Annotated in this window: 44 protein-coding genes, 4 pseudogenes and 1 riboswitch (2 of these 49 cut by a window edge); of the genes and pseudogenes, 21 read left to right on the top strand and 27 right to left on the bottom strand. The window is 74.1% G+C overall.

Annotation, left to right across the window (positions count from 1 at the left end; translation table 11 throughout):
* Positions 1 to 501, bottom strand: partial view of a transglycosylase family protein gene (locus tag E4N63_RS29055; RefSeq protein ID WP_125624112.1) — the start only. The gene continues 714 nt to the left of window position 1, outside the view; 501 of the gene's 1215 nt are visible here — the first part of the coding sequence; its start codon is at positions 499 to 501; its stop codon lies off the left edge, out of view.
* 4 nt (positions 502 to 505) lie between these two features.
* A riboswitch (cyclic di-AMP (ydaO/yuaA leader) is annotated at positions 506 to 724 on the bottom strand.
* A 371-nt stretch (positions 725 to 1095) separates the two neighbouring features.
* Here E4N63_RS29055 and E4N63_RS29050 point away from each other — a divergent pair.
* Positions 1096 to 1921, top strand: a pseudogene (locus E4N63_RS29050) (adenosylcobinamide amidohydrolase).
* Positions 1922 to 1962: 41 nt separating this feature from the next.
* Here E4N63_RS29050 and E4N63_RS29045 read toward each other — a convergent pair.
* The 5 genes from E4N63_RS29045 to E4N63_RS29025 form a co-directional block, all read right to left on the bottom strand.
* Positions 1963 to 2994 carry a rod shape-determining protein gene (locus E4N63_RS29045; protein ID WP_125624110.1) on the bottom strand — a complete coding sequence of 344 codons (1032 nt, stop codon included), beginning with the start codon at positions 2992 to 2994 and terminating at the stop codon, positions 1963 to 1965.
* A 148-nt stretch (positions 2995 to 3142) separates the two neighbouring features.
* Positions 3143 to 4591, bottom strand: a complete 1449-nt coding sequence (gene gndA, locus E4N63_RS29040) for an NADP-dependent phosphogluconate dehydrogenase (protein ID WP_230242120.1) — start codon at positions 4589 to 4591, stop codon at positions 3143 to 3145.
* 135 nt (positions 4592 to 4726) lie between these two features.
* Positions 4727 to 7096 (bottom strand): phosphoketolase, encoded by a 2370-nt coding sequence (locus E4N63_RS29035; RefSeq protein ID WP_230242118.1) that lies wholly within the window; start codon positions 7094 to 7096, stop codon positions 4727 to 4729.
* Between the two features lie 180 nt (positions 7097 to 7276).
* Positions 7277 to 8323, bottom strand: a complete 1047-nt coding sequence (locus E4N63_RS29030; protein ID WP_125624107.1) for a cation diffusion facilitator family transporter — start codon at positions 8321 to 8323, stop codon at positions 7277 to 7279.
* 172 nt (positions 8324 to 8495) lie between these two features.
* On the bottom strand, positions 8496 to 10043 hold the full coding sequence (locus E4N63_RS29025; protein ID WP_230242117.1) for an LCP family protein: 1548 nt from the start codon (positions 10041 to 10043) through the stop codon (positions 8496 to 8498).
* Between the two features lie 272 nt (positions 10044 to 10315).
* Here E4N63_RS29025 and E4N63_RS29020 point away from each other — a divergent pair, with 272 nt between their 5' ends.
* Complete coding sequence (locus E4N63_RS29020) at positions 10316 to 10693, top strand: ATP-binding protein (RefSeq protein WP_125624105.1); 378 nt, start codon at positions 10316 to 10318, stop codon at positions 10691 to 10693.
* Positions 10694 to 11034: 341 nt separating this feature from the next.
* Positions 11035 to 11460, top strand: a complete 426-nt coding sequence (locus tag E4N63_RS29015; protein ID WP_125624104.1) for an OsmC family protein — start codon at positions 11035 to 11037, stop codon at positions 11458 to 11460.
* A 67-nt stretch (positions 11461 to 11527) separates the two neighbouring features.
* On the opposite strand, the gene E4N63_RS29010 is transcribed toward E4N63_RS29015, so the two are convergent.
* A complete protein-coding gene (locus tag E4N63_RS29010) occupies positions 11528 to 12292 on the bottom strand; it encodes a M23 family metallopeptidase (protein WP_125624103.1) in 765 nt (254 codons plus the stop codon).
* A 159-nt stretch (positions 12293 to 12451) separates the two neighbouring features.
* Positions 12452 to 12955 carry a hypothetical protein gene (locus E4N63_RS29005; RefSeq protein ID WP_095757750.1) on the bottom strand — a complete coding sequence of 168 codons (504 nt, stop codon included), beginning with the start codon at positions 12953 to 12955 and terminating at the stop codon, positions 12452 to 12454.
* 255 nt (positions 12956 to 13210) lie between these two features.
* Between E4N63_RS29005 and E4N63_RS29000 the strand changes: the two genes are divergently transcribed.
* On the top strand, positions 13211 to 13906 hold the full coding sequence (locus tag E4N63_RS29000; RefSeq protein WP_230242116.1) for a helix-turn-helix domain-containing protein: 696 nt from the start codon (positions 13211 to 13213) through the stop codon (positions 13904 to 13906).
* 34 nt (positions 13907 to 13940) lie between these two features.
* Here E4N63_RS29000 and E4N63_RS28995 read toward each other — a convergent pair whose 3' ends face one another.
* From E4N63_RS28995 to E4N63_RS28980, 4 genes are all read right to left on the bottom strand, one after another.
* The gene (locus tag E4N63_RS28995) at positions 13941 to 14336 is read right to left on the bottom strand and encodes a VOC family protein (protein WP_125626937.1); all 396 of its coding nucleotides are present in this window, start codon (positions 14334 to 14336) and stop codon (positions 13941 to 13943) included.
* Between the two features lie 122 nt (positions 14337 to 14458).
* A complete protein-coding gene (locus tag E4N63_RS28990) occupies positions 14459 to 15436 on the bottom strand; it encodes an alpha/beta fold hydrolase (RefSeq protein WP_230242115.1) in 978 nt (325 codons plus the stop codon).
* A 142-nt stretch (positions 15437 to 15578) separates the two neighbouring features.
* Positions 15579 to 16424 (bottom strand): HipA family kinase, encoded by an 846-nt coding sequence (locus tag E4N63_RS28985; RefSeq protein ID WP_230242114.1) that lies wholly within the window; start codon positions 16422 to 16424, stop codon positions 15579 to 15581.
* Positions 16425 to 16596: 172 nt separating this feature from the next.
* The gene (locus E4N63_RS28980) at positions 16597 to 17028 is read right to left on the bottom strand and encodes an ankyrin repeat domain-containing protein (RefSeq protein ID WP_230242113.1); all 432 of its coding nucleotides are present in this window, start codon (positions 17026 to 17028) and stop codon (positions 16597 to 16599) included.
* Positions 17029 to 17270: 242 nt separating this feature from the next.
* On the opposite strand from E4N63_RS28980, the gene E4N63_RS28975 reads away from it, so the two are divergent.
* Positions 17271 to 17465 (top strand): hypothetical protein, encoded by a 195-nt coding sequence (locus E4N63_RS28975; RefSeq protein ID WP_019708524.1) that lies wholly within the window; start codon positions 17271 to 17273, stop codon positions 17463 to 17465.
* Positions 17466 to 17640: 175 nt separating this feature from the next.
* A pseudogene (locus E4N63_RS28970) lies at positions 17641 to 19100 on the top strand (hypothetical protein).
* Positions 19101 to 19311: 211 nt separating this feature from the next.
* On the opposite strand, the gene E4N63_RS28965 reads toward E4N63_RS28970, so the two are convergent.
* Positions 19312 to 20826, bottom strand: coding sequence for a PLP-dependent aminotransferase family protein (locus E4N63_RS28965; protein ID WP_230242112.1), 1515 nt, complete (start codon positions 20824 to 20826; stop codon positions 19312 to 19314).
* Between the two features lie 112 nt (positions 20827 to 20938).
* On the opposite strand from E4N63_RS28965, the gene E4N63_RS28960 reads away from it, so the two are divergent.
* The 4 genes from E4N63_RS28960 (at position 20939) to E4N63_RS28945 (ending at position 24851) form a co-directional block, all read left to right on the top strand.
* Positions 20939 to 21724 carry a YitT family protein gene (locus tag E4N63_RS28960; RefSeq protein WP_230242111.1) on the top strand — a complete coding sequence of 262 codons (786 nt, stop codon included), beginning with the start codon at positions 20939 to 20941 and terminating at the stop codon, positions 21722 to 21724.
* 170 nt (positions 21725 to 21894) lie between these two features.
* Complete coding sequence (locus E4N63_RS28955) at positions 21895 to 22668, top strand: glycerophosphodiester phosphodiesterase family protein (protein ID WP_230242110.1); 774 nt, start codon at positions 21895 to 21897, stop codon at positions 22666 to 22668.
* Between the two features lie 57 nt (positions 22669 to 22725).
* A complete protein-coding gene (locus tag E4N63_RS28950) occupies positions 22726 to 24222 on the top strand; it encodes an MFS transporter (protein WP_230242109.1) in 1497 nt (498 codons plus the stop codon).
* 254 nt (positions 24223 to 24476) lie between these two features.
* Positions 24477 to 24851: an RNA polymerase-binding protein RbpA gene (locus tag E4N63_RS28945; protein WP_030548181.1), complete on the top strand. Its 375-nt coding sequence runs from the start codon at positions 24477 to 24479 to the stop codon at positions 24849 to 24851.
* Between the two features lie 161 nt (positions 24852 to 25012).
* Here the strand turns inward: E4N63_RS28945 and fxsA are convergent, their stop codons facing one another.
* Positions 25013 to 25645 (bottom strand): FxsA family membrane protein, encoded by a 633-nt coding sequence (fxsA, locus tag E4N63_RS28940; protein WP_125624264.1) that lies wholly within the window; start codon positions 25643 to 25645, stop codon positions 25013 to 25015.
* Between the two features lie 139 nt (positions 25646 to 25784).
* Here fxsA and E4N63_RS28935 point away from each other — a divergent pair, with 139 nt between their 5' ends.
* Together E4N63_RS28935 and E4N63_RS28930 are read left to right on the top strand one after the other, a co-directional pair.
* Positions 25785 to 26045, top strand: a complete 261-nt coding sequence (locus E4N63_RS28935; protein ID WP_125624271.1) for a WhiB family transcriptional regulator — start codon at positions 25785 to 25787, stop codon at positions 26043 to 26045.
* 124 nt (positions 26046 to 26169) lie between these two features.
* A complete protein-coding gene (locus E4N63_RS28930; protein ID WP_125624263.1) occupies positions 26170 to 26409 on the top strand; it encodes a hypothetical protein in 240 nt (79 codons plus the stop codon).
* Between the two features lie 273 nt (positions 26410 to 26682).
* Here E4N63_RS28930 and E4N63_RS28925 read toward each other — a convergent pair whose 3' ends face one another.
* From E4N63_RS28925 to E4N63_RS28905, 5 genes and pseudogenes are all read right to left on the bottom strand, one after another.
* A complete protein-coding gene (locus tag E4N63_RS28925) occupies positions 26683 to 27651 on the bottom strand; it encodes an LLM class F420-dependent oxidoreductase (RefSeq protein WP_125624262.1) in 969 nt (322 codons plus the stop codon).
* Positions 27652 to 27786: 135 nt separating this feature from the next.
* Positions 27787 to 28575, bottom strand: coding sequence for a polyprenol monophosphomannose synthase (locus E4N63_RS28920; protein WP_228429654.1), 789 nt, complete (start codon positions 28573 to 28575; stop codon positions 27787 to 27789).
* A 2-nt stretch (positions 28576 to 28577) separates the two neighbouring features.
* A pseudogene (gene lnt, locus E4N63_RS28915) lies at positions 28578 to 30435 on the bottom strand (apolipoprotein N-acyltransferase).
* A gap of 754 nt (positions 30436 to 31189) precedes the next feature.
* Entirely contained in the window at positions 31190 to 32737 is a 1548-nt protein-coding gene (locus E4N63_RS28910) for an amidohydrolase (protein ID WP_230242698.1), read from the bottom strand.
* Between the two features lie 178 nt (positions 32738 to 32915).
* Complete coding sequence (locus E4N63_RS28905) at positions 32916 to 33356, bottom strand: Lrp/AsnC family transcriptional regulator (protein WP_043468861.1); 441 nt, start codon at positions 33354 to 33356, stop codon at positions 32916 to 32918.
* 405 nt (positions 33357 to 33761) lie between these two features.
* Between E4N63_RS28905 and E4N63_RS28900 the strand changes: the two genes are divergently transcribed.
* From E4N63_RS28900 to E4N63_RS28890, 3 genes and pseudogenes are all read left to right on the top strand, one after another.
* Positions 33762 to 34196, top strand: a complete 435-nt coding sequence (locus tag E4N63_RS28900) for a hypothetical protein (RefSeq protein WP_125624260.1) — start codon at positions 33762 to 33764, stop codon at positions 34194 to 34196.
* Positions 34197 to 34579: 383 nt separating this feature from the next.
* Positions 34580 to 35200: pseudogene (gene dhaL / locus E4N63_RS28895) on the top strand (dihydroxyacetone kinase subunit DhaL); the annotation flags it as partial.
* A gap of 207 nt (positions 35201 to 35407) precedes the next feature.
* The gene (locus E4N63_RS28890; RefSeq protein WP_230242696.1) at positions 35408 to 35800 is read left to right on the top strand and encodes a PTS-dependent dihydroxyacetone kinase phosphotransferase subunit DhaM; all 393 of its coding nucleotides are present in this window, start codon (positions 35408 to 35410) and stop codon (positions 35798 to 35800) included.
* Positions 35801 to 35829: 29 nt separating this feature from the next.
* On the opposite strand, the gene E4N63_RS28885 is transcribed toward E4N63_RS28890, so the two are convergent.
* Positions 35830 to 37905 (bottom strand): SpoIIE family protein phosphatase, encoded by a 2076-nt coding sequence (locus E4N63_RS28885; protein ID WP_230242108.1) that lies wholly within the window; start codon positions 37903 to 37905, stop codon positions 35830 to 35832.
* A 219-nt stretch (positions 37906 to 38124) separates the two neighbouring features.
* Positions 38125 to 39099 carry an SCO0930 family lipoprotein gene (locus tag E4N63_RS28880; RefSeq protein ID WP_125624257.1) on the bottom strand — a complete coding sequence of 325 codons (975 nt, stop codon included), beginning with the start codon at positions 39097 to 39099 and terminating at the stop codon, positions 38125 to 38127.
* Between the two features lie 448 nt (positions 39100 to 39547).
* Between E4N63_RS28880 and E4N63_RS28875 the strand changes: the two genes are divergently transcribed.
* Positions 39548 to 39946, top strand: coding sequence for a hypothetical protein (locus tag E4N63_RS28875; protein WP_230242107.1), 399 nt, complete (start codon positions 39548 to 39550; stop codon positions 39944 to 39946).
* A gap of 263 nt (positions 39947 to 40209) precedes the next feature.
* Positions 40210 to 41484, top strand: coding sequence for a D-alanyl-D-alanine carboxypeptidase family protein (locus E4N63_RS28870; RefSeq protein WP_125624255.1), 1275 nt, complete (start codon positions 40210 to 40212; stop codon positions 41482 to 41484).
* A 101-nt stretch (positions 41485 to 41585) separates the two neighbouring features.
* Here the strand turns inward: E4N63_RS28870 and E4N63_RS28865 are convergent, their stop codons facing one another.
* The 3 genes from E4N63_RS28865 to E4N63_RS28855 all read right to left on the bottom strand — a co-directional run bounded on the left by E4N63_RS28865 (position 41586) and on the right by E4N63_RS28855 (position 44609).
* Entirely contained in the window at positions 41586 to 42149 is a 564-nt protein-coding gene (locus E4N63_RS28865) for a TIGR03086 family metal-binding protein (protein WP_125624254.1), read from the bottom strand.
* Between the two features lie 574 nt (positions 42150 to 42723).
* Positions 42724 to 44148 carry an NADP-dependent succinic semialdehyde dehydrogenase gene (locus E4N63_RS28860; protein WP_230242106.1) on the bottom strand — a complete coding sequence of 475 codons (1425 nt, stop codon included), beginning with the start codon at positions 44146 to 44148 and terminating at the stop codon, positions 42724 to 42726.
* 197 nt (positions 44149 to 44345) lie between these two features.
* Positions 44346 to 44609, bottom strand: coding sequence for a hypothetical protein (locus E4N63_RS28855; protein WP_230242104.1), 264 nt, complete (start codon positions 44607 to 44609; stop codon positions 44346 to 44348).
* 237 nt (positions 44610 to 44846) lie between these two features.
* Here E4N63_RS28855 and E4N63_RS28850 point away from each other — a divergent pair, with 237 nt between their 5' ends.
* Positions 44847 to 46505: a catalase gene (locus E4N63_RS28850; RefSeq protein ID WP_125623826.1), complete on the top strand. Its 1659-nt coding sequence runs from the start codon at positions 44847 to 44849 to the stop codon at positions 46503 to 46505.
* 367 nt (positions 46506 to 46872) lie between these two features.
* Positions 46873 to 48420, top strand: a complete 1548-nt coding sequence (locus tag E4N63_RS28845; protein WP_125623825.1) for a sodium:alanine symporter family protein — start codon at positions 46873 to 46875, stop codon at positions 48418 to 48420.
* A gap of 124 nt (positions 48421 to 48544) precedes the next feature.
* On the opposite strand, the gene E4N63_RS28840 is transcribed toward E4N63_RS28845, so the two are convergent.
* Entirely contained in the window at positions 48545 to 50410 is a 1866-nt protein-coding gene (locus tag E4N63_RS28840; protein WP_230242694.1) for an NAD(P)-binding protein, read from the bottom strand.
* Positions 50411 to 50664: 254 nt separating this feature from the next.
* On the opposite strand from E4N63_RS28840, the gene E4N63_RS28835 reads away from it, so the two are divergent.
* Entirely contained in the window at positions 50665 to 51624 is a 960-nt protein-coding gene (locus E4N63_RS28835) for an alpha/beta hydrolase (protein ID WP_230242102.1), read from the top strand.
* An 80-nt stretch (positions 51625 to 51704) separates the two neighbouring features.
* Here the strand turns inward: E4N63_RS28835 and E4N63_RS28830 are convergent, their stop codons facing one another.
* Together E4N63_RS28830 and E4N63_RS28825 are read right to left on the bottom strand one after the other, a co-directional pair.
* The gene (locus tag E4N63_RS28830; protein WP_230242691.1) at positions 51705 to 53900 is read right to left on the bottom strand and encodes an OmpL47-type beta-barrel domain-containing protein; all 2196 of its coding nucleotides are present in this window, start codon (positions 53898 to 53900) and stop codon (positions 51705 to 51707) included.
* Between the two features lie 56 nt (positions 53901 to 53956).
* Entirely contained in the window at positions 53957 to 56530 is a 2574-nt protein-coding gene (locus E4N63_RS28825; protein WP_374112849.1) for a ThuA domain-containing protein, read from the bottom strand.
* Positions 56531 to 56794: 264 nt separating this feature from the next.
* On the opposite strand from E4N63_RS28825, the gene E4N63_RS28820 reads away from it, so the two are divergent.
* Positions 56795 to 57671, top strand: the 5' portion of a protein-coding gene (locus tag E4N63_RS28820; RefSeq protein WP_125623822.1) for a multicopper oxidase domain-containing protein. Its footprint extends 122 nt past the window's final position; only the first 877 of its 999 coding nucleotides appear in the window; its start codon is at positions 56795 to 56797; its stop codon lies beyond the right edge, outside the window.

Here is a 57671-nt window from a genome sequence, read left to right as displayed (position 1 = left end):
CTGGGCGGCCTTCTTCTCGGCCTTCGGCGCGGCCTTGGGGGCCTCCGCCTCGGGAGCCTCGGCCTTGGGGGCGTCCGCGGCCCGGCCCTGCTGCTTGGCACCGGTGTCGACGGCGGGGGCCTCGCCACCGCGGGTGAGACCGGCCTTGACGGAGCAGACCGGCCAGGCGCCCGGGCCCTGGCCCGCGAGCACCTTCTCGGCGATCGCGATCTGCTGGTCCTTGGTGGCGAGGTCCGCGCGCGGCGCGAACTCGGTACCACCGAAGGCGGCCCAGGTGCTCTGCGTGAACTGCAGGCCACCGTAGAAGCCGTTGCCCGTGTTGATGCTCCAGTTACCGGTGCTCTCGCACTCGGCGACCTTGTCCCAGGTCCCGACCGAAGCGGCGCTGGCGCCGGAGGCGCCGACGAGGGGGAGAACGAGGCCCGCGCCACCGGTGGTGACGGCGAGCGTGGCGATGGAAAGACGGCTGATGCGAGTACGGCGATGACGTCCGCGAGACATAGGGGTATTTCCTCTCCTACGCCTACGAGGTGAGCTGTCGGGTTCGGGCTGGAGTTGCCCGGACGCATTCGCACGGCCGGCTCGGCCGTCCTGCGCGTCTTCACCCCGAGCCGCACCGTGTGGTGTGTCACACGGTCCGGCGACTTACCTTTGGGTCCCCCGCTCCTGCCGTGGTGCGTCGTGGTTTCCCTCCTCCGGCGGCAGGATTCGGCGTTCCGGAGGAAGAATGCCCGCCAAGCTTTCGGCGGAGCAGCGGCAAACGTAAGCGCTCGGTTTTCACCAAGGCAAGGAGAAGTCGGGCAGCCCGGTGTTTACCAGCGGTATTTGCGGAGATGACGTGACGCGGTGCACACAACCCTCAGCAAAGAGCGACGAAAATCCTCGCCGTTCGCCGCCCGGAAACAGCAGAGGGTTACATCCTCGACGAAACAGCGGCATGCGAATGCATTGCGTCACCTTTCCCCTCCGCATTCTGTGAAGCGCGTCACCGGTGGATGTTTTGTCCGTTTTGAGGGGGTCTTGGGTGGGAGTGGGGCGGCGGCCCGGGTCGCGGCCGGGCCGCCCGCCCCCTTCCCGCGGCCGGCGTCTACGATCATGGCCACCGGGCGCCGGGCCACTCCCCGGCCGCCTCCCGGACCCGGCCGACGGAGGACTGCCGCCGTGACCACCACCCCTGCCCGCGCCGCGGCCGCGCCCGTACCGGTCCTGCTGCGGGCCGAGCGGCTCGCCCGCACCGAGGACGGAGCCTGCCGCCACGCCCTGCTGTGGCGCGCCGGGCCGGGCTGGCGGATGGCCAGCAGCGCCGTCCTGGGCGGCGGCCTCGGTGAACGCGGCTGGGTGCTCAACGCCCAGGTGCGCCCCGGCTACACCCGTACCGATCCCGCCCGCCATCTGGCCGGGCTGGCCCGGGACGCCGGGCTGGCCGGGCCCGGTGTGGGGCTGATGACGGCAGCCGAGGTGGACGCGTGCACCCGCGCCGCCGACGGCGGTGTGGAGGCGCTGGTGACCACCGGCATCGGTGTCTGCGGCTGGGCCGCCTCCCCGGCCCGGGTTCCCCGGCACCCCGCCGCCGGGGACGGTCAACATCGTCGTCGCCGTACCGGCCCCGCTCGGCGACGCCGCACTCGTCAACGCCGTCGCCACGGCGACCGAGGCCAAGGTCCAGGCCCTGCTCGACGCGGGCTTCGACTGCTCCGGCACCCCCTCGGACGCGGTGTGCGTCGCGGCCCGCGCCGCCCGGCCCGGCGAGGAGCCGGAAGCCTTCGGCGGGCCGCGGTCCCTCTGGGGCGCGCGGCTGGCACGGGCGGTCCACACCGCCGTACGGGAGGGCGCCCGGCGGGAGCGGGAGCACACGGCGGCGGGCCCGGGCGGGCCGGCGCCGCACCCCCGCACCCTGCCGGGCTGCCGCGCGGAGGTCTGAACTCCCGCCGGCGCGGGGGCCGGTGGCGGCCGCGGTGCCCGTCACAGCGGGGCCAGCATCTGCCGGCGGGCGGCCGGGTCGACCTCGTCGATCCAGCGCGCGGTCCCGTCGAGTACGGAGGAGCGCGGCGCCCCGGCGAGATGGACGGTCATGCCGATGGCCCGCCCCAGCCGGTCCGGGAGGCCGTCGAAGAGCGCCCCGCCGCCCGTGACCACCAGCCCGCGCTCCACGATGTCGTCCGCGACGCCGCCGGGGCAGTTGCCGATGGCGGTGACGACCAGCCGGGCGATGCGCCGGATCTCCGGCTCGATGATGTCCCGCAGCTCCCCCGCCGCGACCGAGACGGTCTTGGGCAGATCGGTGACGCGGTCCCGGCCCCGGACCGGCAGCCGGGTGCCGGGCGCGGTCTCCGCCACCCGGCCGAGACCGGTCTTGACGGCCTCCGCCGCGCTCGTGCTCAGCGCCAGGGTGTGCTCCCGCTGGAGGTGGGTGACCAGGGCGGAGGTCACGGCGTCGCCCGCGACCGGCGAGGACTCGGCGGAGACCAGAGTGCCGAAGGCGAAGGCGCAGATCTCCGTGGTCCCGGCGCCGATGTCGACGATCATGGTGCCGCCGGAGTCCCAGAGCGGCAGCCCGGCGCCCAGGGCCGCGAGCATCCCCTTGGGCAGCAGCCGCACCCACCGGGCACCGGCCTGGAGCAGCACCTCCTCGGCGGCGATCCGCTGCACCTCGGTGGCGGAGGCGGGGACGCCCGTCACGACCCCCGGCGGCAGCAGACCGCGCCGGGAGGGGCCGCCGCCGCCCAGCGCGTGCCGGAGCAGCAGGGCGGCGGCGTCGAAGTCCGTGACGACGCCGCGGCTGAGCGGCACCACCGCCTCGATGTCCGGCGGGGTGCGGCCGAGGATCCGGCCCGCCTGGTCGCCGACGGCGACCACCTGCCGGGACCCGGTGGTCACCGCGATGACGGACGCGCCGTCGTAGCGGTGGCCCCCGCGCGGCCCGCGGACGCGGATGCGGGAGGTGCCGAGGTCCACCGCTACGGGGGGTCCGCCGGAGGTGCGGGACCAGCGCATGGGGAGTCCTTTCCGGACGGCTGCTCTCCGGATCAGACTCGCGCGGGCGGGGCCGCCGGCGGGCGAGGCGCTCCCCTCACTCCCTCGAAAGTGTGATGATCGGCCCGCAGGGGCCGCCCGCACGGCCCCGTCGCGGGCCCTCCCGGCGTCAGCCGGCGACTTCGGAGCGGTCGCCGCCCCAGAGCGTGTGGAAGCTGCCCTCGCGGTCCACGCGCCGGTAGGTGTGCGCCCCGAAGTAGTCGCGCTGGCCCTGGGTGAGCGCGGCCGGCAGCCGCTCGGCGCGGAGCGCGTCGTAGTAGGCGAGGGCGGCGGAGAAGCCGGGCGTCGGCACCCCGTGCGCCACGGCCGTGCCGACCACCGTGCGCCAGTCCCGCTGCGCCGCGCCGATCTCCCCCGCGAACTCACTGTCGGCCAGGAGCGTGGGCAGCTTGGGGTCGGTGTCGAAGGCGGCGCGGATGCGGTCGAGGAACGCGGCCCGGATGATGCAGCCGCCGCGCCAGATCGCGGCCACCGCCCCCGGGTCGATCGTCCAGCCGTACTCGCCGGCGGCCGCGTCGATCATGTTCCAGCCCTGGGCGTAGGAGACGACCTTCGAGGCGTAGAGCGCCTGCTCCACCTGGTCCGCGAAGTGCCGGGCGTCCTCCGCCCCGAGCGTCGCGCGCTGCGGGCCCGGCAGGCCCCCGGCGGCCTGCCGCAGCCCCGCGTGGCCGGAGACGGAGCGGGCGAAGACCGCCTCGGCGATGCCGGACACCGGGACACCCAGATCGAGCGCCGTCTGCACCGTCCAGCGGCCGGTGCCCTTCTGGCCGGCGCTGTCGGCGACGACGTCCACGAACGGCCGGCCGGTCGCGGCGTCGGTGTGGGCCAGGACCTCGGCGGTGATCTCGATGAGATACGAGTCGAGGCGGCCGGTGTTCCAGGTGCGGAAGATCTCGGCGATCTCGGCGGGCCGGTAGCCGGCCACCTGGCGCAGCAGGTCGTAGGCCTCGCCGATGAGCTGCATGTCGGCGTACTCGATGCCGTTGTGCACCATCTTGACGAAGTGCCCGGCGCCGTCCGCCCCGATGTGGGTGCAGCAGGGCGTGCCGTCGGAGGCCTTGGCGGCGATGTCCTCCAGCAGCGGGCCGAGGGCGGCGTAGGCCTCGGGCGAGCCGCCGGGCATGATGCTGGGCCCGTTGAGCGCGCCCTCCTCCCCGCCGGAGATCCCGGTGCCGACGAAGTGGAGGCCGCGCTCGCGCAGCGCGGCCTCCCGGCGGCGGGTGTCCTCGAAGTGCGCGTTGCCGCCGTCGATGATCATGTCGCCGGCTTCGAGCAGCGGGGCGAACTCGTCGATCACCGCGTCGGTGGACATGCCCGCCTTCACCATGATCACCACGCGGCGGGGCCGCTCCAGCGAGGCGACGAAGGCGGCCGGGTCGTCGGACGGGAGGAAGGTGCCCTCGTGGCCGAACTCCTCGACCAGGGCCCGGGTACGGGTCGCGGTGCGGTTGTGCAGCGCCACGGTGTGGCCGTGCCGGGCGAGATTGCGGGCCAGATTGCGGCCCATCACCGCCAGCCCGGTGACCCCGATCTGCGCCTTCGTCCCGGTGTCTGCCATATCTCAAGACTCCCTCGATGGCGGGGTTGCCCCGCGTCTGTGCGTCTGCTGCGGTCGCCGCGCTTCCGGCGGCCCGCCGTACCTCCGCGGCCCGGCCCGCCCGCGCGGCCACCCGCCCCGCGGGCGACCGGGCCGCTAAGCCCAGGTCCACTCGCGGATCTCGGGCATGTCCTGGCCGTGCTCCCGGATGTACGAACGGTGTTCGTTGCGCTTGTCCTTCATCAGCTGGCGGACCCCGATCGCCCGGAGTGCCAGCCCGGGCACCCGGTCGATGACGTCCATCACCAGCCGGTAGCGGTCCATGTCGTTCAGCACGACCATGTCGAACGGTGTTGTGGTGGTGCCCTGCTCCTTGTAGCCCCGGACGTGGATGTTGGCGTGGCCGTTCCGCCGGTAGGTGAGCCGGTGGATCAGCCACGGATAGCCGTGGTAGGCGAAGATGACGGGCTTGTCGGCGGTGAATACGGCGTCGAACCCGTGATCGTTCAGCCCGCTGGGATGTTCCGTGTGGGGCAGCAGCCGCATCAGGTCCACGACATTGACCACCCGGACGGCCAGATCGGGCAGATGCGCACGGAGCAGCGAAGCCGCGGCCATGACCTCCTGGGTGGGCACGTCGCCCGCGGCGGCGAGGACCACGTCCGGCTCCCGGCCGGTGTCGCTGCCGGCCCAGCCCCAGACGCTGACGCCGCGCTCCACGTGGTTGACGGCGTCGTCGAGGGAGAGCCAGTCGAAGCAGGGCTGCTTCCCGGCCGCGACGATGTTGATCAGGTCGCGGCTGTCGAGGGTCTTCCCGGCGACGGCCAGCAGGGTGTTGGCGTCCGGCGGCAGATAGACCCGGATGGTCTGCGGGTCCTTGTTGACCATGTGGTCGATGAAGCCGGGGTCCTGGTGCGAGAAGCCGTTGTGGTCCTGCCGCCAGACGTGCGAGGTGAGCAGGTAGTTCAGGGAGGAGAGCGGCATCCGCCAGGGCAGTTGGCGGGAGACCTTCAGCCACTTGGCGTGCTGGTTCGCCATGGACGTCACGATGTGGATGAACGCCTCGTACGAGGAGAACAGTCCGTGCCGCCCGGTCAGGAGATAGCCCTCCAGCCAGCCCTGGCAGTTGTGCTCGGAGAGCATCTCCAGCACCCGGCCGTCGCGGGAGAGGTGCTCGTCGGTGGACAGGATCTCGTCCTGCCAGCCCTTGCCGGTCGCGTCGTAGACGTCCTGGAGGCGGTTGGAGGCGGTCTCGTCCGGGCCGAACAGCCGGAAGTCGCGGCTCTTCTCCGTCCGCCGCATCAGGTCGCGCAGCAGCCCGCCGAGGATCCGGGTGGGCTCGTGCAGGGTGGCGCCCGGCTCGGAGACCTTGACCGCGTAGTCCCGGATGGCCGGCACCGGCAGGCGGCGCAGCAGGCGGCCGCCGTTGGTGTGCGGGTTGGAGCCGAGCCGCCGGTCCCCCGCGGGGACGTGGGCCAGCACTTCGGGGATCGGCCGGCCCTGCTCGTCGAAGAGCTCCTCCGGCCGGTAGGAGCGCATCCACTCCTCCAGCTGCCGCAGATGCCCGGGGTTCTCCCGCAGACCCGACAGCGGCACCTGGTGGGCGCGCCAGGTGCCCTCCACCGGCTTGCCGTCGACGGTGGCCGGGCCCGTCCAGCCCTTGGGCGTCCGCAGGACGATCATGGGCCAGCGGGGACGCCCGGACCCCCCGTCCTCGCGGGCCGCCCGCTGGTGCTCGGCGATCCGGTCCAGGCAGTGGTCGAGGGCGGCGGCCATGGCGTGGTGCACGGCGGCCGGGTCGTCACCCTCGACGTACACCGGTTCGTGGCCGTAGCCGCGGAGCAGCTGGTCCAGCTCCTCGTGCGGGAGGCGGGAGAGGACCGCCGGGTTGGCGATCTTGTACCCGTTGAGGTGGAGGATCGGCAGGACGGCGCCGTCGTGCACCGGGTCGAGGAACTTGTTGCCGTGCCAGCCGGTGGCCAGCGGGCCCGTCTCGGCCTCCCCGTCGCCGACGATCGCGGCGACGACCAGCCCCGGGTTGTCGAACGCGGCGCCGTAGGCGTGGCTCAGCGCGTACCCCAGTTCGCCGCCCTCGTGGATGGAGCCCGGGGTCTCCGGGGCGACGTGGCTCGGCACCCCGCCGGGGAAGGAGAACTGCCGGAACAGCCGGGTCATGCCCTCGGCGTCCCGGGAGACGTCCGGGTAGACGTCGGAGTAGCTGCCGTCCAGCCAGCAGCAGGCGAGGGTCGCCGGGCCGCCGTGCCCGGGGCCGGTGACGTGGATGGCGTCCAGGTCCCGGGCCCTGATCACCCGGTTGAGGTGGGCGTAGATCAGGTTGAGGCCGGGTGTGGTGCCCCAGTGCCCCAGCAGCCGCGGCTTGATGTGCTCCACGGAGAGCGGCTCGGCCGGCAGCGGGTTGGCGAGCAGGTAGATCTGGCCCACGGCCAGATAGTTCGCGGCCCGCCAGTAGCGGTCCAGCGTGGCGAGGTCGTCGTCGGACAGATGTGCTGCCTGAGCCGTGGCCATACTGTTCGCCTCTCGAATCAGCCGTGTGCGGTCAGCGGTGCGTGGCCGGTGGTACGGGGCCGGTGGTACGGGGCAGGCCGTGCGGACGGGCCGGGTCGCGGCCGCGCCGCGCGCCCGGCTCGGCGGGTGTCCCGCCGCACCACCCCATACTCCCCCGATCCGCCGCGAAGTCACCGGAGATCAGCCGGAGTTCTCCGCCACGGCCGCCACCGTCGCGTCGAGTTCCCGCCGTTCCCGGCGGGCCCGCCGGCGGTCCTCCGCGGTGGCCTCGGTGATGTCCAGGAAGATCTGGTCGACCAGGGGCCAGGCGCTCTCCATCGCATTCTTGATCCGCTCGGACACCTCCTCGACCTCCTCGCTGTCGAGCCCGCCGATCAGGTCCACGCGCCCCGCGACGAGCGTGGAGTCCATGCCCAGCCGCATGGTGAGCAGCACGGTGACGGTGTCGATCTCCGGCTGCTCGTCGAGGAAGGTGTGGATCTCCTGCCGCAGGGCCGGATCGAGCGCCACACCGATGAGCTGGTCCCGGTTCTCCCGGCCGAGCCGGTAGGCGACGTAGACCAGCAGGACGCCGATCAGCATCGAGGCCCACGCCTCGTACAGGATGTCTCCGGTGGCCATGTGGAGACCCATCCCGGCCGCGGCCAGCAGCACGCCGAGGCACGCCGTGCCGTCCTCGGCGAGGACCGTGCGCAGCGCGGGGTCGGTGCCGGCGCGCAGCTGGCCGATCATGCCGCGCTGATTGCGGCGGGCGTGGCCGCGGAGCTGGTGGACCGCCTTGAGCAGGGAGGTTCCCTCGGCGAGCAGGGCGATGCCGAGCACGACGAGCCCGGCCACATAGCCGTCGAGGCTCTCCGAGGAGCCGGAGCCCATGGCGCTGACGCCCTGGTAGAAGGAGAAGCAGCCGCCCATCACGAAGATGCCGACGGCCGCGAGCAGGGACCAGAAGAAGCGCTCCTTGCCGTAGCCGAAGGGGTGTTCCGCGTCGGGCTTCTTACGGCTGCGCCGCAGGGAGGCCAGCAGGAAGACCTCGTTCATGCTGTCGGCCACCGAGTGCGCCGCCTCCGACAGCAGGGCGGGTGAACCGGCGAACAGTCCGCCCAGCGCCTTGGCCAGCGCGATGACGAGGTTCGCGGCAAGTGCCACGAGGACGGTCATCCGCGTCCTCTTGTCCTCTCTGCGCCGCTTGTCGGCCAGCTTCCGGCGCTTGTCCCGATGGGTGCTCATGGATGGGCCACTCTCCCCGTTCCTCGACTGGCCGGTCGCCTACCCTGCGTGGCGTCCATCACGCGCGGTGACCGCAGCGCCGTGATCACGGACGGGCGGGCCCGGACGCGGAGGGCGCACAGGGGGCGCGGTGCGCGGGGGCGCTACCCGCCGGGCGGGGTCTCGCGGCAGCTCAGCTCGTCCCCGGTGACGGGGCCCCTTCGACACCGCTCCGGTCGTGGACGACCGGGACCACCCGGCCGGCGATCGGGCCGACGGTCACCCGGAAGACCCGGCCGAGCCCCTCGGTCTCCCGCACCCGGGCGTTCGGCAGTGCGGCGGACAGGGTCGGGGCGGCGCGCCGCAGCCTCGGGTCGTGGGCGATCTCGGTAGGCCCCGCCGGCGCGGGGCCGCCGCCGGACCCGGCCGTGACCCCGACGACGGTGAAGCCGTTCGCCCGCAACTTCATGGCCAGCCGCGCGGCGCTGCCCGGCTCGGCCCCGGGCCCCTCGGCCACACTGACCCGCAGCTTGCGGGGGGCGACGGCGACGGGGACCGGGCGGATCTCGCCGGGCCGGGTCTCCGGGACGATCGGCCGGTCGGCGCGGACGGCCGCGAAGAGGGCCTCCGCGCGGGGCTCGTCCCAGACGAGGGTGGAGCCCCAGCCGGGGACCCGGTGGTCGAAATCCCTGATGGGAACGGTGGCGAACTCGGCGGCGGAGCTCGGCAGCTTCCGCAGCGCCCGGCCGAGGCCGGCCAGCTTCGGCAGGGTCAGGCCCTCGTCGGTGCGTACGGAGCGGAGCAGGGCCCGCGCGCTGCGGGAGAGCCCGTCCCCGCCGGAGGCCGTCCGGTCGCCGGAGAAGAGGTTCTCCATCAGCGAGACGAGGAAGCGCTGCTGCCGCCGGACCCGGCCGAGGTCGCCGGGGGGATCCAGCCGGCGGGCGCGGACGTACTTCAGCGCGCCCGTGCCGTCGACGTGGTGGGTGCCGGGCGGGAGGTCGAGGCCGGACTTGTCGTCCTTGAGGGGCTTGTCGGTGCAGACCTCACCGCCGCCGAGCCGGTCGACCGTGCGGACGAAGCCGGTGAAGTCCGTCTCCAGGTAGTGGTCGATCCGGATACCGGTCGCATGTTCGACCGCGGCCACGGTGAGGGCGGGGCCGCCGTGCTTGTGCGCCGCGTTGATCTTGCCCCAGTGGCGCACCGGCCCGGTGGCGGCCCCGGCGGACGCGGCCCCGGCGGCTTCCGGCCGGGACGGTTCCGGCCCGGCGGTCCCGGGCCCGGGCGGGGCCGCGGCGCCGGAGGCCCCCGCGGGAGTGCTCGCGCCCGGTGTCCGGGTGGCGGGAGGCTCGGTGTGCGGGGGGAACTCGGCGTAGGAGTCCCGCGGGATGCTGATGACGCCGACCCGGCGCCGGTCCGCCGAGACGTGCAGCAGCATCATCACGTCCGTGCAGTCGCAGCCCTCGCCGCCGACGAACAGCCGCCGTTTCTCCGCGCGCGAGAGCCCGGTGCGCCCGTCCAGGCCCACCAGCAGGAAGGTCGTGCCCGGTGCCGGCCGCGGCCGGCCGGTCAGCCCCTCGAACGGCGAGACGCGGGCTCCGCCGGCCTCCGGACCGGGCCGCGCCGGGGGCTCCGGGGCCTCGGAGGACCGGGCGCAGCCACCGGCCAGCAGGGCCGCGCAGAGGGCGACGGCCACCCGTGACCGGGCTCTCCGGGTGCGTACGGGGAGGACTGGACGGAACATGGGGAGACCTCCGCGATACGGTGACCTCCGCAGGCTAGGCACGGCGCGCGGGGAGGTGCGCGGTGCGCACGCCGCGCCCGGCAGGCGGTCACCCGGAAGGCGGAACGCGTTTCCGCGACGACGCGTCTTCCTCGGTGACAGGGCGGGCACGGGTGTCCGGATCGCCTCGTGTTCTCACGGCATCCACGCATCCGCTGCCCGATCACGTCCCATGATTGCGCGGCCGCTGGGCAAGAGGGGTGTAATGAACGGTAAGGAGGAGGTGCAGCCGCATGGTCGTGGTGGAGTCCAGCCGGGCGAGCACCGCTGACGCCCGGCACGCGGCCGCGGAGTTCGTCTCCTCCGCGTGTCCGGGGGTGGACGCCGACGCGGTCGTGCTGGTCGTATCCGAACTGGTGGCGAACGCGGCCCGGCACACCTCGGGATGGTGGCGGCTGCGGATCGGCGCCCGCAACGACGCGCTGATCATCGATGTGGAGGACCGCAGCGAGGTCCCCCCGGCCATCCGTCCGACCTCGGATCTCACGGGCGGCGGCGGGCTCGGCCTGATCATGGTCCAGCGGCTCTCCGGCGAACTCGAGGTCCTTCCGCGCCCCGGCGGCAAGACGGTCCGCGCCCGCTTCCCCCTCCATGCCAAGGCCCCGGCCTGAGCCCTTCGCCGCGGTTTCGTTTCTCCCCGCCCCGCCCCGGTCACCGCCGGTGAGGCCGTCACCGTCCGCACACGCGGGCGCACCGCCGCGCCACGGGCGCGCCGGCGGCCGGCGCTTCCCCGGCCGGCCTCTCGTCCGCCCGGCGCGGACCCCTCCGCCCTTCCGGTCCGGCTCCCCCTCGGGCACCGCGGACGGATCGGCCCGCTCTGTCCCGTAACGGCGGGGATGTCGCACACCGGTTCCGGCAACAGGCGGCCGGCGCACGGCGCGTCGCGGCCGGAGCGGCCGTACGGGGGCGGACCATCGGCAGGACGCCACCCGCACCACAGGAGGGAACCATCGTGGCCACCACACGCACCGCGCACACGGTCTGGGAAGGCAATCTGCTCGAGGGCCGGGGCACCGTCACCCTCGATTCCTCGGGATCCGGGGAGTACGCGGTCTCGTGGCCGTCCCGCGCCGAGGAGCCCGACGGCCGGACGAGCCCGGAGGAGCTGATCGCCGCGGCGCATTCGAGCTGCTTCTCGATGGCCCTCTCCAACGGCCTGTCGAAGGCCGGGACCCCGCCGACCCGGCTGACGACCCGGGCCGAGGTCACCTTCCAGCCGGGCACGGGCATCACCGGGATCCATCTGACGGTGTCGGGCGAGGTTCCCGGGATGGACGAGGAGGCGTTCACCGCGGCGGCCGAGGACGCCAAGGTGAACTGCCCGGTGAGCCAGGCCCTGACCGGGACGACGATCACTCTCGCCGCCTCGCTGGACTGACCCGGCCCCGGCGCCCGGGCGCCGCCGCCCGGCCCGCGGGCGGCGGCGCGTCCCAGGGGGACGGGCGTCAGAGCCGGACGCCCTTGGAGGCGAGATACGACCGCGGGTTGATGTCGGACCCGTACTCCGTGCTCTGCCGCACCTCGAAGTGGAGGTGCGGGCCGCTCGACCGGCCGGTGTTGCCGGAGAGGCCGAGGAGTTCCCCCGGGCCCACCCTCTGCCCCGGGGCCGCGTCGATCCGGGAGAGGTGGGCGAAGAGCAGGTACTGGCCGCCCTCGGTCCGCATGGTCACCAGGTGGCCGTAAGCCCCGCCCCAGCCGGCCGTCACGACCTCGCCCGGACCGGGCGAACGCACCGGGGTGCCCACGGGGACGGCGAAGTCGACGCCCGTGTGGCGGCCGGCGAGCCAGCCGCCGGGGATGCCGTAGGCGGCGGACACCTCGGCGTCGGCCACGGGACGCGTCCAGCCGTCCGCGGCGCCGGTTCCGGAGGCCGACCGGGAGTCGCGGCGGTCCGGGGCGCCCGCGCCGTCCGCGTCCTCCCGCGCTCCACCGGCGCCGGCGCCGACGGCGGTGTCCGGTGGCTCGCCGCGTTCCCACGGGCTGCCGCCCCGCGGGCCCGGGCTGCCGTGGGTGCGGGCCCGGTCGTCGCGCTCGGCCAGGTACCGGTGGCTGATGTCCATACCCGCGCCCCAGGTCGGGCTGGCGGTGAGCAGCACTCCCGCTATCCCGGCGGCACCCCCGCGCAGCAGCCGGGGCATCACGCGGGGCCTGCGGCCCTCGACGGCGCCGTCGGCGGATCGGTTCCCGCCGGATGTGCGTACCGCGGTCATGGACGTTCCTCTCCCACCGGTCTCCTGCTGTCCGGTGTCGTGGACGGACGGGAAAAGGCGGACGGAGATGGGGCGGGTTGGTGGTACGTCCCGCGGCGGGCGGGGACGTACCGGAGGGACCCGCCGGCGGGTCACGGCCCGCGCCGGCGCACCACGGCCTCAGCCCGTGTCGTCGCGGCGGCGGCGCAACGCCAGCACGGAGCCGCCCGCGGCCAGTGCCACCAGCCCGGTGCCGGCCGCGGCCGTGCCGGCGTTCATGCCGCCGGAGCCGCCGCCCTCACCTGCCTGCGATCCGCGCCAGGCACGATGGCCCACCGTGAAGTGGCCCACCACCGCGTCTCCGCTGCTCCGGCAGTGCGCCCGCACCCAGTAGGTGCGGCCGGGCTTGGCGTCGTCCTTGACCCTGGCGGCGCCGACGAAGGTGCGGTGGCTCTGCCGGTGGAGGGTGACCTCCCGGGCCAGCCCGAAGGACTTCGCGGTCATCCGGCGGTCCTCGCAGCCGCTCTTCACACTGATGACCACATGGGCCCCCGCCTTCGGCATGTGCGGGCTGATCCTCATCCGGGAGTCCGGGTGTCCGCCGGCCTGCGACGCCGTGGCGGCACCCCCCAGGGCTATCGCGGTCAGAGCCGTCGTGGCGAGAACGCGGGAGACGATGCGCATGTGAGTGCTCCTTCCGGCGGGGAGGCGGACCCGCGTCCGCTCGGGCTCCGCGCCGTCGGCACCATGCAAGCCCGACGGGCCGTCAACCGCGCGCGGCGGAACGGCGTCCACCGTCCCGCCAATGGAGCAGCCCCGGGTCCCGCGTCTGCCGCATCGGTGCAGGTGACGGGGGGTGCCCGGTCGGGTGCGGCGCGTCGTGGCGCGTCGCCGCCGAGCGGGTGACGGACTCCGCCGTCCGCGTGCGACCCTGGCCCGGTGTACGAGGAGAGACGTTCCGCGCGCGTGCCCGCCGTCGTCTGGTCCCGCACGGCGGGGGTCCGGCAGCAGCGGGTGCTGCCCGACGGCTGCACCGATCTGATCTGGGACGGCGCGGAACTGTTCGTCGCCGGGCCCGACACCCGGGCGCATCAGCCGGCCGCCCCGCCCGGCACCCGCTACACCGCCCTGCGGTTTCCGCCCGGCACCGGACCGGCCGTCTTCGGCGTACCCGCCCACGAGTTGAGGGACCGGCGGCTCCCGCTGGCCGCGCTCCGCCCGGAGGCGGAGGTACGGCGGCTGGCCGAACGCGTGGCCGGGGCGGCCGATCCGGCGGAGGTGCTGGAGCGGGCCGCGGCCGAGGCACTGCGCGCCGCGGGCCCGGCCGATCCGCGCCGGACGGCGATCGTCGCCGGGCTGCGCGCGGGACTGCCCGTGGCGGAGGTCGCCGAGCGGGCGGGGCTCGGCGTACGAGGTCTGCACCGGCTCTCCCTGGCCGCGTTCGGCTACGGGCCGAAGACGCTGGCGCGGATCCTGCGGATGAACCGGGCGCTGGACCTGGCCCGGGCGGGCCGCCCCCTCGCGGAGACGGCGGCCCTCGCGGGCTACTGCGACCAGGCCCATCTCACCCGCGAGGTGCGGGCGTTGGCGGGTCTGCCGCCGGCGCTGCTCCTGGCCCCGCCGCCCTCCGGCTGACGGGTGCGCGCCGCCCGGCCGGGGCCCGGCCGGTTCAGCCCGTGGCCGGGAGCGGGGCGAAGAGGTCGACGGCGTTGCCGTCCGGGTCGGTGAGGATCGCGTAGCGCTGGCCCCAGGCGGCGTCCCAGGGCGCGCGGCCGCCGTGGCCGGTGGCGGCGAACGCGGCGTACACCGCGTCGACGTCCTCCGGGGAGTCGCAGGCGAAGGCCGGGGTGATCGCGTGGCCGCCGCTCGGGGGCGTCCAGTCCGGGTCGAAGGACCGGACGCTCTCGGCGGTGTCCCAGAGCAGCCGCAGACCGCCGGGCAGCGCCGCTTCCACGTGCGGGCCGCCGGCGTCCCCGGGGACGTCCAGGCCGAGCCGGCGGTAGAAGGCGAGGGAGGCGGACAGGTCGGCCGTGACCAGGCCCACGGCGTCGAATCGAGGTGTCATGGGGGCACCGTAGGCACCGGTCCCCGCCCGGGTCTTGTACGGATCGGACACCGCGCGGCGGCATGCGCGCGGCGGGGTGCGCGCGGCGCTCCGGACCCCCGGAACCCCGGAACTCCGGCCGCTCAGGGGGCCAGTCCGCGGTCGGCGAGCCAGCGCAGTTGCTCCTCCGTCTGGGAGGCGCCGCCGCCGGAGTGGTCGGCGAAGTGCCACACCCGCATCTCCCGGTCGCCCTTGTACGCGTTGTGGGCGGCGTAGACGGTGGAGGGCGGGCAGACCGGGTCCATCAGACCGACGCTGAACAGCGCGGGCGCGCCGGCCCGGGGAGCGAAGTGGACGCCGTCGAAGTAGTCGAGGGTGGTGAAGACGCGCTCGGGGTCGACGCGCTTGTGCCGGCCGAGGTACTCGGCCAGCTCCGGGTACGGGCCGAAGGCCGCGAGTTCCGCGCCCCGCCGGTAGTGGCAGAGGAACGGGACGTCCACGAGGGCGGCGGCGACCGTGTCCCCGGCGAGGGCCGCCGCGGCCAGCGCCAGCCCGCCGCCCTGGCTGGCCCCGGCGACGACGACACGGTCGAGGTCCACGGCGGGGTGCTCGCGGATGACGTCGACGGCGCGGACGCAGTCCGTCATCAGCCGCCGGTAGTAGTGGTGTCCGGGGTCGTCGATACCGCGTGTCATGTAGCCGCCGACGTACTGGGTGCCGGGCACGGGGTCGGGGTCGGGGGTGTCGTGGCCCTGGCCGCGGCTGTCCACGACGAGGTGGGCGTAGCCGGCGGCGCTGTACACCAGGTGTTCGAGGGGCCGCCCGCGGCCGCCGCCGTACCCGAGGTACTGGACGACGGCGGGCAGCGGCTCCCGGGCCCCGTGCGGCAGCAGAAGCCAGGCGGCGACCGGCTGGCCGCCCCAGCCGGGGAACCGTACGTCGAAGACCTCCACGGTGCCGAGCAGCGGCTCCTCCACGGGCCGGTACTCCGCCGTGCCGCCGCCCGCCGCGCCGCGTGCCGCGGCGACGGTGCCGGCCCAGAAGGCGTCGAAGTCCGCGGGCTCGGGTGTCCCGGCGCGGTAGGTGCGCAGCTGGTCCAGCGGCAGATCGGTCAGCGGCATGGGTCCCCTCCTCCGGCGCGCCCGTGCCGGGGCGCGTCCTGCTCGGCCGTGTCCGGGGAGCCGTGATCGTTCCGCGCGCCCCGCTCTCAGAGCCCTGCCCCGTCGGGCGGGGTGGATGCCCCGGCGGGGTCCGCGGATGCGCTCAGCCCGGGATGTGCCGGAGCCAGGCGGGGCGGCCGGCGCGGGTGGCGGCGGCGCGGTCGGCCTCGGCGCGGCGCAGCTCTTCGGGGGTGGCGAAGCCTCCGGGGAGCCACTCCGCGGAGCGGGCGGCGCGGGCCGCGAGATGCGTCACATAGGCCTCGCGCAGCTCCGCGGGCGAGGCGAAGCCGGGCTCGTCCGCCAGCCATGCGTCGGGGACGAGAGCGGCCACCTCGCGCAGCAGGTCCGCGGTGACCAGGGGCCCCAGCTCCGCGCGGGCCGCGGCGATGTCGGGGGCGTACGGGCCGAGCGCGTGGCCCGTGAGGGGATAGCTCTTGGCGACGTGGGCGGGGGCCCGGTCCCAGCGGTGGTGGAAGACCAGGGCCGCGCCGTGGTCGATGAGCCACAGCCGGCCGTGCCAGACCATCAGGTTCGGGCTGTTCCAGGCCCGGTCGACGTTGCCGGTGAGCGCGTCGAACCAGATGATCCGCCCCGCCTCGGCCGGGCCGGGGACGAGCTCGGCCGGGGTCCAGTCGCGGGCGCCGGGCAGCAGGCCCATGCCGAGATTGAGCCCGGCGCTGGACCGCAGCAGGTCCTGGATCTCCCGGTCGGGCTCCCCGGCGGCGACGGCCGGATCGAAACGGACCCGCACGAGCCGCGGCACCGGCAGGCCCAGGCGGCGGCCGAGTTCACCGACGAGCACTTCGGCGACCAGCGCCTTGCGCCCCTGGGCGGCGCCGGTGAACTTGACGACGTAGGTGCCCAGGTCGTCGGCCTCGACGACGCCGGGGACGGAGCCGCCGGTGCGGAGCGGCATGACATACCGGAGCGCAGTCACCTCGTCCAGCACCGCCGCTCCCCTCCCCCGTGCCATGGGCCGCGGGCCGCGGGTCGTCCGCGCACCGTCCTTCCCGGTCCGGCTGTCGATGGTACCGAGGGCGGCGGCGTTCCCCTCAGGGCTTTTCCGTGAGCGCCGGGGCGGGGGCGGCGGCCGGGACGGTGGTGCCGGGTGGCGGCGCCGGTCAGGCGGCGCCGAACATCTTCAGCAGCTCGGTCTTGGCGAACATCCGGGCCGTGTCGACCGCCGAGGGAGTGCCGAGGGACGGGTCGGCGCCGCCCGCCAGCAGAGCGCGCACCACGCCGTCCTCGCCCTTGAACACCGCGCCGGCCAGCGGGGTCTGGCCCCGGTCGTTGGCGCGGTCCGGGTCCGCGCCGCGGGCGAGCAGGGCCTCCACCGCGGCCGTGTGGCCGTGGTAGGCGGCGAGCATGACGAGGGTGTCGCCCTTGTCGTTGGTGAGGTTCGCGGGCACGCCCGCGTCGAGGTAGGCCGCGAGCCGCTCCGCGTCACCGGCGCGCGCCAGATCGAAGATCCTGCCCGCGAGTTCGATCACCTCGTCGTCCACCGGTCCCGGCCCTGTCTCGCCGGCCGGCTCGCCCGCTCCGGGGTCGTTCATCCGTCGCTCCGCCTTCCCGGGCCCACGCCCGTACGAGTGATTCGCCACCCTACTGGCCTGCTCACGGCACCGGCCGCGGAGGACACGGCCACCCCGGCACGACGCCGGTCCGGCCCCTGTGGCAGGCCGGTCCGGTGGGGGCGGTGGCGTCATCTTCACTCCTTTGCGCCTTCGCCGGGCCGGACACTTGGTGTGAATCTGGAACCACTCGTGGTAACCGTCCCCACAGCCAGGAGAACACCATGATTCTGTCCATCTCGGGCGTCGTTCTGCTCGGTGTCATCGTCTTCCTCTTCACCCGGAAGGACGGGCTCAAGATCTCCCATGCCGTGGTCTGCGCCCTCTTCGGTTTCTATCTGGCCGGCACGGCGCTCGCGCCGAGCATCAAGGCGGGCGGCGCCAGCCTCGCCAGCCTGCTGGACAACATCCGGTTCTGAGACGCGGACGGGCGGCCGCTCCGGCCGCGGCGGCCCGTCCGCGTCGGCGGCACAACCCCCAGGAGAGCGAACGTGGCCCGGCGCCCCTCCCCGCGTCCCCGTACCGAGTTCACGGAGCGCTCCTCTCCGCCGCGGCGGGGAACTGCTGCGCACCGCCGCCGGCCACACCGCGGACGTGCTGCACCCCCTGATCGTCATCGGCCGGGGACTGCGCCGGCTCGCCGCCGCCGGCCGGCAGCGGTGGACGCGGACCCCGTCCGACCGGCGCGGACCGGTCCTGCTGCTGGCCGCCGCCGCGGTGACCGCGGTGGCCCTGGCCCCGCACGGGCCGCTGCTCGCCGTGGCGGCCCTGATGGCGGCGGCCGCCTGGGCCGGGGCGGCGGCCGGGCCGCCGGGGCGGAGGGGCCGGGCGAGGCGGAGGCGGAGCGGCTCCGGGCCCTGTACGAGGCGCTGGTGCCGTACTTCCGCGCGGAGGACGACCCCGAACCGCTGTACACGCACGGCGGTGACTGGGAGGCCGTCTTCCTCGACCACGCCTTCGACGAGACGGGCCGCCCGGTCCTGCTCGAACTGTGCTACCCCCCGTACTTCGCCGACGGCGAGCCCGGGTTCCGGGCCCGGATCGAGCAGGTGCTGCACGCGAAGTGCGGACGCGGGCGCGAGTACCTGTTCGACTGGGACGAGGAGGGCAACGTCCTCACCCTGACCGTCCTGCCGCCCCTCCCCGACGACATCCGCGCCCAGCGCTTCGTCACGGCCCCCGGCGAGACCGTGCTGGGCTTCACCGGTCCGGAGAGCGTCCGGCGCACCCTTCCGGCGGTCCGCGGCGACGCCCTGGAGGACGCCGCCGACGTGCCCCCGGTGCTGTGGCGGACCGGGCCGCGCTCCGCCGAGCCGCATCTGATCGCCCTCGGCAGACCGGGCAGCGGCACGACGACCCTGCTCCGTTCGATCGCCCTGCAGGCGCTGCGCGACGGCGATGTCCTGGTGGTCGACGGCAGCGGCACCGGCGAGTACGCCTGCCTGGCCGGACGGCGCGGCGTGCCGGCCGTCGAGTGCGGTCTCGGCGGCGCCCTGGCCGTCCTGGAGTGGGCGGCGCACGAGACGGAGCGGCGGCTGCTCTCCGTCCACGAGGCCCGCCGGACCGGCCGTCCGGTCCCGGAGGACGTCCGGCGCCGGCTGTGGATCCTCGTCGACCGCCCGGCCGCGCTCAGCCAGCTGGCGGCCTCGGAGGGGCGGCCCGACCCCCAGGAACTGCTGCGGGTGCCGCTGCGGCACGGCCGGGCCGCGCAGGTGACGGTGGTGGTGGCCGACCACCTCGACGGCGTGGACTCCCTGGGCGAGGCGGTGCGCACGCACACCCCGGCCCGGGTGGTGCTCGGCCCGGCCACGCCCGAGGAGATCGCGGCGGTGCTCGGCGCCCCGCCACACACCACGCCGCCGCCGGAGATGCCGCCCGGGCGGGGCTACGCACGGCTGGGCCACGGCCCGGTGCACCGGCTGCAGGTGCCGGCGACCCCGGATCCGCACGACGAGGAGTGCACGGAGAGCGACCGGCTGGCCGTGCTGGCGCTGCTGCCGGAGCCGGTCTCCGCGGCGGGAGACATGACCGCACCGGCGCGGGCGGACCACTGAGGCGGCGGGCCGGGTGCCCGTGTGCTTCCACGGCGACGGTCCGGGGGCCGCGGACGCCGAACCGCCGTGCCGTGCGGGTGGCATCGGGAGATCCCGGCCGCACGCGCGTCCGCCCGGTGCGGCCACCGCTCAGGAGTCCTCGGTCCCTCCGGCGGCCAGTCACCGGCCGGGCAGCTGGCAGATGACCAGCATCGTCGGACGGCCGAAAACGTCAGGCCACCAGGCTCCGTGAGTCGGCCGCCGCGGCCGCGCCCGTCGCTCCCGTCTCGACCAGCCGCGCCGCCTGCGCGAGGCGGGCCGCCGCCGTGTCGGCCACCGCGTCGCCCACCGTGAACGGCAGCCGGACATAGCCCTCGAAGGCCCCGTCCACACCGAAGCGCGGCCCCGACGGCACCCTGACACCCAGCGGCACCCCCGCCTCCGCGATCCGCGAGCCTGAGAGGCCGCCGGTGCGCGCCCAGAGGGTGAGTCCGCCGTGCGGGACGGAGAACTCCCAGTCCGGCAGGTGCCGTCGCACCGCGGCGACCAGCGCGTCCCGGTTCTCCCGCGCCTGCCGGCAGCGGATCGCCACGGCCTCGTCCCAGCCGCCGCCGCGCATCAGCCAGCTGACGGAGAGCTGCTCCAGTACGGGCGAGCCGAGGTCGGCGTAGGCGCGGGCGGCGACCAGGGAACGGATGATCTCCGGTGCCGCGCGCACCCAGCCGATGCGCATCCCGGCCCAGAACGCCTTGCTGGCCGAGCCGACGGTGACGACCGTGCTGCCCGCCGGGTCGAACGAGGCGACGGGGCGCGGGAGTTCGAAGTCCTCGTCCAGGCGCAGATCCGCCATGGTCTCGTCCACGACGAGCACCGTGCCCGCCGAGCGGGCCGCCGCCACCAGTTGCCGCCGCTGGTCCTCGCTCGCCACCGCCCCGGTGGGGTTGTGGAAGTCGGCCACCACATAGGCCATGCGGGGGCCGGCGTCGCGCAGCACCCCGCGCCAGGCGGGCAGGTCCCAGCCCGCCAGCCCGTCGGCCATCGCGACGGGGAGGAGCCGGGCGCCGGCCTCGCGCATCAGCTGCAGCACATTGGCGTAGCTGGGCGATTCGACGGCCACCCGCTCACCCCGCCCCGCGAAGAGATGGCAGATGGCGGCGACGGCGCCCATGGCCCCGGTGGTGACCATGATCTGCTCGGGCATGGTCGGGATGCCGCGCGCGGTGTAGCGGTCGGCGAGGACCTGCCGCAGTTCGGGGAGGCCGGCCGGGTAGTCGCCGTGGGTGTGGGCGTAGGGCGCCAGTTCGCCGAGCGCGCCCTCGACGGAGCGGGTCAGCCAGGGCTCGGGGGCGGGCAGGGCCGCGCAGCCGAGGTCGATCATCGTCTCGGCGGCGTCCGGCGGCAGGGGGTCGAGACCGCGGGTGGGCAGCGGGCTGCCCGCCGGGACGGTCGTCCAGCTTCCGGCGCCGCGCCGTGACTCCAGGAAGCCCTCGGCGCGCAGCGTCTCATAGGCGGAGGCGACGGTGGTGCGGCTCAGGGAGAGCGCCGCGGCCAGCTCCCGTTCGGCGGGCAGCCGGGCGGCGACGGGCACCCGGCCCTCGTGGATCAGGAGCCGCACACCGTCGGCGAGGGTGCGGTAGACCGGCGCCCGCCGGCCGGCCGGGGTCGTGGTGCCGTTGCCTCCGTGGTTCTGCGAGCGGAGCAGCCGGGCAAGCTGCGCGGCCCCCACCGCCGATGTCCACTGACTCATCTTTCCGGTCCACCTTCCCGAAATTGGCCATGGAACCGCCGAGGTCCCAGGCCACAGACTGCCACGCGCCAGGCCAGTAGCACCACTCGCCCACCACCATCAGGGAGTCCACGTGCCCACAACGGGGGACCGCCGGCTGACACGGCGGCTTGTCCAGCTCTATGCCGGCCTGGTGCTGTACGGGGTGAGCGTGGCGCTGATGGTGCGCGCCGAGCTCGGCCTCGACCCGTGGGACGTCTTCCACCAGGGCATCGCCGAACGCACCGGCCTGTCGATCGGGACGGTCCTGATCCTCACCGGCGCGGCGGTGCTCCTGCTCTGGGTGCCGCTGCGGCAGCGGCCGGGCCTGGGCACCGTCTCGAACGTGGTGGTGATCGGGCTGGCGATGGACGCCACCCTCGCCCTCGTACCCGACGTCCGGGCGATGGCGGTGCGGATCCCGCTGCTGGCCGCCGCGATCGTCCTCAACGGGGCGGCGACGGGTCTCTACATCGCGGCCCGCTTCGGCCCCGGTCCGCGGGACGGACTGATGACGGGGCTGCACCGGCGCACCGGCCGCTCGCTGCGGCTGATCCGCACCGGTATCGAACTGGCGGTCCTGGCCACGGGCTACGCGCTCGGCGGCTCGGTGGGCGCGGGCACGGTGGCGTACGCGCTGGCCATCGGCCCGCTGGCCCAGTTCTTCCTGCGGGTGTTCACGGTCCCGGGGCAGGCTGTGGCGCCCGTGGAGGCGGCGGGTCCGGGGCCCGGCACGGAAGGGGCACCCGGGATGAACGGGGGTTCCGGGACGACGGCAGCGACGGGCACGGAAGACCGGGCCCCGGCGCCGGACAGCGCACGGACGGAGAATGCGCCGACGACCGGTGGTGTGGAGACCGGCTGCCGCGAGGCCGGCTGAGGCACTCCACTCCCCCGGGCCGACACCCGTGCCCGGGGGCGCGCCGTCAACGCCCGTCAACGCCCGTCAACGTACCTCGCGCACGCCGGGACGGGCACGGGCGGAGCCGCTCCGCTGCCCGGCGGCCGCCCGGTGTCCGCGGGGCGCACGGGGGCGGCGATACTGCCGCCGTGACACCGAATCCGGCCGTGCGCCATCCCTTCCTCGACCACCCGGCCACGCTCGCCTTCGCCCACCGCGGCGGTGCGGCGGACGGCCTGGAGAACACCCACGCCGCCTTCCGGCGGGCGGTCGCCGCGGGCTACCGCTATCTGGAGACGGATGTGCACGCCACCTCGGACGGCGCGCTGGTCGCCTTCCACGACGCGACCCTGGACCGGGTCACCGACGCCCGCGGCGCGATAGCGGAGCTGCCGTGGTCCCGGGTGCGGCGGGCCCGGGTGGCGGGAACGGAGCCGCTGCCGCTGTTCGAGGAGCTGCTGGAGGAGTTCCCGGAAGCCCGCTGGAACGTGGATGTGAAGGCCGAGGCGGCCCTGGCCCCGCTGATCGGGCTGCTGCACCGGACCGGCGCCTGGGACCGGGTCTGCGTCGGCTCCTTCTCCGAGGCGCGGGTGGCCCGGGCCCAGCACCTGGGCGGCACGCACCTGGCGACGTCGCTCGGCACCCGGGGTGTCCTCGGCCTGCGGCTGCGTTCGTACCGGCTCCCGGCGCGTTCCCGCCGCAGTGCCGTCTGCGTCCAGGTCCCGGAGCGGCACGGGCGGCTGCGGGTGGTGGACCGGGCCTTCGTACGGGCCGCGCACGCTCTGGGCCTGCAGGTGCACGTGTGGACGGTCAATGACGCGGGGCGGATGGCGGCGCTTCTGGACCTCGGGGTGGATGGCATCATGACCGATCACATCGAGACGCTGCGCACGGTGCTGACCGAACGAGGCGCCTGGGTCTGACCCGGGCGTGCCCCGGCGGCGCGACCCCCGCGGCGACGGTCGGGGCGAGGGGGCCGCATGGGCGCGGAGATCACGGGCGGAACCGGCGGCGCGGACACCACCGCACCCCCCGGCCCGGCAGGCGGCGGCGGGAACCTCGGGTCCGGTGGCGGTGACCCGCTGCCCGCGGGCGGAGCGGGCGGTCCGGCGGCCGCGTCCGGCCCGGCCGCAGCCGCCGAGCGCAGGCGGGAGCAGCGCGGCTGGTACGTCTACGACTGGGCGGTCTCGGTCTTCTCCACCAGCGTCGTCACCGTGTTCCTCGGCCCGTATCTGACGGCGGTGGCCCGGGCCGCGGCCGACGCGAGCGGCTACGTGCACCCGCTGGGCCTACCGGTGCGGGCGGGCTCCTACTTCGCGTACGCGGTGTCGCTGTCGGTGCTGGTCTCGGTGCTGGTGATGCCGCTGGCCGCGGCGGTCGCGGACCGGACCGGCCGCAAGAAGCCGATGCTGGCCCTCTTCGCCTACCTGGGCGCGGCGGCGACCACCGGCATGTTCTTCCTCTCCGGCGACCGCTATCTGCTGGGCGGCTTCCTGCTGGTCGTGGCCAACGCCTCGTTCTCGGTGGCCATGGTCGTCTACAACGCCTTTCTGCCGCAGATCGCCGGCCCCGGGGAGCGGGACGCCGTCTCCTCGCGGGGCTGGGCCTTCGGCTACGCCTCCGGTGCGCTGGTGCTGCTGGCCGATCTCGCGCTGTACACGGGCCACGCCTCGCTCGGGATCTCCGAGGGCATGGCGGTACGGATCTGCCTGGCGTCGGCCGGGCTGTGGTGGGGCCTGTTCGCGATCGTTCCGCTGCGCCGGCTCCGCGACCGGCCGCCGGCGGCAGATGTCCCCGCCGCCGGGGCCGGTGGGCCCGTCCGGGCGGGCTCGGTGGGGCAGAGCTGGCGCCAACTCCGCGACACCCTGCGGGACATGCGGCGGCATCCGCTGACCCTGCTCTTCCTCGTCGCGTATCTCCTCTACAACGACGGTGTGCAGACGGTGATCTCGCAGGCGTCGGTCTACGGCTCGGAGGAGCTGGGCCTGGACCAGACGACGCTGATCCTCGCCATCCTGCTGGTGCAGGTGCTCGCGGTCTTCGGTGCGCTCGGCATGGGGAGGCTGGCCGCCCTGTACGGCACCAAGCGCACCATCCTCGGCTCGCTCGCGGCCTGGACCCTGACCGTCGCCGCCGGGTACTTCCTGCCCGCGGGAGCGCCGGTGTGGTTCTTCGCGCTGGCGGCGGCGATCGGGCTGGTGATGGGCGGCAGCCAGGCGCTGTCGCGGTCGCTCTTCTCGCAGCTGGTGCCGCGCGGCAAGGAGGCGGAGTACTTCTCGGCGTACGAGATGAGCGACCGGGGAACAAGCTGGCTGGGCCCGTTGCTGTTCGGTCTGACGTATCAGCTGACGGGAAGCTACCGGGACGCGATCATCTCGCTGGTGGTCTTCTTCGCGCTCGGTTTCCTGCTGCTGGCGCGGCTGCCCGTACGGCGCGCGGTGGCCGCCGCGGGGAACCCGGTGCCCGACCGGATTTAACGCGGACGACGGTGGAGCGGTAGTGTACGCCTTTGACCACAGGGCGGACCGTTACTGCAAGCTGAATCAGGAGAAGCACTGGGTGACATCTCCTGCCAGATGTGACAAACCGGGCCATGGTGGGTACAACAAGGGGCGGCACGACGGGCGACGCATGTCCCGCAACGGGAATCTTTACCGCCGACCGGACGTTGACCGGATGACGACGACAGCGACACCTGTCCTGTGGGCGACAAGCCCGGGAGGCACAATTCATGAGTGAGCGAGCTCTCCGCGGCACGCGACTTGTGGTGACCAGCTACGAGACCGACCGCGGCATCGATCTGGCCCCGCGCCAGGCGGTGGAGTACGCATGCCAGAACGGCCATCGATTCGAGATGCCGTTCTCGGTAGAGGCGGAGATTCCGCAGGAGTGGGAATGCAAGGTGTGCGGGGCCCAGGCCCTGCTCGTGGACGGCGAAGGCCCTGAGGAGAAGAAGGGCAAGCCCGCGCGGACGCACTGGGACATGCTCATGGAGCGGCGTACCCGCGAGGAGTTGGAGGAGGTGCTGGCCGAGCGGCTGGCGGTCCTGCGCTCCGGTGCGATGAACATCGCGGTGCATCCCCGGGACAACCGCAAGTCCGCCTGACGACGGAGGCACGGCCCGCGCCGGACGAGGCACAGCGGCACAGCAGCACAGAGACGAAGGACCCGGACCACCACCGGATGGTGGTCCGGGTCCTTCGTGTGCCCGGGGCCGGCGCACGGGCCCGCGGCGGGCCGGGGCGTACGGAGGACCCGGGGCGCCGCTCAGCGGGGCAGCGGGGGTTCGCCGCCCCGGCCGCTCTTCCCGTCCCCGTCCTCGCCGTGACCGTCCTCGCCGTCGCGGTGGATGACCTCGCCCTGGACGACCTTGCCGTCGGGCCGGTGCATCCGGGCCTGTTGGAAGGCCTCGCCGAGACCGCCCCGCCCCGCCGCGGACATCCGCCGGCTCAGTGAGCGCTCGGCCGAGCGGCGCAGCAGCGCCCGGGTGGGCGGGAAGAGGCAGAGTAGGCCCGCCGCGTCGGAGACCAGTCCCGGCATCATCAGCAGCAACCCGCCCAGCATGGGCAGGGTGTTGCCGCTCGCCCTGCTCCCCTCGGCGGGCGGTGCGCCCGGCGCGGTGCCGCGCTGGAGGTTCTCCGTGAGCCCCTGCCAGGCGCGCCGGCCGGCCCGCTTCACGACATACGCGCCGAGCACCAGGCCCGCGAGCAGAAGCAGCAGAACGGTCAGGCCCCCGAAGGCGTCGGCGACCAGGGTCAGCAGCCAGATCTCCAGCACCACCCAGGCGGCCACGGCCAGGGGCACCAGGCTCCGGCGCCGCGAGCGCCCGGTCCGGGCGGCGGTCGATCCGGGGCCACGGCCCGGGGGCGGTTCCTGTCCGTGCGGTACGCCGGTCGTCATGTCTCCAGTGTGCCTGGTGATCGCCGTGATCCGGGCGGCGGGACGGACGAGTTGGCAGTCCGGCACCGGGTACGCGGAGAAGAACCGGCACAGAGCGCATCCGATCAGAAACCGATACGAACCGAACGGAGTGGCATTCATGGACTGGCGTCTGAACGCGGCTTGCCGCGATACCGACCCAGACCTGTTCTTTCCCGTTGGCAGCTCCGGCCCGGCCCTGCGCCAGGAGCAAACGGCGAAGGCGGTGTGCGAGAGCTGCCCGGTCATCGACGCGTGCCTCGACTGGGCCCTGGAGACCGGCCAGACCTCGGGGGTCTGGGGCGGCACCTCGGAGGACGAACGGCGGCCGATGCACCGGCGCCGTGAGCGGGAGCGCCGCCGCGCCCGTACCGCGGCCTGAACGGCGGGACGGGGCCGCGCGGACGAGGGCGTCCGGGCGGCCGTCACCGCATGACCGGTACCCGCGCGGGTACCCGCGCGGCACACGGTCCAGCACCATCCAGCACCAGAGAGAGGACCCGGACATGGCGGAACGACGCTCCGAGCAACCCGGGGCGGGCGGCCACGCCGTCCCCCGGGACCTGCCCGACCAGCAGGTCGGCGGCCACGACAAGGCGGCCGACAAGTGGGAGGGAAAGATTCCGGCCGAAGCGGCCGACTCCTCGCGGGAGAATCTGCCGGACCCGGACGAAGCGGGTGCGCGGCGGCGCGACGAACGCCCCGCGGACGACGACCGGGGCGAACCCGAGGAATCTTCGGGCTGACGGACCACCCCCGGCGGACCAGAACGGGAAACGGAACGGACCAGCGGAACCGGAGCTCCCGGACGGGCGACAGGCCCGGCCGGGAGCTCCGTCATGCGCGGTGCCGTGTGCGGTGGCGGTGTCCTGTGCGGTGGCCGTCGGCGGCACGGCGCTGCCGGGGCGGCGGCAGAGACGGCGTGCAGCGGTGCGACCGCTTCCGGCTCTCGGGGGGCCGGCGGAGGCGGTCGCACCGCTTCGGTGTTCTCCGGGTGTCTCAAGGGCGGGGGCCCGTCCTCAGAGGGCCTCGCGCAGTGCGGGCAGCAGGGTCTTCTCCGACCAGTCGAGGAAGGCGTGCTGGCTCTCGCCGCCGACCTGCACCAGGGCCACCTCGGTGAACCCGGCCTCGGCGAAGGGCCGTACGGCCTCCACGAAGGCGGAGACGTCGTCGCCGCACGGAATGGACTCCGCCACGTCTTCCGGGCGGACGAACTGGGTGGCCGCCTCGAACGAGGCGGGCCCGGGCAGTTCGGCGTTGACCTTCCAGCCGCCGGCGAACCAGCGGAACTGCTCGTGGGCGCGGCGCACCGCCGTCTCCCGGTCGGGGTCGTAGCTGACCGGCACCTGCCCCACCCGGGGCTTGCCGGCGCCGCCGTACCGGTCGAAGGCGTCGAGGAGTTCCGGCCTCGGTTCGACGGCGATCACCAAGTCCGCCAGGCGGCCCGCGAGTTCGCAGGACTGGTCGCCGGAGACGGCGATGCCGATGGGCGGGGGTTCGTCCGGGAGGTCCCACACCTTGGCGGACTCCACGTCGAAGTGGGCGCCGTGGTGGTTGACGTAACCGCCCCCGAAGAGCGCGCGGATGATGTCCACGGCCTCTTCGAGCATCTCGTGCCGCACGTCCGCCGCGGGCCAGCCGCCGCCGGTGATGTGCTCGTTGAGGTTCTCCCCCGCTCCCAGGCCCAGCCGGAACCGGCCCTCGGAGAGGAGGTGCAGGGTCGCCGCCTTCTGTGCGACGACCGCCGGGTGGTAGCGCATCGTCGGGCAGGTGACGTATGTCATCAGCGGGATGCGGGAGGTCGCCTGGGCGGCGGCGCCGAGGACCGTCCACGCGTGGGGGGAGTGGCCCTGGCTCCTGAGCCAGGGAAAGTAGTGGTCGGAGGTGACGGAGAAGTCGAACCCGGCCTCCTCGGCGCGGACCACGTGTCCGACGAGCTCACGGGGGCCGGCCTGCTCGGTCAGCATGGTGTAGCCGATTTGTACCATGCACCCCGAATGCCCATGCGGCTCCGGTGAAAACCTGGCACGGAGCCGCCCGGAAGCCGGGACTCCGCACGGGGCCCGGCCGCGGTCCCCCGCGAGCCCGGTTTGCTCCGGACGAGAGGCCCCGGACGAGAGGTCCTAGCCCTCCTGGCGGGCGGCGGCGCGGTTCACGCGGTCCAGCACGCGCTGCGCCCGGGAACCGACACCCCAGGCGGTGACCCGCCACAGCGCCTCGACGAAGATGTCGCGGCTCATCTTGCTGTCGCCGACCTCCCGCTCGACGAAGGTGATGGGCACCTCGACAACGTGGAAACCGGCCTTCACCGCGCGCCAGGCCAGGTCGACCTGGAAGCAGTAGCCCTGCGAGGCCACGTCGTCCATGCCGAGCCCGGTGAGCGTCTCGGCGCGGAACGCGCGGTAGCCGCCGGTGACGTCGTGCACCGGGACGTCCAGCAGCAGCCGGGAGTAGACGCTGCCGCCGCGGGAGATCAGCTGCCGGGACCGGGGCCAGTTGACGATTCGTCCGCCGGCCACCCAGCGGGAGCCGAGTACCAGATCGGCTCCCTTGAGCGCGGTGAGCAGCCGGGGCAGTTCCTCGGGCTGGTGCGAGCCGTCGGCGTCCATCTCGACCAGGACGCCGTACCCCTGTTCGATGCCCCAGCGGAAGCCCGCGAGATAGGCGGCGCCCAGGCCCTCCTTGCCCCTCCGGTGCAGCACATGGACCTGCTCGTCCTCGGCGGCGAGCTCGTCGGCGAGCTTGCCGGTGCCGTCGGGGCTGTTGTCGTCGGCGACGAGGACATGGGCCTCGGGGACGGCGGACCGCACCCGCTCCACGATCGGCTTGATGTTGCCGGCCTCGTTGTAGGTCGGAATGATCACCAGAACCGTGCCGAGCGGGCCGTATCGCCGCTGTCCGCCGTCTGCCACTGCTATCCCCTCCGGTCCGTACGTCCCCGCCGGCCGAGTGCGATCGCGGCGGCGCAGGACAGGAGGCCCACGATAGCGAGCACCCATTCGGGCGCCGCTCCCATTCGGTCGGCGACGGTCGTGTCGTCGCGCAGCGGAAGGTCCGCGGTGATCACGTCGCGGGTGAACTCCTCGGTGCGCCGGTCGATCACACCGTCCGGCCGGACCACGGCACTGATGCCGCTGGTGGCGGCGGTGACGACGGCGCGGCCGTGCTCGACGGCACGCAGCCGGGACATCACGAGCTGCTGCTCGGGCTGGCCGGTGCGGCCGTAGGTGGCGTTGTTGGTCTGGATGACGAGCGCGCGGGCACCGGCGTTGACCGTGTCGCGGACGATCTCGTCGTAGGCGACCTCGAAGCAGATCACATCGCCGAGCCGCGCCGGTCCGGTCTGCAGCACGCCGGTGGTGTCACCGGGGTAGAAGTCGCGCGGCACCCGCTGGAGCCGGGTGATGACCTTGCTGAGCTGGTCGCGGAAGGGCACGTACTCGCCGAACGGCACCGGGTGCTGCTTGGTGTACGAGGCCCCGGGGCCGGTCTCCGGGTCCCAGACGATGCCCTGGTTCTCGACGTAGCCCTCCTTCGTGGGGTGGTCGACGAGGGCCCCGACGAGGATGGGCACCCCGACGGCGCGGGCCGCCTCGTCCATCCGGGCACCCGCCTCCGGGTAGCGGAAGGGATCGAGATCGGAGGCGTTCTCCGGCCAGATGACCAGGTCCGGACGCTGCTCCCGGCCGGCCTCGACGTCCCTGGCCAGGTCGAGGGTGGCCTCGACATGGTTGTTGAGGATCAGCATGGGGCGGCCCAGGAAGTCCATCCCGGGCTGCTGCACGTTCCCCTGGACGACGGCGATCCGGGCGGTGTCGTCGGCCTCCGTGGGCACCGGGACGGCGTACCCGGCCAGCGCCACGGCGAGGGCCAGCACGACGGGCGGGACGGCACGCCGGAGGACGGGGCGGACCGGGACGGCGTGGGGACGGAGGGGCCGCCGGTGTGCGGGCCTCCTCCGCGCCGTCCGAGCGGTCGGAGCCGTCCGCGGTGCCCGGGCCGTCCGCGGCATCCGGGCCGCCGGGGCCGTTCCGGTCCTCCGGGCCGGTGCGCGGGCCGGGCCGCAGCCGCGCCGCCGCGAGGGCCGCGGAGCCGAGCAGGGCGCCGCTCAGCGCGACGGCGAAGGTTACGAGCACCGCGCCGCCGAGCGCGGCGAGCGGCAGATAGGGCGAGCCGGTGACGCCGAACGCCAGCCGTCCCCACGGAAAGCCGCCGAGCGGCAGCCGGTCCCGGGCCCACTCCTCGGCGACCCACAGGCAGGCGGCCCACAGGGGCCACAGCGGCAGCCGGGAGGTCAGCGCGAGCCCCGCGCCGAGCGCGCTCAGGAACAGCGCCTCGATGACGGAGAGACCGAACACGGCGTCGTAGCCGATGACGTGGAGCCAGCGCAGCAGGACGAAGAAGAACGGCAGCCCGAAGGCGAATCCGGTCCAGGCGCCCTGGCGCGCGGTGCGGCCGCGTGTCAGCAGGCTGAGCGCGGCGACGGCGAGCAGGGCGAGCGGCCACAGGTCGTACGGCGGGAAGGCGAGGGCGAGGCCGAGCCCGCTCGCGGCGGCGAGCGCGCTCCGGGGCGCCTCGCGCCGTACCAGCCGCCCCGTCCGGCGCAGCCGCCCCGGGCGGGGCGGAACGGCGGCCGCACCGGGCCCGGCGGCGGGCTCGGCACCCGGCGCCGCGGCAGGCCCGGCGGCGGACCGGCCGGATTCCGCGGCACCCTCGGCGGGCGGGCGGTCCCCGGAGGGGCGGTCCGTGTCTGTGGCGGGGCCCGAATGCACGGTGGCGTGCCTTCCTGCAGGTCGTGCGCTGATGAGGTGACGGTACCCCGCCGCTCCCCGAAAGGCGGAGTCCTGCCGGTAGTCCTCAGCCGTCACCCGGGGCTCGCGGGCATCGCGCGGGCGCACTCGCGCGGACGGAGCAGGCGGAGCGGGTGGACGGAGCGGGAGGTGCGCGGAAGGACGCAAGGGCGGCGCGGACCACAGGGCGATCGGGGCGTCGCGCGGCGGGCCGCGGGGCCGCGGCGGAGAGCAGGCACCCCACCGCGCCCTCAGAGGCGGGGAAGCCGGAGAACGGGAGGAGCCGGGGCCCGGGAACGACGGGGTACCCCCAGCGGAAAGCGCTACGGCGGGGCCCGGTGCCCTTCGGGCCGACCCGGGACCCGCTGGCTGCGGGCCGACCGAAGCCGTTGTCTACTGAGCGTCCGGGCCCCACCCGGGTCGCACCTGCCGACCGGCCGGAATCCTCCCCCGTCCCGTGGCGCGGTGGCTGGACCTGGCTCCCAGTGGCGGCACACCGTGCCGGCGCACCACCCGTGGCCCAGCGGCGCTCGACGACTGCGCGGAGATTCCCCGGTCGGACGTCCTGTGGTGGACGCGGCCGAACCTACCGGCCGCCAACCGCTTTCTGTCAACACTCGTCCGACCTGCGTCGTTCTCACAACCCAGCAGGTCAGGGGTGAAGATGCGCAGGTAGCGGCGGAAAGGCCGGGCGGGTCCGCCCCGTCGCACGGCACCCGGACGGCACTCCGGCACATCACTCGTTCGGGCGGGTGTGGACCGTGCGGCCGCCCACCACCGTCCGCAGGCAGACCGGCAGCGGTCCGCCGGGCAGGAGTTCGGGCAGGCCGGGGGTGCCGGAGCGGGGGTCGGTGGACCAGGCCGCCACCCGCTCGTCCGGGGTCTGGACGACGAGGTCGCCGCTCTGCCACACCGCGTAGTCGGCGGGGGCGCCGGGGACCAGGACACCGGCGTCGTCCCGGCCGGCGGCCCGCCGGCCGCCCCGGGTATGGGCGGTGAAGGCGCCGCGCACGGTGATGCGGTGCCCGGGGGTGCGGTGGAAGGCGGCCGCCCGCACGGTGCCCCACGGGTCGAACGGGGTGACCGGGCTGTCGGAGCCGAACGCGAGCGGCACACCGGCGCGCAGCAGCGCGGCGTACGGATTGAGGGTCCTGGCCCGCTCGGCGCCGAGCCGCTGGGCGTACATGCCCTCCTCGCCACCCCAGGCCGCGTCGAACGCGGGCTGCACGGAGGCCGTGAGGGCCAGCTCGGCGAAGGCGGCGATGGTCTCGGGGGTGAGCATCTCGGCGTGCTCGACACGGTGCCGCGCGGCCCGTACCCGGTCGAGGCCGAGCTTGTCGGCGGCGGCCCGGACGCCCGCGACGACGGTGCTCAGCGCGGCGTCGCCGATGGCGTGGAAACCGGCCTGGAGTCCGGCCTCCGTACAGGCCGCGACATGGGCGGCGACGTCGTCCGCCCCGAGGTGCGCGGCTCCGGTGTGCGGGGCGTCCGCGTACGGCTCGTGCAGATGCGCGGTGTGGGAGCCGAGGGAGCCGTCGACGAAGAGGTCACCGGCCGCGCCGACGGCGCCGAGGCTCCGGATCCGGTCGGCGTCCTTCGCGTTCGCGACGGGTTCGGCCCAGTAGCCGACGACGCGCGGGCCCGGCTCGGCGGCGGCGAGGGCGAGCAGCGCGGTGAAGTCGTCCTCGCCGGAGATGTCGGGCCCGGCGCACTCGTGGAGCGAGCCGATGCCCCGGGAGGCCGCGTGGGCCCGGGCGGCGCGCTGGGCGTCGGCCCGGGAACCGGGGGTGACGGCGGCGAGGGCGGCCCGCCGTACGGCGTGGTGCGCGTCCTCGGTGAGCGGCGCGTCGTCCCGGAAACCGGCGAGGGCGGTGACGCCGGGCACGCGGTCGAGCAGGGCTCCGGTGACGACGGCCGAGTGGGCGTCGACGCGGCTGAGGTAGAGCGGCCGGCCGCCGGTGGCCGCGTCCAGTTCGGCGCGGGACGGGGGCCGGCCCCCGGGCCAGTCGCCGGCGTCCCAGCCGTGGCCGAGCAGCACCCGGTCGCCGGGGCGGGCGGCGGCGTGGGCGCGTACCAGGTCCAGTGCCGCGTCGAGGCTGCGGGCGCCGGAGAGGTCGAGGCCGGTCAGGGCGAGGCCGGTGGCGGTGAGGTGCACATGGGCGTCGGTGAAGGCCGGGGTGACGAGGGCCCCGTCGAGCCGGACGACCTCGTCGACGCCGTCGGCGAAGGCGTCCGCGGCCCCCTCGGAGCCGACCCAGGCGACCCGGCCGCGCTCGACGACCATCGCGGTCGCGAACGGATCGGCGGGGCTGTGGACCGTCCCTCCGCGCAGCAGCACGGTGCGGTCGTCGTCGGCCTGGAGGGGGGAGCGGTCGTTCACTGGGGCTGCCTCACGGAGCGTCGCGTCGGGGCGGAATCGGCTCCCAGTGTCGCCCCACGGCGGCGCCGGACGCGCCCCGGGGTCAGATCCGGGGCGGGCGCGCCTCGTACGGGGTGGAGAGGACGACCGTGGTGCGGGTGGACACCCCGGCCAGTGAACGGATCCGGCTGAGCAGGTGTTCGAGCTCCAGGGGCGTCGCGACGCGGACCTTGAGGATGTAGTTCTCGTCCCCCGCCACGCTGTGGCAGGCCTCCAGCTCCGGGACGCCCGCGAGCCGGTCGGCGATGTCGTCGGGCGCGCTGGGGTCGAAGGGCTTCACGGAGATGAACGCGGTGAGCGGCAGCCCGACGGCCTCGGGGTCGACGACGGCCCGGTAGCCGCGGATCACACCCCGCTGCTCCAGCCTGCGGACGCGCTGGTGCACCGCCGAGGTGGACAGGCCGGTGGCCTTGCCCAGGTCGGTGTAGCTCATGCGCCCGTCCTTGACGAGCAGTTCCACGATCTGCCGGTCCAGTTCCTCCACAGCGCAAGAACCTACAGCGTCACCGCCCCCGTGAGACACACGGCTTTCGGGCACGCGCACGCGGCCGCGCACGGCCGGCACCGGTCCGCGCTCCCGTGCCGCGGCCCGGCCGCGCGCGGGCCACCGGGCTCGGCATCCCGGCCGGGCCGGCCGGGCGCCGGCCCGGCGCCCCGGCGTGCGCCCGGAGCCCTCGGCCCGCATCCGCCGCCGCCCCTCGTCAACCCTGCGCACAGGGCCGTTGAACCGCAGGTCAGCGCACCCCCACCCGGCCCGTGTGACGAAGACCACACCGCTGGCGACGGGTCCGCGAAAGTGCCGCGATTACCTGTGCCGGGGCGCGGGAAAAGTCTGCTGTGGTCGAGGCCACAGCGCCTCACCGTCCCATCGAGGGGGAGAGACGAACATATGCGCAGCCTGAAGCGCCCGGGTCGCGGCAACCGCGATCGAACACCCGCCGTCGCCGCCGACTTCGAGCCGCAGGACTTCGAGGCGGCCGACGACGGCGACGAGGACAGTACCCACGAGACCTACGAGATGTTCCGGGTGACCTGCCCGGACTGCGCGCGTCCCATCGCGCTCCTCGCCGACGAGGACGTCCTGCCCGAACACGCGCTCTGCCCGAGCCCGTGGAATCCCTTCGGTCTCACCGTCTGCCCGGGCACCGGCCGGAACATCGCCGAGACCTCCCCGGCCGACGACTCGCTGGACGCGCAGGAGCAGGACGCGGCCCTGCTGCTGACGCTCCCTCAGAGCCTGGACTGGCGGACCCAGCCCTTCTCGCACATCGGCGGACCCGGCTCGCGTCCGTTCCGTCTGCCCCCGATGCGTCGCCGGGCCTGACCGCACCGGGCCCACCGCCCGGGCCGTAACGCCCGCGCCGTGGGCGCCACATCACCGCACGTCACCGCCCGCGCCGGTCACTCCGGCGCGTGGCCGGCCGACCACTTCCGACCGCCTTCCCGCCGGGGCCCGCACGCACGCGCCGGAAAACGGCGCCCGGTGCGCGGGGCCCGGTCGCGGCGTGCGCGCGGACCCGGACGGCGCGCGACGGCGGCGCGCACCGCGACACGCGCACCGACAAGCCGATCAACGGCGTCGACGGGCGGGGTCGCGGCCCCCAGACTGGACGGGTTCCGTACGGGCCGGCCCCCGGCCCCGCGTACCAGCCGCCGCGAACCGAGGAGTTCCCTCCCATGACCGCGTCCCCGGACTCGCCCGCCCCCGTGCTCGACACCGCCTTCTTCCGCCGCTGGCTGGACCTCGCCGCCGCCGCGATCCGGCGGGAGGCGGACCATCTCACCGATCTCGACTCGGCCATCGGAGACGCCGACCACGGCTCCAACATGCGGCGCGGCTTCGACTCGGCCTCCGCCTCCGAGGCGTACGCGGCGGCCACCACACCGGGCGCCCTGCTCAAGGGGTTCGGCACCCATCTGATCGGCAAGGTCGGCGGCGCGTCCGGCCCGCTCTACGGAACGGTGATGCGCCGCGCCGCGAAGGCGCTCGGTGAGGACGGGACCGTGTCGCCGCAGGCCCTGGGTGAGGCCCTGGCGGCCGCGGTGGCCGGCGTGCGGAGGCTCGGCGACTCCGGGCCCGGGGACAAGACCATGGTCGACGCCCTCGCCCCGGCGACCGAGGCGTACCAGCGGGCGCTCACGGAGGGCGCGCCGCTGACCGGGGCGCTGGCGGCGGCGGCGCGTGCCGCCCGGGAGGGGGCCGAGGCGACGATCCCGATGCGGGCCCGTCGCGGCCGGGCCAGCTATCTCGGCGAACGGAGCGTCGGCCACCAGGATCCGGGCGCGACCTCCACGGCCCTGCTGTTCACCGCCCTCCACGAGGCGGCGGCGGGCCCCGCCCCGGAGACCGGCGGGAGGACCGGGACGGAGGCCGGGGGCACCACCGGCTCGGGGGCTGCCGGGAAGGACGTACCCGCACCGGCCGGCGGCGGGACGGCGGCCGAGAGCGGAACGGCCGCCGGGAGGACGGAAGCCGGGACGGGCGCCGGAACCGCTCCGGCGTCCGCCGGAACCGGCGCCCCGGGCCGCGTCGGGGTGGTGCTCGTCTCGCACAGTCGTGAAGTGGCCGAATCGACCGCCCGGTTGGCCCGGGATCTGGTGGGCGCCGGAGATCCCTCGCCGGTCGTCGCCGCGGGCGGCGCGGAGGCCGGGGGGATCGGCACCAGCTCCGAGCTGGTCCGGCAGGCGGTCGCGCGGGCCGACGAGGGGGCGGGGGTCGTGGTGCTCTGCGACATGGGCAGCGCGGTGCTCACCGTCAAGACGCTGCTGGCCGACACGGGCCCGGACGCGCTGCCGGAGGGCGTACGGATCGCGGACGCGCCGTTCGTCGAGGGCGCGGTCGCGACCGTGGTCACGGCGTCCGCCGGGGCCGATCTCGGCATGGTGCTGTCGGCGGCCGACGACGCCCGCACCTTCCGCAAACTCTGACCACATCCCCGGCCGGCCGGGTCCGGCCGTCAGCGTCCCGAGGCGGGGCTGAACTCGCCCCAGACTGCCTTGCCGGGCCCTCGGGACTCCACGCCCCAGACGTCGGTCAGCATGTCGACCAGCAGCAGTCCGCGCCCGGAGGTGCTCGCGTCGCCGGGCTCACGGCGGCGCGGCCAGCCGCTGGAGCGGTCCTGCACCTCCAGGCGGAGCCGGCGTTCGGGGCCGGGCAGCATGAGGACGGTGACCACGGCACCACCGTCGGTGTGCAGCAGGGAGTTGGTGATCAGCTCGTCGGCGACCAGTTCGATGTCGTCCGCCCGTTCGGTGACGCCCCAGGCGCGGACCGCCTCACGGAGCATGTGACGGGCGGTGGCCAGCGATTCCGGGTCGGCGGGGGCGACGTGCTGGTGGAGCCGCCGCCGGAGGCGCGGTTCCGGGTGCCCCACCCGCCGGAGCAGCAGCAGGGCCGTGTCGTCGTCGCCGGTCCGGTCGCCGAGGGCGCGCGGGAGGTGGTCGGCGAGCTCCTCCAAGTCGTACGGCCCGCTGGTCAGGGCCTCGACGAGTTCCCTGCGGCCCTCGTCCAGGTCGGTGCCGGGCTGCTCGATGAGGCCGTCGGTGTACAGCACCAGGGTCTCGTCCGCGCCCAGTTCCACCGGCGTCACCGGGTACTCCAGAGCGTCGAACTCGGCCGACAGCCCGAGCGGCAGCCCGCCGGCCACCGGGAGCGGGCGGCAGGTCCCGTCGGCCTGCCGCAGCAGCGGGTCGAGATGGCCGGCCCGGACGATCCGCAGCTCGCCCGCGAGCGGGTCGGCCTCAACGTAGAGGCAGGTGGCGAAGCGGTCGCTGCCCAGCTCGTCGAGGAAGACGGACGCCCGGGCCATGACCGTGGCGGCCGAGTGCCCCTCGGCCGCGTAGGCCCGGAGGGCGATGCGCAGCTGGCCCATGACGGCGGCCGCCTTGATGTCGTGCCCGGTGACGTCCCCGACGACCGCGCCGACCTTCCCGCCGGGCAGCGGGATCAGGTCGTACCAGTCGCCGCCCAGCTCGCGGCGGAGGCGGGCCGCGCGGTAGCGGACGGCCACCTCGGCGCCGGGGACGGCCGGGATCCGCGGCAGCATGGTCTGCTGCAGGCCCTCGGCGACCTCGTGCTCGTGGTCGAAGAGCATGGCCCGCTGGAGGCTCTGGGCGAGGGTGGTGCTGAAACCGACGTAGCTGCCGCGGTCCTCGGGGGTGAAGGGCACCTCCTCGCGGAAGAGGATGCCGATCACGCCCAGTGTCCGCGACTGTGCGACCAGCGGCAGATAGGCGGCCGAGCCGAACTCCACCGGCTCCAGGTGCGGCCACAGCCGCGGATAGCGTTCGGCGAACTCCTGGCGGGAGCCGATCAGCCGGAGCTCCCCCGTGCGCACCACCTCGCACATGGGGTTCTCGTCGTCGAGCGCCGAGTACTCCGGCGCGGGTCCGGCACCGATCCGGCCCTGGGTGATCAGATGGAGCCGGCTGCCCTCCACCAGCCCCAGCATCAGGGTGACGGGTCTTCCGGTGCCGGGGCCGCCGCCGATGCTCTCCAGGACCTCGATGACGTCCCGGACGGTCAGGGCGCGGCTGAGGGCGGCGGCGGTCATCTCGATCCCGATGCCGGGCGGGCGGTGCCCGACCTCCACGGCGCCCCGCTCGACGGCGCTGGTCAGCTCCTGGGTCGCGTCGCGGACGATGCCGACGATGCGCCGCGGCTTGCCCGCGCCGTCGTACAGGAAATGGCCCTGGCCGTGGGCCCAGCGCAGCGAGCCGTCCCGCCGGCGGACGCGGAAGTAGGTGCCGTGGGCCTCCCGGCCCTTCGCCAGGGCTTCGTCCACGACGGCGTCGATGCGGTCGGACTCCTCCTGGCTGAGCCGGCTGATGAGCGCATCGGCGTTGCCGGGGTACTCCTCCGGCCGGAGATCGAAGATGTCCAGGGCCACCCGGTCCATCTGTATGCGGCCGCTCTCCAGGTCCCATTCGAAGAGGCCGATGCGGTTGAGGGCCAGGTTCCTGGCGGTGTCGGGGGGCAGGCGGTTTTCGCCGCCCGGCAGCCCCGTCCGTGGGGCCGCGTCAGGTTCCGCCATGTGACCTCCCGACGCGGTCGACCGCCGTCGGCGGTGCGCCGGCTTCGCAGGTACGACCTCCAAGGCCACTGTGTCACTTCTTGTCCGGATTCACGACCGGTACGGTGCCCGGGCGTGACGCACCGCGACCGCTCCCGCCCCCGCCGGGGCAATCCGGCGGGGGCGGGAACGGATCCGTGCTTCCGGGGTCCGGTCGGTCGGTACGCCCGGCACGGGCGGTCAGCTCTTGATCAGCTTTCCGCTGGGCGCCACGGCGAACCAGGTGCCGCCGACGCCCTGGCCGTTGGTGTCGCCCGGCTTCTCGTCACCGGTGTACCAGTACAGCGGCCAGCAGTCGACGGTCAGCTGCTTGCTGCCGTCCGCGCGCTTGAAGGTGGTCAGCAGCTTGGGGTCGATGTCCTCGACGTCCTTCAGGTCGACCGGCCGGGCCGGCTTCCACAGCTCCTCGCACTTGCCGACGCAGTTGGACTTCATCGGCCAGGCGCTGTCCTTGGTGAACCGGTAGAGCGTGCGGCCCTCGGCATCGCGCAGGATCTCGCCGAGTTCGGCGTCCTTGACCGCCGAGATGGCGGGCAGGTCCGCACCGGCTTCGGAGCCGCCGGCGGGCGCGCTGCCCGCGGGCTCGCCGCCCGTCTCGCTGCCGGGCTGCGCCTTCTTGCCGTCCGGCGCCGCCGCGTGCCAGGTGCCGCCCACGCCCTGGCCGTTGGTCTGCCAGGGCTCGGTGTCCTTGGCGTAGCGGTACATCGGCCAGCCGTCCACGGTCAGCTGCTTGGTGCCGTCCGACCGGGTGACCTCGCCCAGCAGGGCGGCGTCGATGCCGCTGGTCGACGAGACGTCGGCGGCCGGGACCGGAGGCCACGCCTTGACGCATTCGCCCTCGCAGGCGGACTTCGGCGGGTTCGCGGTGTCCTTGTCGAAGCGGTAGAGGGTGAACCCCGCGCTGTCGGTCAGAACCGGGCCGAGCTCCTCGCTGTCGCCGATGGTCAGCTGCCCCGCGGGCTTGGCCTTCTGGGCCGCGCCGGTGCTGCCGCTCTCTCCGTAACCACCTCCCGGGTCCTGCGGGACGGCGGCCTCCGCCTGTCCCGCCGGCTGCGCCGCGTTCGCACCGGCGCCGCCCGGCTCCTGGCCACAGGCCGTCAACAGCATCACCGCTGCCGCCGTCACCGCGATCGAGGCGCTCTGCCACTTCCTCATCTTTACTCCTGCGATCCGCATTCCCGTCCGGCGCGGGTGTGCGCCTCTGACGGCAGGAGGTACGGACGGTGACCGCCCGTGTGTTCAACGCAGGCGGCAGAAACTTCGGCGGACGGCGGCGGCTCAGCCTCCGGCCACGGTGGGTGAGCAGGAGGCCGAGTCCTCCAGCACCTCCGGCTCGTGCCGGGTCTCCGGGAACAGGATCAGGTCGCCGTTGGTGCCCTCCGCGGTGTCGCCGGGGCGCCGGCCCGCTGGGCAGCCGCATCCCCCTGGCCTGTGGCGGCTCGCGGCCTCCGCTCCCCCGGGCGGCGCAGCGGAGGCGGACCTTCGGAGCCAATTAATAGGCTTATCGGGTTACTTAGCGGTATGCCTGACATGCCGGTGGTTCACCGGGGGCCAAGGTGCATCACGAGAACGTGTTGAACCGGCCCTGGAGGACCCCATGCGCGTGTTGACCAGATATCTGTCCGTCGCCGCGGCGGCGGGAATCATCGCGGCGGTGCTCGTGGGCGCCAAAATGGCGTCGTCCGAGGACACTTCGGCCGGCAAGGGGAGTGACAAGCCGTCCGCCTCCGTACCCTCCGAACTGCCCGCCCCCCTGTCCTTCGCCTACGGGGAGAAGCGACCGGAACAGCAGATCGACACCCCCCGGGTCGGCATCTGCTACCCCTTCGACGGCGTGGTGCCCACGGCGTTCCGCAACAGCACCGAGCTGGCCGCCCAGCTCTACCCGGCCGCCGACTGCGGGGGCGAGCCGGGCGTCCTGATGTCGCCGGGCGAGCAGCGCACGGGGACCGCCGCCGGCCGCGGTGTCGTCTTCGTCGTCCCCGCGGGGCAGGCCGGCTGAGGCCCGGCGGTCCCGCACCGGTCCTCCCCGGCGCCGCCCGCCCCTTCCCGCCACCGGGTCCTCGCGAGGCCCGCCGCCCGGCCGCCCGGCGTTCCGGGACCGCCGGGCGGCCGGCCGCTGCGCGGTCCACGACGCCCGGGCCGCCGAGCTGACGTGACGTCAACCGCCCGACTGCGCACCGCTTCTGGCGCCGCGTCGGGGCCGCTGCCCGGATGGAGCAGGAACACGCGGCAGGCCCGGCGAACCGTTCCTACGGTGCAGATATGGACAAGCCCCCCGGAATCACCCAGCGGGCCGGTGTGGCGGCCACCGCCCTCCTCGCCCTCCTCGCCTGCTGCACCGTGCCCACGGCCCACGCGGACGAGCGGCAGGACGGCCGGCACGGTCCCCGCTCCGCGGTCCGCGACACACGCCCCCTGTCCGCCCCCGGCCTCCATGTGCCGCGCGGCCGAGCGGCACAGACCCTGCCCCGGGACCTGTCCGCCCGGTCGTGGATGGTCTCCGACGCCCGGACCGGCCGGGTCCTGGCCGCCCGGAACGCCCACCTCAGACTGCCGCCCGCCAGCACCCTCAAGATGCTGTTCGCCCTCACCCTGCTGCCCAGGTTCCCGCAGGACGGGCTGCACACCGTGCGGCCGGCGGACCTCCGGGCGGTGGGCGCCGGCAGCAGCATGGTCGGGCTCCGGCCGGGCCACCGGTACACGGTCGCCGACCTCTGGCGCGGCGTCTTCCTCGCCTCCGGCAACGACGCGGTGCACGTCCTGGCCGCGATGAACGGCTCGGTGGAGAACACCGTCCGGCAGATGCGGGCCAGGGCACGGATGCTCGGCGCACACGACACCCGGGTGGTCTCCCCCGACGGCTACGACGCCCCGGGGCAGGTCTCCTCGGCGTACGACCTGAGCCTCTTCGCCCGGGCCGGGCTCGCCCAGCCGTACTTCGCGCGCTACGCCGGCCTCGCCACCACGCGCTTCCCCACCGGCCGGGACGAGCGAGGGCGGGCGCTGGGCACCTACGCGGTCCAGAACACCAACCGGCTGCTCGGCGGCGGGCCGGGGGTGGAGCCGTATCCGGGCCTCGTCGGGGTGAAGAACGGTTACACCACCCACGCCGGGAACACCCTGGCGGCGGCCGCGCGACGGGACGGCCGCACGCTGGTGGTCACCGTCATGAACCCCCGCTCCGGCCGCCCCCACGCCGTCTACGAGGAGACCCGGTCCCTGCTCGACTGGGGCTTCTCCATCGCCGACGACGCCCCGTCGGTCGGCACCCTCAACCCGGCGCCGGCCCGGGCCTCCGAGCCGCTGCACGGTCCCCCGGCGGCCGTACGGAGCGCCGGTACCGCCACCGCGCCGGAGGGCACCGCCTCCGCCGCCGGGCGGCTGCTCCCGTACGCCGGGGCGGCGGCCGTCCTCTGCGCCGCGCTGGCCTGGGCCCTGCGGCCGCTGCTGCGCCGGCGGCGGGCCCGGCGGGCGGCGTTCGCGCACGGGTACCGGGGCCCGCGGGGGCGCGGCCAGGACGGCGGCGGCCCGTGGTGAGCCCTGGGCCCGGCCGGCGCGGCGGCTCCGGCCCCCACCGGTTCCTCACCGCCGGCCGGCGAGGGCCGCCCCCGTACGGGCGGCCCCTGCCACGGGCCCGGCTACGGCTTCCGGCCGAGCAGGGCGACGAGCCGGTCCTGCGCCCGGGCCCCCTCGGGCACCGGCACCGGCGCGGCGAAGAGCCCGGAGCCCTGCCAGCCGGCGGCCTCCGGTTCGACCCGCTCGTACACCGCCGCCGCGAGTTCGTCGCCGAGGGTGTCGTCGTCACCGATGCCCCGGGCCAGATCCCAGGCGTGCACGGTGAGATCCGTGGTCATCTGCCATCCGTAGTCGGTGGTGGGACTCTCCCCGCCGCTGGTGTCGACGTGGCCGTCCAGGGCGCCCGGCCGGTGGAAGGCGGCGTGCGACTCCGCGGCGGCCCGCTCCCAGGCCGCGATCGGGTCGTCGCCGAGCACATCGCCGTCGAAGCGGTCCCCGACCTCGGCGAGCGTGGCCCCGCGCAGCAGCCAGGGAGCCCAGAGGTGTTCACCGACCAGGTGGTTCACCAGATCGCGCACCGTCCACGCGGTGCAGGGCGTGGGTTCGCCCCACTGGTCCTCACGGACCCGGTGCACCCGGCGGTCGAACTCCAGCCAGGCGGTGTCGAAGGCATCGAGCAGATCCATCGTTCAGTTCTCCGCCGTTCCGCCGACCGGGCTGGGCTGCGGCTCCGGTGTGGGATCGGGGTGGTTCGGACCGGGCGGGACCGGTGGGATCGGGTCCGGCTCCGGGACGGGTGTGGGCCCCGGGTTCGGCCCCGGCTTCGGTCCGGGGTGGGGCCGGGGCCGGGGCCGGGCGGCGGTGTCGGGGCCGGCGGCACCGGGTCCGGTACGGGGCCGGGGCCGGCCCCGGCGGCGGGTCGGAGCCGGGGGTGCGGGGTCGGGGTTCGGACTCGTCATCGAGGTCTCCCAGTTCTTGGTGCGGCGGATGGCCCCGGCGGCGGCCCGCCACCGGGGAACGGGGGACGCGTACCCGGCCGGAGGCCGTTCACCCCGGCCGTCGCCCCCATTCGGGCGCATCACCGGCTCCCGGCAGTGGTCTCGGCGTCCGGCCCGGTGGCGTCCCGGACGCCCGCGCGGGCACCGGTGACCGTGCGGGCCGTGGCTCCGCCGCAGGCCGCGAAGCGCGGACCCGGGAGCCCGGCGATTCCCTGTTCCGCCGTGTGCCGGTCACGGACGCCCGTGTCCCCCTTCCGGGGTGTCACTCCGCGGCGCCGGCCCCGGTCTCGGCGTGCGACGGCCCGTACCAGACCGTGGTGGGGTTGCAGAACTCGCGGATGCCGTGCCCGGCCAGCTCGCGCCCGTACCCGGAACGCTTGACACCCCCGAAGGGAAGGGCGGGATGCGAGGCCGTCATGCCGTTGATGTAGACGGATCCCGCCTCCAGATCGCGGACGAAGCGCCGCTGTTCCTCCGGGTTCCGGGTCCACACGTTGGAGCTGAGCCCGAACGGGGTGTCGTTCGCGAGCTGGATCGCCTGGTCCGTGCCGGAGACCCGGTAGACGGCGGCCACCGGTCCGAACGCCTCCTCGCGGTGGACGCGCATCTCCGGGGTGACGCCCGCCAGCACCGTCGGCTCGTAGAACCAGCCGGCCGGCAGCCCCTCCGGCCGCCGGCCGCCGCAGAGCACGGTCGCCCCGCGCGCCCGCGCGTCCTCGACCAGTTCCTCCAGATCGGCGCGGCCGCTCTCGCTCGCGAGCGGCCCGACATCGGTGGCCCCGTCCATCGGGTCACCCACCGTCAGGTCCCTCATCGCGGCGGTGAAGCGGTCCACGAAGTCGTCGTAGACGTCCGTGTGCACGATGAAGCGCTTGGCCGCGATGCAGGACTGGCCGTTGTTCTGCACCCGCGCGGTCACGGCGGTCCGCGCCGCTTCGGGGATGCCGGCGGAGGACATGACGATGAACGGATCGCTGCCGCCCAGCTCCAGCACCGTCTTCTTCACGGTGTCCCCCGCGATCGAGGCCACGGAACGGCCCGCGGGCTCACTGCCGGTGAGGGTCGCGGCGGACACCCGGGGATCGCGCAGAATGCCTTCCACGGCGCCGGACCCGACCAGCAGCGTCTGGAAGCAGCCCTCCGGGAAGCCCGCCCGGCGGAAGAGGTCCTCCAGAAAGAGCGCGGTCTGCGGCACGTTGGAGGCGTGCTTGAGCAGCCCGGTGTTGCCCGCCATCAGGGCGGGTGCCGCGAAGCGGATCACCTGCCAGAGCGGGAAGTTCCACGGCATGACGGCGAGGACGACCCCGAGCGGGCGGTAGCGGACGTACGCGCGGACGGCCCCCGAGTCCTCGATGTCGGCGGCCGCCGGCTCCTCGTCCGCCAGCAGCGCCTCGGCGTTGCGGGCGTACCAGCGCATCGCCTTGACGCACTTGGCGGCCTCGGCGCGGGAGGCGGCCAGGGTCTTGCCCATCTCGGTGGTCATGGTCCGGGCGATGTCCTCCTGCTCCGCCTCCAGCAGATCGGCCGCGCGGTTCATCAGCTCGGCGCGCCCGCCGAAGCCGGTGACGCGGTGGGTGTGGAACGCCCGGACGGCCCGCTCGATCCGCTCGCCGATCTCCGCGTCGCCGAGGGGATCGAAGGTCTTCAGCGTCTCGCCGGTGGCCGGGTTGACGGTGGCGATGGCCATGGTGGTGACTCCTCCTGGTACGCGGCGGACGGCGCACCGGTGAACGGGGCCCGCCGGTGCGCTTCTGTGCCAGGTACCCCGTCTCCCCGGCTTACTCCACCGCCGGGCTCCCGCGTGGAGGGAGGAGGCGCACCGCCGGCGGCCGGCCGGGGCGCGGAGGCGCGTGGAGGGGCGCCGGGAGGGCCTCCGGCCGCCGGTCAGTTGCGGTCGGGTGAGGTGAGGTCCTCCAGCCAGGAGCGCCGGCCGGAGAGTTCCAGCAGCAGGAGCAGACGGGTGAAGGGGTCCCATTCGCGCTCGGCCTCGGCGGCGGCCCGGCCCGGGCGGCCGCTGCCGTGCCCGATGTGACCGGCGGCGGGTCGGCGGGGGCGGGAATCCGGGCCGCACATCGGCGCGGCCCCGGCGGCGCGTGATGGGCCGGTGGGGTCCGGGCCGCCGCCCCGCCGTGCCTGATGTGCTGTCATCGCGCGCTCCGCAGCGTCGAGGGGCGGTTGAGGGGGCGGGACGCCCGGGGAACCATCCTCGCCCCGGACCATCCGTCACTGCAAGTACATCTGCAATTACGGCGAAGTCTTGCGGTTGAACCGGAGTACTGCGTTCGCTTCTTCTGTTAGGCCCCCCGCTCCCCGGGGTACGCACACGCAGCCGCTCGCGGCATCCGGCGCGGCGCGGCGCACCGACGAGCGAAGGAGCCCAGCACCGTGACGGACGTAGAGAAGAAGGGCGCCGGCCGGGGAGACGAACGGCCCGTACTCACCAACCGGCAAGGGCACCCGGTCTACGACAACCAGAACCAGCGCACCGTCGGTGCGCGCGGACCGGCCACCCTGGAGAACTACCAGTTCCTGGAGAAGATCAGCCACTTCGACCGGGAGCGCATCCCGGAGCGCGTCGTCCACGCCCGCGGCGTCACCGCCTACGGCTACTTCGAGGCATACGGCGCCTGGGGCGACGAGCCGATCGACCGCTACACCCGCGCCAAGCTCTTCCAGGAGCGCGGCCAGCGCACCGATGTCGCGGTCCGCTTCTCCACCGTCATCGGCGGCCGGGACTCCTCGGAGTGCGCCCGGGACCCGCGCGGCTTCGCGGTGAAGTTCTACACCGAGGACGGCAACTGGGACCTGGTGGGCAACAACCTCGCCGTCTTCTTCATCCGCGACGCGATCAAATTCCCGGATGTGATCCACGCGCTCAAGCCCGACCCGATCACCTTCGAGCAGCAGCCGAACCGCATCTTCGATTTCATGAGCCAGACGCCGGAATCGATGCACATGCTGGTCAATCTCTTCAGTCCGCGCGGCATCCCCGCGGACTACCGCCACATGCAGGGCTTCGGCGTCAACACCTACAAGTGGGTGGACGCCCACGGCGGCACCAAGCTGGTGAAGTACACCTGGATGCCCAAGCAGGGCGTGCGCAGCATGACCGAGGAGGACGCCGCCAACGTGCAGGCGGAGGCCACCGGCCACGCGACGAAGGACCTCTACGAGGCCGTGGCCCGCGGCGACCACCCGGAGTGGGAGCTGCTCGTCCAGATGATGGACGACCACGAGCACCCGGAGCTGGACTTCGACCCGCTGGACGACACCAAGACCTGGCCGGAGCAGGAGTTCCCGCCCAAGCCGGTGGGCCGGATGGTGCTCGACCGGATGCCGGCCAACTACTTCGCCGAGAACGAGCAGATCTCGTTCGGCACCGGTGTGCTCGTCGACGGGCTGGACTTCTCGGACGACAAGATGCTGGTCGGCCGGACCTTCTCCTACAGCGACACCCAGCGCTACCGGGTGGGCCCCAACTACTTGCAGGTGCCGGTCAACCAGGCGAAGAACGCCCCGGTGCGCACCAACCAGCGCGACGGCCAGATGACGTACCACATCGACGGCGGCGCGGAGAACACGCACATCAACTACGAGCCGTCGCTGCTGGGCGGGCTGCAGGAGGCCGCCTTCCCCACCCATGACGACCAGGGTCCGGAGATCCGCGGCAAGCTGACCCGCAAGCGCATCCCCCGCACCAACGACTACCTCCAGGCCGGGCAGCGCTATCTGCTGCTGGAGGACTGGGAACGCGACGACCTGGTGCGGAACTTCGTCACCCTGCTCTCCCAGTGCGACCGCCCGGTCCAGGAGCGCATGCTCTGGCACTTCCTGCTGGTGGAGAACGACCTGGGGCTGCGGGTCGGCGAGGGGCTGGGCATCGACACCCCCGAGGTGGCGCATCTCGAACCGCTGCCGGGCCAGCAGCTGACCGAGGAGGACCGGCGGCGGCTGGCGAACCTCGGCAAGAACCCGCCGCGCGACGTCTCGGGGCTGACCATGACGCACTGCGTACCGGACGAACGGCATGTCGTGACCCGCTGAGCGTCACGGCCCGCCGGGAGCCGTGGCCCGCTGAGAACGGGAGCGGCACCGGCGGACGCGGCCCGGCCTCCGCCGCCCGTTCGGACGGGCGGCGGAGGCCGGGCCGCGCGTTGCGATCACGTAACGGTGTGTACCCGACCGCGCACCGCTCACCGGGCCGATGTTCCTGTATAGCGAATCTATCGCGCGCTTTTGTCCGGTTACAGAGCAATAAAGACTGCCATGACCTTGCGGCAAAGTGACCCACATCACATCGGTGCGATTGCTCTCCGTGATAGGAACTCCCAATCCGTCTTATCAGCGCACCATCGGCAACCGCCGAGGTGGGCCCTCGTCCTCAGCACCACACCAGCCAGAGGTTCCGTTCATGGCAAGCAATTCCGTCACCTCGACGATCGAGGAAGCCGTCAACGGCGTCTTCGACCCCGTAGCCGCGTTCCTCACCAAGTGGGTCTTCTACGAGACCGACTTCGGCGTCTTCCCCACCCCCTTCCCCTGGATCGTGGGCTGGCTGGTCGTCGCGGGCGTCGTCTTCTCCATCTACTTCGGCTTCGTCCAGGCCCGCCGCGCCAAGCTCGCGGTGGACCTGGTGCGCGGCAAGTACGAGGACAAGACCGACCCCGGTGAGGTGAGCCACTTCCAGGCGCTCACCGCCGCGGTCTCCGGCACCGTCGGCCTCGGCAATATCGCCGGTGTGGCCGTCGCCGTCACCATCGGCGGGCCCGGAGCCACCTTCTGGATGATCGTCGCCGGTCTCCTCGGCATGGCGACCAAGTTCGTCGAGTGCACCCTGGGCGTGAAGTACCGGGACATCCACGAGGACGGCACCGTCTCCGGCGGCCCGATGCACTATCTGCGCAAGGGCCTCGCCGAGCGCGGCATGAGCGGCGTCGGCAAGGTCCTCGCCGTGGGTGTCGCGGTCTCCCTGCTCTTCTTCACCTTCTTCGGCGGCAACCTCTTCCAGGCCAACCAGAGCTTCACCCAGCTCAAGTCCGTCACCGGCGGCGAGGACGGCATCTTCGGCAACTCCACGGGTGCCCTCCTCTTCGGTGTGCTGCTCGCCGCCCTGGTCGCCCTGGTCCTCCTCGGCGGCATCAAGTCCATCGCCAACGTCACCAGCCGGCTGGTCCCGGCCATGGCGGGCATCTACGTCACCGCGTGTCTCATCGTCATCGGCGTCAACATCCCGGCCCTGCCGGACGCCGTGAGCAGCATCGTCAGCGGTGCCTTCAACCCCGAGGGCGTCGCGGGCGGTGCGATCGGCGTGCTGATCGTCGGCTTCCAGCGGGCCGCGTTCTCCAACGAGGCCGGCATCGGCTCCGCGCCGATCGCGCACTCCGCCGTGAAGACCCGGCACCCGGTGACCGAGGGCCTGGTCGCGCTGCTGGAGCCGTTCATCGACACCGTCGTCATCTGCACGATGACCGCGCTGACCATCGTCATCGCCTCCACCCCGAGCTGGGAGAACGCCCGCGAGGCGGCCGCCGCCGGCGAGGGCCCCGGCGACGGCGTGACGCTGACGTCCGACGCCTTCGAGACCGTCCTGCCGTGGTTCCCGTACATCCTGACCATCGCGGTGCTGCTCTTCGCCTTCTCCACGATCATCACCTGGAGCTACTACGGCCTGAAGTGCTGGACGTACCTCTTCGGCCGGAGCCGCACCAGCGAGAACATCTACAAGGTGCTCTTCAGCGTGATCGTCGCCGCGGGCTCGCTGCTCACCCTCGGCGCGCTGATCAACATGGCGGACGCGATGCTCTTCCTGGCCGCCGTCATCAACATCATCGGCCTCTACCTGCTGGCGCCCGTCGTCAAGCGGGAGCTCTCCTCCTATCTGCAGCATCTCCGTGACCGCCGGGCCGGGGCCTCCGGTTCCGGAGGGGACGGCGTGAGCGAGCCGGCCGCCAAGTACTGACCCGGGACGGCGGCACCCCGCAGCCGTACCGGACGAGGGCCCGTCCGCACCACCACCGGTGGCGCGGACGGGCCCTCCGGCGTGGACGGGCCGCCTTTCCCGTGGCCCGGGGCCCCGGGACCGCTCAGCTCCGGGCCGGCGCCGGGCCGCCGTCCTCCGGGCCGTCCCGGCCGGGCCGCGGGTGCCGGCCCAGCAGCTCGGCCAGCCCCTGCCGGGTGGCGGCCAGCACCACCCGGTCCTCCGGCCGCAGCACATAACCGGGGTGCGGCTGCCACAGCAGCTCCCGCTCCACGGTCTGCCAGCCCGGCGGCAGGGCCGCGAGATCGGGACGGCGGTGGGCCGGCGCGGCCACGTCCAGGGCGAGCACCCGCCGGCTGCCGGGCCGGAACGCCTCGCCGACCGTGCGGCCCTCCAGGGCCGGGCAGTCCTTCACCTCCACCGCCGCGAACAGCAGGACCCGCCGTTCCACCGGGATCGCCCCCAGCACCTGGCGGCCCATCATCGCCCCGGCGAAGGCCGGCGCCGCCAGCGAGGACACGCTGCGGCTGCGGGTCGTCGCCCCGGGGTGGGAGTCGCGGAGGGTGCGGTAGACCGCCGCGGCGAACCGGTCGTCGTACAGCCGCAGCACCACCCGCAGCCGGTCCGAGACCCCGCGGGCGTACAGCACCGCCTCCAGATTGGTGCTGTCGGAGCTGGTGAGAGCCAGCAGGGCGCTGCTGCGGTGCACCTTGGCTGCCTCCAGCACGCCCTCCTCCGTGACGTCCCCGATCACCGTCGGCACCCGGTACCGCCGGGCGAGCGCCACGCCCCGGGCGTCCGGGTCGTGCTCCACGCAGACCACGGGGACGCCCATCTCGTGCAGCCGGGACAGCACCCGGGTGCCGACCTTGCCCAGCCCGAGCAGCACCACGTGCCCGGAGAGCCCGCGCGGCGGCCGGCGCAGCGAGCTCGCCGACCGGAAGGTGCCGAGCCCTTCCAGCACGGCGGCCACCAGGACGGGGAGCAGCAGCAGGCCCACCATGCCGGAGAGGAGCTGGAGGATCTGCCGGGCGGGTTCCTCCCCCTCGGCGGGGTCGCCGATCGCGATGAGGTCGAGCAGGGAGAGATAGGCGGCGTGCAGCGGGTCGTCGCCGGTCAGCAGGACGGACGCCACGGCCAGCGCCCCGACCGCGATCACCAGGCCGAGCAGCGACATCCGCATCCGGCGGGAGAACAGGGTGCTCAGCGGCGGGGTCCGGCTCAGGCGGCGCGGCGGGGCCGGGACGCCGTCGTGGATGACCGTCTCCAGCACCACCCGGCCGCGCTCGGGAGATCCCGCAGCCAGTTCGTCGTCCGGCAGCAGCCGCGGGCCCTCGTCGCCGCTGTCCTCGGAGCCCTCCCCCGCGTCCGGGCTGTCCGCGGCCGAGAACAGCGCGAGGGTGCAGAGGGAGGGCCGGGTGTCCGGCTCCCCGGGCGCCGCGGGCGGCCGCTCGGCGGCGCGGAGGATCAGGCCGTCGGCGTGGACGACCTTGCTGGTGCCGACGATGGCGGCGGCGGCGGCGGGCGCGGCGGTGTCGGCGTCGGAGAGCACCGTGGTGGAGGCGTCCACGGCGACCGGGCCCAGGTCGGGGGCGGCGATCTCCACGGAGCGGTCGAGCAGTTCCTCCAGGTGCCGGCCCAGTTTGCGGTTGAAGAGGCGGATGACCAGCCGCACCCGGGGATTGAGCCGGCGGGCGCGGAGGGCGGCGTGGATGTTGGTCTCGTCGTCGTCGTGGACGAGGGCCAGCGCCTGCGCGGTGGCGACCCCGGCCTCGGCCAGCACCTCGTCGTCCAGGGCGCGGGCCTCGATGACCCGTACCGGCACCACGGGTTCCCGGCGGCCCGGGATGCCGTCCAGCGGGCGGCGGCCCTCCCCGGTGGGCGGCAGGACGAGCGTCACGGGCTCCTGGTACATCCCGGAGAGTTCGGCGGCGAGCCGGTGGGCGAGCGCGTCGTCGCCGCACACCACCATCTGGGGCTCCCGGGGCGCGCTCCGCCGGCGATTCTGCAGTGAGGACACCCCTCCATGATCGCTGTTCACCGGGCGGTCACGCATCGTCCCGGCGAAGGAGACCCGTCAATCCACCTCCCTGACCTGGAACTTCGGCGGTCGCGGCACCAACACGCGGCGAAGGCCGGTGATTTCACCGATGTGACGGGCGTGTGTCGGTTGAACGATGACCCACGTTCCCCCACATCCCCCTTGACTTCAGGGAGTACACGCTCATGGAGCCGCTGCACCACGACACCTCCACCCCCGAGGCCGGCCGGCACCGCCGCAAGCCCCGTTCCCGCACCGTCCGGCTGAGCCTGGCCGGACTGGCGCTGGCCCTCACCGGGACCGGCGTCGCCCTGATGCCGGCCGCGCAGGCCGCCCCGGAGGCCGCCGTCCAGGCCGCCGCGGAGAACCCGTACGAGCGGGGCCCGGACCCGACCGAGTCCAGCATCGAGGCGCGGACCGGCAGTTACCGGGTCTCCGAGACCCGGGTGTCCTCGCTCTCCGTCCGCGGATTCGGCGGCGGCACGATCTACTACCCGACCAGCACCGCGGACGGCACCTTCGGCGCCGTGGCCATCTCCCCCGGCTACACCGCCTACCAGTCGAGCATGTCGTGGTACGGCGAGCGGCTGGCCTCCCAGGGCTTCGTCGTCTTCACCATCGACACCAACACCACGCTGGACCAGCCGGCCAGCCGCGGCGACCAGCTCCTCGCCGCGCTGGACTATCTGACCCAGGACAGCTCGGTCCGCAGCCGGATCGACCGCGGCCGGCTCGCCGTCATGGGCCACTCCATGGGCGGCGGCGGCGCGCTGGAGGCCGCGAAGGACCGGCCCTCCCTCAAGGCGTCGATCCCGCTGACCCCGTGGAACCTCGACAAGACCTGGCGCGAGATCACCGTTCCGACGTTCATCGTCGGCGCGGACGGCGACTCCATCGCCTCGGTCCGCTCGCACGCCGAGCCGTTCTACGAGAGCCTGCCGTCCTCCACCAACCGGGCGTACATGGAGCTGAACAACGCCACGCACTTCACCCCGAACAGCTCGGACACGGAGATCGCCAAGTACTCCATCTCCTGGCTGAAGCGGTTCGTCGACAACGACACCCGCTACGAGCAGTTCCTCTGCCCGCTCCCCCGGCCGAGCCTGCAGATCGAGGAGTTCCGCGGCAACTGCCCCCACACCTGATCCGCACTGCGGCAGGCGGCCGCCCCGGCACGGGTTTCCGTGCCGGGGCGGCCTGGTGTGCTCCCGCTGCCGCCGGGTCCCTACAGCTCCTGGATCCGGATGTTGCGGAACGAGATCACATCGCTCGTGCCGTGGGTCTGCAGGCCGATGAAGCCGTCCGCGTACTGCCGGCCCGCGGTGCCGGGGTCGTCCCCGCGGGGCGGGTTGAAGACCAGCCCCGGGTCGTTGTCGAAGACGTTGAGCAGCACGCCGTTGCGGAAGATCCAGTAGCGCTGGTCCACGACCCGGATCTCGTAGTCGTTCCAGACCCCCTTCTCCTCCACGCCGGCACCGTCGAGGTTCACCTTGTCGAAGCCGTAGACGGACCCCGTCTTGTACATGTCGCCGTCGGCGCGGTCCAGGATCTGGTTCTCGTGGCCGTACTTGATGGCGACCCACTCGGGGCGGGACTCGCCCGGATGCCAGTGCGGGTCCGGGAAGCGGACGAACACCCCGCTGTTGGCGCGGCCGGAGTCCGGCGCGTCGTCGCGGAACTGCAGCCTCAGGGAGAAGTCCCCGAACTGCCGGTCCGGGTACCAGAGCATGCCGAGGCCGCCGCGGGTGGTGCTGCTGGTCATCGCGGAGCCGCCGGTCAGCCCGAAGGCGCCGCCGCCGACGTGCTCCCAGTCGGCGAAGGACTCCGCCGAGCCGTCGAACAGGGTGCGGTAGCCGCCGGTGTGACCCGGGGTGCCGATGGCGGACTCGCGGGCGGCCCGGGTGAGGAGGCCGTGCTCGCGCTCGTCGACGACTCCCTCCTCGCGGAGACGGTCGGCGACGGCGGCGACATGGCGGAGGAAGTCGTTCTCGCCGTCCCACGCCCGTTCGTCCTCGATCAGCTCGTTGACGGTGCAGCCGTCGCCGGTCACGCGGTTGGGGACACCGGTGTCGACGGTGCCGATGATGACGGTGCGCCGGTTGTCGGTTTCGGGGCAGTCCGGTTCGGTGGTGCCCTCCTCGGCGACCGTGAAGTCCACCGTCTTCGCGGCCGAGGTGTTGCCGGCCTTGTCGGTGGCGCGGTGGCGCAGGAGGTGCGGGCCGGCCCGGGCGACGGTCACCGGCGCGGTGTAGGCGAGATACGGGCCGCCGTTGAGGGAGTACTGCACGCGCTCCACGCCCGACTCCGCGTCGGTGGCGGTGATCGTCACGGTGGCGGAGCCGAGGTAGGCGCCGCCGGCGTCCCGCTCACCGCTCACCTCCGCCGAGGTCTCCGGCGCCGTCGTGTCCTCCTCCGGCGGCGCCACCACCGAGAACTCCACCGCCTTCTCCGCCGAGACGTTCCCCGCCCGGTCCACCGCCCGGTACACCAGCCGGTGCTCACCCACCGCATCGACCGCGACCGGCGCCGCGTACTCGGCGAACTCCCCGCCGTCCAGCGCATACTCGATCTTCTCCACGCCGGAGCCGGAGTCCGAGGCGGAGACGGTGACGGTGGCGGAGCCGAGGTAGGCGCCGCCGGCGTCCCGCTCACCGCTCACCTCCGCCGAGGTCTCCGGCGCCGTCGTGTCCTCCTCCGGCGGCGCCACCACCGAGAACTCCACCGCCTTCTCCACCGAGACGTTCCCCGCCCGGTCCACCGCCCGGTACACCAGCCGGTGCTCACCCACCGCATCGACCGCGACCGGCGCCGCGTACTCGGCGAACTCCCCGCCGTCCAGCGCGTACTCGATCTTCTCCACGCCGGAGCCGGGGTCCGTCGCGGAGAGGGCCACCGTGGCGCCGCCGATGTACGCGCCGTCGGCGTCCCGCTGCCCGCTGATCTCGTGGGAGGTCTCGGGGGCCGTGGTGTCCTCGCCGCCGCCCGGATCGGTGACGACGAGGGTGCCCTGCATGGCGCCGTGCCCGGGGATGGTGCAGTAGTAGCGGTAGGTGCCGGGGGTGAGGGTGACCTCGGCGGTGTGCCGGCCGCCGTTGTCGTCGGCCGGGTTGGCCAGGATGTTGAGATCGACGTCGGCGTTGTAGCGCGAGGGGTCGGAGGTGTCGAAGGTCAGGGTGTGCGGCATACCGGTGGTGTTGCCGGTGGCCTCGCTGTTCTCGAAGACGATGGTCGCCGGGCCGGCCACCGCCTCGGCCGGCGCGGTGAGGTAGCGGTCGATGTCGTTGCCGGCGGTCCAGGTGAGCGTCTGGTCGGCGGCCGTCGCCGGGCGTCCGCCGTCCATCCCGTCCGCGCTCCCCTGCCCGTACGCGGCGGGCGGCGCGGTCAGGCCGAGGGCCGCCAGCAGGGTCACCACCAGGGCCATGAGCAGGCCGCGGGAGCGGCTGACTCCCCGGGAGGCCGCGGTTCTTCTCGTCCCGTTCACCGGTCGCTCCCGTCGCCGGCCGCGGCGTCCCGGGTCACCAGGTCGCCGGGGAGGGGTGTGGGCGGGCCGCCCCGGTAGGTGACGCGCCACAGCGCCGACTCGTCGGTGGAGGTGAAGAACCCCCGGCCGTAGTCGAGGACGTAGAGGGCGCCGTCCGGGCCGAACTTCCAGTCCATGAGGTTGCGGATGCCGTCCCGGCCGGCCGGGATGATGCCGTCCAGGCTCTCGGCGTGGACGGGCAGGCCGCCCTTGTCCGCGGTGTCGGGGTCCAGGGCGACGGCGTGGCGCGGCTGCTCGCCGTCGTAGAAGTCGCCGACGAACCACTTGCCGTCCCAGTACTCCGGCCACTTGACGGCGCTGTCGCCGCCGGCGTCGTGCCGGTACACGGGGCCGTTCATGGCGGCCTGGGAGCCGCCCTTGAGCCAGGGCAGCAGATAGCGGGACTCCTCCACCTTGTAGCTGGGGATGCCGTCGCCGTCGCGCGGGAAGTCCGGGGCGCCGCCCTGGGGTGAGTACCAGATGGTGTTGGAGCGGGCCGGCGGAATGTTCACCAGGCCGTCGTTGTGGGGTGACTCGTTCCTGAGGTTGTCGCAGTCGTACCAGCCGAGCGGCTGGGAGGGGTCGGGGAGGTTGCGGTCGCGGTAGGGCTGCTTGTTGCCCATGCAGTACGGCCAGCCCTGGTTGCCCGCCTCGGTGATGGCGGCGAAGGTGTCGTACTTGGCCGGGCCCCAGACGGGGCTGGGCGCACCGGCGTCGGGGCCGACCCAGCCCGCGTAGAGGGTGTCCGTCTCCCGGTCGACGGAGATGCGGGACGGGTTCCGCACGCCCATCACGTAGATCTCGGGGCGGGTCTTGCCGCCGCCCTCCTCCTCGCCGGTGAAGAGGTTGCCCTCGGGGATCGTGTAGGTGCCGTCGTCCTCGGGGTGGATGCGGAGGATCTTGCCGTTGAGGTTGTTGGTGTTGCCGGAGGTGCGGCGGGCGTCGGCGAAGGAGACGCCGCGGAAGGCCGGCTCCGGGTTGTTGCCGGAGTAACCGCCGCTGAACTGCGAGGAGTTGGTGTCGCCGGTGGCGATGTAGAGGTTCTCCGACGAGTCCCAGGCCATGCCGCCGCCCGCGTGGCAGCAGCTGTGGATCTGCACCTCCCAGGAGAGGAGGACCTTCTCGGAGGCGGGGTCGAAGCGGTTGGTGGCGTGGTCCAGGGTGAAGCGGGAGACCCGGCGCTGCGCGAGGTGGTTCTCCCGGTCGATCTCGGAGTGCGGGGTGTAGTGGAGGTAGATCCAGCCGTTCTCGGCGAAGTCCGGGTCGAGTTCGATCCCGAGCAGACCCTCCTCGTTTTTGACGAGTTCCCCGCCGCCACCCTTGTTGCCGAAGACCTCGACGACGCCCGCCAGCCGGCTCTCCCCGGTGCGCGGGTCCCACACGTGCACGGTGCCCATGCCGAGGCCGATGTCCGGGTCGTTCCAGTCGGTGACGACGGGATCGCTGCCCGTGCCGCCGCCGCGGCCGATGTGGAAGACGCGGCCGTCCTCGGCGGTGACCAGGCCGTGTGGTTCGCCGATCCGGTCGGCCTGCCCGGGGGTGTTGGGCTCGGTGACGCGGGTGGCCTCGTAGTTCGCGGTGATGGTGGCCCGGCAGTCGGCGCGGGCGAGACGGGTGGTCCACAGGAGGGCGCCGCGCAGATGGGTGCGCAGCCGCTCCTCGGCGAAGGCGGCGGCGGTGCCGCCCATGCCGGTGTAGAAGGAGCGGCCGCCGCGGTAGTCGCGGCACCAGGAGACGGGATGGTCCCAGCCGAGGGCGTCGGCGCCGGGGTCGTAGGTGCGTTCGCGGACCCGGGCGACGGTGTGCACCTCGCCGGAGGGGTTGGGCTGCCAGCTGAGCCAGTGGTCCTTGCGGGACCACTCCTGCGGCAGACCGGCGGTGGCCGGGTGGTCGCGGTCGCCGGTCTCGACGGTGGCGCGCTGCACCCCGGCGGAGCCGTCGCCGGCGGGGCGGGTGCCGATGAGGCCGGTGAACCAGGAGGAGTCCGGCTCGGTGCGGGCGGCGTCGTAGACGCCGAGGAAGCCGCCGCCGGACTCGACGTAGGCCCGGAAGCCGTCCTCCTGGGCGTTGTCGAGGATGTCGCCGGGGGTGGAGAGGAAGACGACCGCGTTGTACTGGCGCAGCTTCTGCGTGGTGAAGACCGACGGGTCGTCGGTGGCGTCGACGGCGAACCGCTCCTCGGCCGGGCCCTGGTGGCCGATTTCCTCCAGGGCCTCGATACCGGCCGCGGTCCTGGCCGACGGCTGCCCGCCGGAGTCGTGGAAGACGAGCACCCGGACGTCCCCGGCGGCCGAGCCCCCGGGTAAGGGCGCCGCGGCCGTCCCGGTGGCGGAGTCCGCCGCCGCGGTGACGGCCGGTGGCAGCGGCGTCGCCGCACCGGGCCGCGGATCGGCGGGAGCGGCCGCCGCCCCCGGCGGCCCTCCCAGCATGGTCACGGTCATTCCGGCGGCCAGCGCGGCTGTCGTCCACGCGCGGCCCCTGATGCGCCCTCGTCGTGCCGAGGGCCCTGGCTGCGGTTTGGTGGCCCGCATAGCTCTCTCACCCCTCTGCGATCGCAGCAATGTCTTGAAGCTAGAGGGCTTTTGACGGTCCGCCAATAGGAATGACCGCACATCAACAAACTTTGTCCTGACACTAGAAGAACTCCCCGGCGGCCGTTACCTTGATGCCGTCCCAGCCCTCGGAACACCGGGGCCGGACGGTCCTTCCCGGACGGACGCGACAACCACCGGACGACCCCCAGACGACCCGCAGACGACCCGGGGGCGACGGCCCGCGGGGGAATGGGAGACCAGATGACCGAGGCAGGCGGCACCACGGCGCGGCGCTTCTTCTCACGGCGGTCGTTCACCGGCGGCGTCGCCGCGGCCGCGCTGGCCGCCCCGGCGGCCCTCACCCCCACCGCGGCCGCGGCCGCGCAGCCCGGCAGGCCGGTGTTACGGAACGCGGCCACCGCGAAGGCCGGCGGCGAGGTCCGTCATCTGACCCTCTACGCGGAGAACCTCCCCGGCGGGCAGCTGGGATACGGCCTCAAGCCGGGCAAGGCGGCGATCCCCGGCCCGCTGCTGGAGATGACCGAGGGCGACACCCTGCACATCGAGCTGGTGAACCTGGCGGACGTCACCCTCAGCCTCCACCCGCACGGTGTGGACTACGAGTTCGGCAGCGACGGCTCCCCGCTGAGCAGAAGCACCGTGGCGCCGGGCGAGCGGCGCACGTACACCTGGCGCACCCATGAGCCCGGCCGCCGCGCGGACGGCACCTGGAACCCGGGCAGCGCCGGCTACTGGCATTACCACGACCACGCGGTCGGCACCGTCCACGGCACGGCCGGCGTCCGCAAGGGCCTCTACGGCCCGCTGATCGTGCGCCGCGCGGGGGACGTCCTGCCGGACAAGCAGTTCACCATCGTCTTCAACGACATGACGGTCAACAACCGCGCCGCCGACGACCCGTACGACATCACCGCGAAGCTCGGCGAGCGGGTCGAGTTCGTCTCGATCACGCACGGCGAGTACTACCACACGTTCCATCTGCACGGGCACCGCTGGGCCGACAACCGCACGGGGCTGCTCACCGGCCCCGACGACCACACCCCCGTCATCGACAACAAGATCACGGGCCCGGCCGACTCCTTCGGCTTCCAGGTGATCGCGGGCGAGGGCGTGGGCG

Source organism: Streptomyces sp. MNU89 (assembly GCF_020982505.1).
Taxonomy (GTDB): Bacteria; Actinomycetota; Actinomycetes; order Streptomycetales; family Streptomycetaceae; genus Streptomyces; species Streptomyces xinghaiensis.
This window is presented reverse-complemented; position numbering and strand designations above follow the sequence as displayed.

Bases quoted from the DNA above. Each gene is read 5' to 3' on its own strand.
- E4N63_RS28825 (WP_374112849.1), bottom strand. From the start codon at position 56,530: ATGCGGGCCACCAAACCGCAGCCAGGGCCCTCGGCACGACGAGGGCGC.
- E4N63_RS28845 (WP_125623825.1), top strand. From the start codon at position 46,873: ATGGCAAGCAATTCCGTCACCTCGACGATCGAGGAAGCCGTCAACGGC.
- E4N63_RS28945 (WP_030548181.1), top strand. From the start codon at position 24,477: ATGAGTGAGCGAGCTCTCCGCGGCACGCGACTTGTGGTGACCAGCTAC.
- E4N63_RS28910 (WP_230242698.1), bottom strand. From the start codon at position 32,737: ATGGTCGTCGAGCGCGGCCGGGTCGCCTGGGTCGGCTCCGAGGGGGCC.
- E4N63_RS28860 (WP_230242106.1), bottom strand. From the start codon at position 44,148: ATGGCCATCGCCACCGTCAACCCGGCCACCGGCGAGACGCTGAAGACC.
- E4N63_RS29045 (WP_125624110.1), bottom strand. From the start codon at position 2,994: ATGCGCTGGTCCCGCACCTCCGGCGGACCCCCCGTAGCGGTGGACCTC.
- E4N63_RS28835 (WP_230242102.1), top strand. From the start codon at position 50,665: ATGGAGCCGCTGCACCACGACACCTCCACCCCCGAGGCCGGCCGGCAC.
- E4N63_RS28830 (WP_230242691.1), bottom strand. From the start codon at position 53,900: ATGGCCCTGGTGGTGACCCTGCTGGCGGCCCTCGGCCTGACCGCGCCG.
- E4N63_RS29020 (WP_125624105.1), top strand. From the start codon at position 10,316: ATGGTCGTGGTGGAGTCCAGCCGGGCGAGCACCGCTGACGCCCGGCAC.
- E4N63_RS28885 (WP_230242108.1), bottom strand. From the start codon at position 37,905: ATGGCGGAACCTGACGCGGCCCCACGGACGGGGCTGCCGGGCGGCGAA.
- E4N63_RS29005 (WP_095757750.1), bottom strand. From the start codon at position 12,955: ATGCGCATCGTCTCCCGCGTTCTCGCCACGACGGCTCTGACCGCGATA.
- E4N63_RS28855 (WP_230242104.1), bottom strand. From the start codon at position 44,609: ATGACAGCACATCAGGCACGGCGGGGCGGCGGCCCGGACCCCACCGGC.
- E4N63_RS29030 (WP_125624107.1), bottom strand. From the start codon at position 8,323: ATGAGCACCCATCGGGACAAGCGCCGGAAGCTGGCCGACAAGCGGCGC.
- E4N63_RS28925 (WP_125624262.1), bottom strand. From the start codon at position 27,651: ATGGTACAAATCGGCTACACCATGCTGACCGAGCAGGCCGGCCCCCGT.
- gndA (WP_230242120.1), bottom strand. From the start codon at position 4,591: ATGGCAGACACCGGGACGAAGGCGCAGATCGGGGTCACCGGGCTGGCG.
- E4N63_RS29010 (WP_125624103.1), bottom strand. From the start codon at position 12,292: ATGACCGCGGTACGCACATCCGGCGGGAACCGATCCGCCGACGGCGCC.
- E4N63_RS28865 (WP_125624254.1), bottom strand. From the start codon at position 42,149: ATGGATCTGCTCGATGCCTTCGACACCGCCTGGCTGGAGTTCGACCGC.
- E4N63_RS28930 (WP_125624263.1), top strand. From the start codon at position 26,170: ATGGCGGAACGACGCTCCGAGCAACCCGGGGCGGGCGGCCACGCCGTC.
- E4N63_RS28870 (WP_125624255.1), top strand. From the start codon at position 40,210: ATGGACAAGCCCCCCGGAATCACCCAGCGGGCCGGTGTGGCGGCCACC.
- E4N63_RS28840 (WP_230242694.1), bottom strand. From the start codon at position 50,410: ATGGTGGTGTGCGGCGACGACGCGCTCGCCCACCGGCTCGCCGCCGAA.
- E4N63_RS28980 (WP_230242113.1), bottom strand. From the start codon at position 17,028: ATGAACGACCCCGGAGCGGGCGAGCCGGCCGGCGAGACAGGGCCGGGA.
- E4N63_RS28995 (WP_125626937.1), bottom strand. From the start codon at position 14,336: ATGACACCTCGATTCGACGCCGTGGGCCTGGTCACGGCCGACCTGTCC.
- E4N63_RS28900 (WP_125624260.1), top strand. From the start codon at position 33,762: ATGCGCAGCCTGAAGCGCCCGGGTCGCGGCAACCGCGATCGAACACCC.
- fxsA (WP_125624264.1), bottom strand. From the start codon at position 25,645: ATGACGACCGGCGTACCGCACGGACAGGAACCGCCCCCGGGCCGTGGC.
- E4N63_RS28950 (WP_230242109.1), top strand. From the start codon at position 22,726: ATGGGCGCGGAGATCACGGGCGGAACCGGCGGCGCGGACACCACCGCA.
- E4N63_RS29035 (WP_230242118.1), bottom strand. From the start codon at position 7,096: ATGGCCACGGCTCAGGCAGCACATCTGTCCGACGACGACCTCGCCACG.
- E4N63_RS28935 (WP_125624271.1), top strand. From the start codon at position 25,785: ATGGACTGGCGTCTGAACGCGGCTTGCCGCGATACCGACCCAGACCTG.
- E4N63_RS28965 (WP_230242112.1), bottom strand. From the start codon at position 20,826: ATGAGTCAGTGGACATCGGCGGTGGGGGCCGCGCAGCTTGCCCGGCTG.
- E4N63_RS28990 (WP_230242115.1), bottom strand. From the start codon at position 15,436: ATGCCGCTGACCGATCTGCCGCTGGACCAGCTGCGCACCTACCGCGCC.
- E4N63_RS28975 (WP_019708524.1), top strand. From the start codon at position 17,271: ATGATTCTGTCCATCTCGGGCGTCGTTCTGCTCGGTGTCATCGTCTTC.
- E4N63_RS28880 (WP_125624257.1), bottom strand. From the start codon at position 39,099: ATGAGGAAGTGGCAGAGCGCCTCGATCGCGGTGACGGCGGCAGCGGTG.
- E4N63_RS29025 (WP_230242117.1), bottom strand. From the start codon at position 10,043: ATGTTCCGTCCAGTCCTCCCCGTACGCACCCGGAGAGCCCGGTCACGG.